The following is a 57,671-nucleotide window of genomic DNA, read 5'->3' on the forward strand; positions in this document are numbered from 1 at the left end:
AGCCCAGCCCTTCGGGCCCGGACTTCGCCGAAGTGATCTCCTCACCGCTGGGGCGCATCCTCATCGCGCCGATCCTCAGCCCTTACGGCCCGGCAGTCTCGGCGTGCGTGATGGATTCCCCCGGCGGTGCGCTGGACGGCTCCCACCTGCGGCCCTCGCGCGGCCGTCCCGACCCTGCAACGGTGACCTCCTGGATCATTGACACCCTGCGCGCCCACTTCCCCGAGGTCTACCCCCGCCTCAAAGCTGCCGAGCCGATCGACGCCCACGCGGCGCTGGTGACCACGGTGCGCCCGCACGTGCGCCACCCGGTGGCTTCCCTGGCCGGGGGCCATGTGCTCGGGCTGGCCGACACCGTCGTGCACACCGACCCCCTCGCGGGCCAGGGGTGGGCGGTCTCCAGCACCAGCGCCACCGCATACCTGGAGCGCATCCGCGACCGCGGCGACCAGGAGTTCACCCCGGAGTGGATGGAGGCCACCTTCGACGCCGCCTGGGAGGCGGGGGTGGGTGCGGCCCACCGGCTCAGCGCCGCCCTGCACTCCATGTGGGACGCGGATGCCCCCGCCCACATGGGCGAAGTCCTAGGATCCGCAGCCCAGCACCGGGCGGTGGCCGACCGGTTCGTTGGCGGACTGGCCGAACCGGGCGACTACGACGCCTGGCTCTACGACCCCGACGCGGCCCGCGCCTACCTCAGCCGCGCCGCCCCGCCCCCATCCTGACCCTGCGCCCCCGCTCCCTCTTCGCCGCTGCCCACGGCATCGTCTGGTCCTCATCCCCTCAGGAGGGTCCTGCCATGTCCGCTCATCCGCCCGCCTCACCCGAGCCCGCCCCCGGTTCCGCGACCGCTTCGGCTGCACCCGACCCGCGGGTGTGGAGCCGCCGCAACATGGCCCGCCTCTACGACCTCCTCGTCATCCACGGCACCTACCGGTGGCTGTGGGGCTGCCCCCAGCAGCGGGTTGCCGCCCTGTACGCCGCAGCGATCCAGGCCGGCGACCGCGTTCTGGAGGTCGGACCGGGCGCCGGCTACTTCCTCGACCGCATCGGCCGGGCCGACCTGGATGTGCATCTGCTCGACATCAACGACGGCCCCCTGCACACCACCGCCACGCGCCTGGCCCGCTACCGTCCCGCCACCCACCTCCACAACGCCGTCCAGCCCTTCCCTCTGGAGGAGAACAGCATCGATGTGGCGGTGCTGTCGATGGTGCTGCACTGCCTGCCCGGATCCTCCATCGCGGAGAAGACGCCGGTGCTCGACCACATCGCCACCGTCGTGCGCCCCGGCGGCGCCTTCATCGGCGCGACTGTCCTCAGCAGCGGTGTGGATACCAGCTCCGTAGGCAGGACCGGATCGCGTTACCTCAATGCGAAGGGCATCTTCCACAACAGCGGCGACTCCCTCACCGACCTGACCCGCGTGCTCCACGAGCGCTTCGCCGATGTGCGGCTGGGCGTGTGCGGGTCGGTGGCGCTGTGGCGGGTGAGCACCCGATGAGTCCGCATCCCGACACCCGCCACGAGCATCCCGCGGTCACGGGCATCGCCTGCCGCCTGCCCGGCGGCGTGACCAGTCCACGCGGGTTCTGGGAGTTGCTGGCAGCGGACCGTGACGCGGTCGCCCCGATCCCCGAGCACCGGTGGAAGCCCATGGTCGCGCTGCTGGCCGAGCAGGACCGGCCCGAGACGCCGTGGCATGGCGGGGTCCTGGACGACATCGACGCCTTCGACCGCGCCTTCTTCGGGATCGCTGCGGAGGAGGCGGCGGCGCTGGACCCGCAGCAGCGCCTTCTACTCGAAGTGGCGGTCGAGGCGCTGGCCGATGCGGGCTCTCCATTGTCGTCGGTGGCGGGCAGCCGCACCGGAGTGTATGTGGGCTGTGCCTCTATCGACCAGCAAAGTCTGGCCTTCGGAGCCGGGCAGCGGCCGGGGATGTTGGAGGCCGGCGGGGCGGGCGCGAGCATGCTGGCCGCCCGCGTCGCCCACCATCTCGATCTGCGGGGCCCGGCCCTGGCCATCGACACCGCCTGCTCCTCCAGCCTGGTCGCCCTCGACTACGCCCGCCGCGACCTGCAGGCCGGGGTGGTGGAGCGGGCGATCGTCGCCGGGACCAACCTCATCCGCAACCCCCGGGTCACCACCGCCTTCCAGCAGGGCGGGGTGCTCTCGCCCACGGGTCACTGCCGCCCCTTCGACGCCGAGGCCGACGGCTACGTCCGCGCCGAGGCCATCGCCGCGATCGTGCTCACCCCAGCCCGGATGCTGCGCCCGGGGATCGACCGGGTCTATGCGCGCCTGGCAGGTTCCCACGTCAACACCGACGGAAAGTCCCCGGGCGGGGTGTTCGCGCCCAGCCACCTCGCCCAAACCGCGCTGCTGCGCGACGCCTACACCGGCGCGGGCATCTCCATGGACGAGGTGGGCTATGTGGAGGCCCACGGCACCGGCACCAAGGCCGGCGACCGCGTGGAGGCCCACGCCTTGGCTTCGGCCTTTGCGCGCGAGGAGAACGCGCCGCTGCCGGTCGGCTCGGTGAAGTCCCAACTCGGCCACACCGAGGGCGCGGCCGGGCTGGTCGGGCTGATCAAAGCCGCCCTGGTGGCCTACCACCGGCGCATCCCACCCACTCTGCACCACACCCGGCTGCGCCCGGCGCTGGCCGAGTCGGCGATCCGGGTACCCACCGCGCCCGAGGCGCTGGACGGCGACGTGGTGGGGGTATCCAGTTTCGGGTTCGGCGGCGTCAACGCCCACGCCATACTCATGCCGGATTCCGTCGCGCCACCGACCACCGAGGAGGAGACCGGTACCGCCGCCGCGGATCGGGGGCCGGTGGTGGTACCGGTCTCGGGCCACACCCCGGCGCTCATGGCCGCCGCCGCTCGCCGCCTCGCCGACACGCTCGGCGACCAGGCGGACCTGGCCGCAGTGGCAGCGCTGGCCGCCGTGGGGCGCGACCACCACCCCCACCGCGCCGCCGTCATCGCCTCCGACACCGGCCGGGCCCGCCGGGCGCTGCGGGCGCTGGCCCAGCACCGCCCCGATCCGGCCCTGATCGGACCGCACCACGCCGACGACCCGCCCCGGCAGGTGGTGTGGGTGCTGCCCGGCCAAGCCGCCCCGGAGGAAGCTCCCGGCGCCGAACTGGCCGCAGCGCTTCCCGGTTTCGCCGAGGCGGCGGCGCAGGTGCAGCAGGCCATGGCCGCCCACCCCGCCCACCAGCCGTGGCAGCCCGGGCAGACACCCGGCGGCCTGGCGCAGATCCAGCAGGCCACGGTCACGCTGCAGATCGCCCTCGGCCGCGCCCTGTGCGGCCTCGGGCTGGAGCCCGATGTGATCGTGGGCCACTCGCTGGGTGAGGTCGCCGCCGCCCACCTCGCCGACGCCTTTTCCCTGAACGACGCGGCGTGGTTGGCGTGTGCGCGCAGCGCCGTCCTTCAGCGCGTCGCCGGGCAAGGCCACCTGCTGGCCGCCGCCCTCGACGCCGACAAGGCCCGCACCCTGCTGCGCGGGGCGGGGCGGGTGTGGGTGGCCGCCGACAACGGCCCCGGCCACACCCTGCTCACCGGGGCGAGCGCCGACCTGGAGAGCTTCCAGAGCGTGCTGGAGGAAGCCGGCATCTGGACCCGCCAGGTGCCCGGCTCCCCGCCCGCCCACAGCCCTCTGCTCGACGCGCACCTGGACGGCCTCGCCGCCGACCTGGCCCGCCTCACGCCCCGCGAGGCGGGGGTGGCGATGGTCTCCACCGCCACCGGAATACCGGTCACCGGAGCCGATCTCGACGCCGCTTACTGGGTCCACCAGGTGCGCCACCCGGTGGACCTGCCCACCGCCCTGCACACCGCCCTGGGTGAAGGCGCGGAACCCGCGCTGGTCGTGGAGGTCGGCACCCGCCCGGTGCTCGCTGGCGCGCTGGAGGCCGTCACCGCCGCCCACCCTGCCCCCGTATCCGTGGCCGCGCCCGGCGAGCGCCACATGGGCGGCGAGCACGCCCGCCTGCTCGCCCTGCTGGGCGCCGCCTACACCCGCGGGCACCCACCCGCCTGGCCGGTGGGCCGATGCCGCCCGGCCGAACTGCCGCCCCTGCTCTGGGACCACACACCGTCTCCGCCCGACCGGGTTCCCGATCTGGCGGAGAGCCTGGCCCACGCCGCACCCGAATGGCGCCTGGACCTGCTCGCCGCCGCGATCCAGGACGCCCTGAGCGACCTGGGCGACCTGTCGTCGCAGACGGGAGGGGACGAGGCGCGCACCGACGTGGCACTGCTGGGCATCAACTCACGCGACTTGGCCGTGGCCGCCCTGCGCCTGCGCCGCATGCACCCGGCCCTGGAAGGCGTCGACCTGCTGGGACTGCTCCTGCGCCGACCCAGCGCAGACCAGATTGCCGGGGCGCTGCTGCCGCTGATCGAACCCGCCTCCGCACCACCACCTGCCTGACCCACCGCCCGACACCGGGGGCTCTGCCCCACTCTTCGCCCCCGGATAGCCCCCGCTGCCGGTGCCCTGAGACGAGTGGCCACGGCCACCGCCGACCCGTTTGTCCGCCATCCGCTGCAACACCAGGAAGAACCGTGACCACCGACCCGCCACCCGGATTCACCACCCACCAGGCCACCCCCGCCCGCATCTACGACGCGCTGTTGGGCGGAAAGGACAACTACGCCGCCGACCGCGAGGCCGCCGACCGCATCAAACAGAAGGAACCCAACGCCGAACTGATCGTCCACAACAACCGCGCGTTCCTGCGTCGGGTAGTCACCTACCTCGTCGCCGAGGCCGGTATCCGCCAGATCATCGACCTGGGTTCAGGGTTGCCTACCCAGGACAACGTCCATCACATCGCCCAGCAGATCGCCCCCGAGACCCGGGTGGTCTACGTCGACAACGACCCCATCGTGCTCGCCCACGACCGCGCCCGCCTGGCCGACAACCCCAACACCACCGTGGTCACCGCCGACCTGCGCGAGAGCGCTGCGGTCCTGGGCGCGACCGAAACCCGCCAGCTCATCGACTTCAGCCAGCCCTGGGCGCTGTTGAGCATCGCCGTCTTCCACTTCATCCCCGACGACCCCGGCAGCATCATCGACGCCTACCGCGCCCACATGCCCCCCGGCTCACACCTGGCGTTGAGCCACCTCTCCCAGGACGCCACCACCCCCGAGACCGCCGCGGAGATCACCCGCATCTACCAGGACGCCACCGCACCCATGGTCCTGCGCACCCGCGAGCAGATCCACGGCATCTTCGCCGGCATGGAACTGGTGGAACCGGGACTGCCGCTGATCATGCAGTGGCGCCCACCCGTCGAGCCGCGATTCCCAGAGCAGGTGTGGCTGTTCGGCGGTGTCGGCCGCATCCCCCAACCTCCCGCCACCACGACCGCGTGATCGGACCCCCACCCCGCGCCCGCGACCCACCACACCCCCGACCCGCGCCGCAACGGGCGCCGCCCCTGCACCAAAGGGGCACCCGATCCTTCTGAGCCCTCCCCGAAGGTGCTCCCACCCCCAACCTCTGCCGCGCGCACCGGCGCGCAGCCCCGACACGGAAATACCAGACATGACCACCCCCTCCACGACAACCACCCCCGAACCCGGCCCGGCAGTACCCTCGCCCGCCCGCGGGTGGCGGCGCCTGCTACCCGATGCCACCCCCGACCACCTGCGGCCCGACCCGCGGCCCATGTCCACCTGGCTCGCCTACACCGCCCTCGTCCTCGCCTACGCCGCGACGTTCGGCTACTCGCTGACCGGCATCGTCATGGCCTACCTCTCCGGCGGGGCAGCGCCGGTCACCCACCCGCCCACGGCCGACACCTTCTGGTCGGCGGCGCTGCCCGGTTGGATCCAGCACGCCGTCCTGCTCGTCGTGATGGCCGTGGTCGTGGGGCTGGTGGCCTGGCGCCGCCGCGTCACCCCCCGCCGACTATTCGCCCCCGCACCGCTGGCGGCCCTCGACCGGGAGCAGAAGAAGCGCTCGCGCCGCCAAGCCGGATCGGTGTTCGCGTGTGCCCTGGCCGGGATGACCACGTGGATGGTGGCCTCCTCCGTCATCGGCCAACTCGTCCCCACCGGGCTGGCCGGCGGATTCGCCATCTCCGACCGCAGCGACGCGCTGTGGATGGTGGCACTGCTCGGACCGACCCAGTTCACCACAGCTCTGATCGAGGAACCGGTCGTGGTGGCGGTACTGGTGGTGCTGCTGGCCGCGGCCAGGCGCCCGGCCGCCGAGGTCTACACCATCGGCGCCCTGCTCAAGATCGCCTATCACGCTTACTACGGGCCCGTCGTGCTGCTGATGATCCCCGAGGCGCTGCTGGTGCTGTGGCTGTATCGGCGCACCGGGCGCCTGTGGCCTGTGATCGCGGCTCACGCGACCTACAACGGCGCCTACTCGGTCCTGGTAATCGCCTGGCCCTCCGTCGCCACCTTCATGGGCTAAAACCCCGCATCCCCCCGGGGGCGCCGGAGATGACCTCTGGCGCCCCGTTCTCCGACTCCACGGAAGCGCCCCATGACCCGCCCACACACCCCGCGGCGACGCCGCGCCGGAGTCCTCCGCCGCCTGCAGCGCGATGCAGAAGCGATCGCCGCCGCCTACGCCGACGGCGCCTCCATCCGCGACCCGGCCGCCGAGCACGCCTGCTCCTACACCACTATGCACACCCTGCTCACTGGAGCCGGAGTCCAGTTGCGCGCCCCCGGCTGCGGCCCCAGCCGCTCCAGCTCAGGCACCCGTCAACCGTCCTGATGTCGCATCCGTTCGAGCCGTACGGGCCACACTCATTCCCTGACCTCCGACCGCATCTAGGGGCCATGAGCAGCGACAACAACGCCGCCGACGTCGTCGGCACCGTGGTTCAGGCGGGCGCCGTCCACGGCGGCATTCACCTGCACCCCGCCACGACACCCGGGCTCGTGCCGCACCAACTCCCCGCACCGCGCTGTTTCGTCAACCGCAGCCGCGACCTCGATACGCTGGAGGCGGCCTGGCGCGGGCGCGGACCGAGCACCGCGCACTGGGTTGCCATCGACGGGCCCAGCGGCATCGGCAAGACCGCGCTGGCCACCACCTGGCTCAGCGCCCACCGCGACCGGTGGCCCGACGGGCTCCTGTATGCCGACCTCGCCCGCACCGACACCGACACCGCACTGGGCGGGTGGCTGCATGCCCTCGGCGTCCCCCCGGCCGGACTGCCCCACCACCCCGACCACCGCACCGCCCTCTGGCGGTCGCTCTCCGCGCAGCGACGCCTGGCCGTGCTCATCGACACCTCCACCCCCGTCCAGGCGCGGCGCCTGCTGCCCGCCGGAGCGGGGTGTCTCGGCATCGCCACCAGCCAGTACTCACTGGTCGACCTGGTCGCCGACGGTGCCACCCGGCTGCCCCTGGGCACGCTCGCCGACCACGAGTTGAACCGCCTCCTCGACGTGCTGCTCGGTGCCGACCACCCCGCACCGGCGCCGCTGCGTCGGGCGGCGGCCGGCGCCTGTGGCGGCGTGCCGCTGGCCGCCTGCCTGGCCGCCGCGCACCTCGCCCGCCATCCCAGCACCACCCCCGACCAGCTCACCCGCTCGCTCACCCGGGAGACCCCCGTGGCCGACCGCCTCACCGACCTCGACGCCCGCCTACCCGCCGACCAGGCCCGTGCCGCACGGCTGCTGGCCCTGCACCCCGGCCCCCGCATCAGCCCGACTGCCGCCCGCGCCCTGCTCGGCGAGACCCACACCCACCTCCTGCACGGCCTCGTTGAAGCTGACCTGCTCCACGACCACGGCCACGACCACTACGTCTTCCACGACGCCATACGCAGCTGGCTGCACACGCGCGCCATCGCAGACCTCTCTGAACAGGAGCGCTCCGCGGCCCGAATCCGGCTACTGGAGGCTTACCGCGACACCACCACCGCAGCCGACCTCGTGCTCAACCCTTGGCGCTGGCGCGTTGCGATCGACGTGGTCGAAGGCGTCAACGCCCGCCAAGAAGCGAATACGCCGTGGTTCGACGATGCAGCCGCGGCTCTGATCTGGCTCGATCAGGAGTTCACGGCGATCCGGGCGCTGGTGGCCCTGGCCCATGAGACCGGCGCGCACCGCCTCTGCTGGCAACTCGTCGAGAGCCTGAAGTTCTACTTCACCGCGAGAAGGCCGTATACCGCATGGGAGGAGATCGCCGATACCGCCCTGGACTCCGCGCAGACGGCGGGTGATACGGCGGGCGAGGCTTATATGCGCCTGCTGCTGGGCGGGTTGGAGAACAACCGCCACGACTTCCTGGCTGCGAGGTCCCATTTCAGGGCGGCGATGCCGCTATGGGAGCACCTCGACCATGTCGCCGGCATCGCCTCCACGCTGGAGGGCCTCGGCGTCACCTTCCTCGCCCAGGAAGACGACCTGGCCGCGGCAGTGGAGATCCTGCAGCAGTCCCTGATCCACCACCAGGCCATCGGCCGACCCCGCGGCATCGCCCTGCAACAACGCCACCTCGCCGAAGCCTTCCTCAAGACCCGGCGGCTCCCCGAGGCCCGTGCGCTGCTGGAGGAAACGATCCCGGTCTTCACCGAGGCCGGCGACGTGTACCAGACCGGGCGGTCCCAGCGGCACCTGGCCCGGGTCCACCTCGCCGCAAGAGACCCCGACCGCGCCGAGGCCGCCGCCCGCCAGGCGCTGGCCGCTGCCCAGAGCGCGGATGTGGGCTACGAGGTGGCCGGCATCCACGTGCTGCTCGCCGACATCGCCCGCCACCGCGGCCACCCCGGAACCGAGCACGACCACCTCGCCATCGCTCTACCCCTCTTCGAGCGCATCGGCGCCCCCGAGACCGCAGACATCCGCCGTCGCCTGGACGACCTCGCCGACGACTGACTCGACGCACCGACTGTCCACCCCTGTCTCGTCGAGGCATCCGAACCGGCGCAACAGCTTTCCCAGGAGTACGTCCATGACGACCCCCGTCGGCACCGCCGTAGCACTCAGCACTTTCGTGAGCGCGCTCAACGAGGGCGACGCCGCCACCGCGCTGCATGGACGCCTCGAAGTCGCCGCCCATCGGCTCATCCCCACGTCCGTGGGGCTCGGGCGGGCACGTCGGGCACAAAGCCGCAGAGCAACGGCTCATCCCCACGTCCGTGGGGCTCGGCCAACGCGTCCACGTCACCCACCAGGCGCCTCCGGCTCATCCCCACGTCCGTGGGGCTCGGCAATCGATGCCCATAGCATCCGCAGCGGCGGCCGGCTCATCTCCACGTCCGTGGGGCTCGGGCTTGCTTCTCGGCTTTGCTCTGCTCATCGAGCGGCTCATCCCCACGTCCGTGGGGCTCGGGTCGGCGGCCGGGGTCAGGTCGTTGTTCTCGTCGGCTCATCCCCACGTCCGTGGGGCTCGGTCCGACGCATACGGCTCCCGCGTCTCCACGTACGGCTCATCCCCACGTCCGTGGGGCTCGGGCGCCGACGAGCTGCTGCGCGAGCGGCAACGCCGGCTCATCCCCACGTCCGTGGGGCTCGGGGCAACTCCGGCCGCGTGCTGGAGCACAACGACGGCTCATCCCCACGTCCGTGGGGCTCGGTCGCTGAGCTTGTCGGACAGCTTGTTCAGCGGCGGCTCATCCCCACGTCCGTGGGGCTCGGATCAGCGCGGCGGCCGTCTCGGAGCGGACCCGCGGCTCATCCCCACGTCCGTGGGGCTCGGGCGCGCGCGGACCTCGGCCGCGCGCGCACGGCCGGCTCATCCCCACGTCCGTGGGGCTCGGCCGCCCCGAAAAAACATTCCATTTCATTCCATCGGCTCATCCCCACGTCCGTGGGGCTCGGGCGTCGCTGTTGGTGGTGATGGTCTCCGCGATCGGCTCATCCCCACGTCCGTGGGGCTCGGGGGCCGAGCACGTCGACCAGGTCCTCGATCGCCGGCTCATCCCCACGTCCGTGGGGCTCGGGCGGGGGGCGGCGGCGCGGAGGCGGGCGCGATCGGCTCATCCCCACGTCCGTGGGGCTCGGTCGACGTCGCTCCGCTCGACACCCAGGCGTTCCGGCTCATCCCCACGTCCGTGGGGCTCGGGGCTACATGGCGCTCCTGCGGAACCTGAAGAACGGCTCATCCCCACGTCCGTGGGGCTCGGCGCTTGAAGATCGAGGCCTGGTTGGCCTTGAGCGGCTCATCCCCACGTCCGTGGGGCTCGGTTCATCAGGAACCAGGTGCCGCAGCGATCGTTCGGCTCATCCCCACGTCCGTGGGGCTCGGCCCGCAGGGGCGTCCTGCGGGGCCTGTCCTGTCGGCTCATCCCCACGTCCGTGGGGCTCGGTGGATCGTGTACTTGAACCCCTCCGTCCGCGTCGGCTCATCCCCACGTCCGTGGGGCTCGGCGGCCGTGCGGGTCGCGGTCGACCGGCCGGAGCGGCTCATCCCCACGTCCGTGGGGCTCGGGGTCGCCTCAGGGCGGATGAGTACGCGACGTTCGGCTCATCCCCACGTCCGTGGGGCTCGGGGCAGTCCTGCACATCACCGAAGCCGGCTGGACGGCTCATCCCCACGTCCGTGGGGCTCGGTCCTGCGCATGCCAAACGGTGTACGCGAAGTCCGGCTCATCCCCACGTCCGTGGGGCTCGGGCTCATGGACTCGGCCTCAGCGCGGGCGTGGCCGGCTCATCCCCACGTCCGTGGGGCTCGGACTTGCCGACCTGCCGAAACGTGCGCTGTTACCGTTTCGGTATCAAAATCTGCCCATCACCGCAGACGAATGTAACCGAGTAACCACTTTTCGTATCCACGATGACCTCACCACCCCCCAGGTACAGGCACAGCCGCATCCAGGCCTGCATCCGGATGTTCATCGGGATTCATCTGAATGAGCTGGAGCCCTTCGTAGTCGATGACCTCCCTGCGCTGAGGTCCTACGGTCCGCACGACAAAGCGCTGCTCGTTGTCCGTGGGATGTATGCATACGGCCGACCCCTCCCCCAGGGAAGCACCGACCACCTCCCACAGCTCTTCGCGCACCCGGGCGGAAAGCGTGCCCACGTAGAGACCCGCTTTGGGTTCGAGCATCCAGCGGGTAAGTGCGCCGCGGACGTGTTCGGGAACGGCTGCGGTCGCAATGACGACCATGTTCGCCACCCGGCCCCCTTTCAGATCACCTCGTCGCCATAGTTGATTCCACCGGGCACGCTGCCGCGCTGGGGATCCCAGAGCTCGACCAGGCGCACCGGCTCCTCGTCTTCCTCGTCCTCGCGGTCGGGTCTTTCCGGATCGAGGAGCCACTGCAGGTCGCGGACGATCCGCGGCAGCCGACGGTAGAGCCGGAAGTCCTCGCGCAGCTTGCGGCGGGCCTCGGCTTCCGGGTTGGACGAACGCGCCAGGGAGAACGCCAGGGGGACCGTGACCTCGGCCTTGTAAAGGTCAGCCATGTCATAAACCAGTGACTGCTGCTTGCCTGCGTGCACGAAACCCAGCGCCGGTGAGCACCCCAAGTGGCTGATCACGGCGTGAGCGATGCCGTAGAACGCCGCGCTCGCCGCAGACAGGGCCAGGTTCACCGGATCCTGCCCATCCCAGTCGGCGGGGTCGTAGCTGCGTTTGAACGCCTTCAGACCGTGGCGCTGGGCAAGGGCCCGATACAGCGCCTTCATGCGCTGGCCCTCGATCCCGCGCATGCGTTCCAACGGTGTGCCGGGAACGATGTCTTCCTGGAATCGCAATTCGTACATGCGCCGTGCGACGTCGAGACGCGCTGCGGGGTCGGCCCAGGCGCGCACCTGCCGCTCCAGCCATTCGGTCGTACGGTCGGTGGGTTGGAGCGCGCCGTAGCAGCGGACTCCACCAGAGCCTGTGGCGATCACCGTGGTTCCGTGCCGCATCAATGTCGACAGGGCCCGCTGGGTGATGGAAGTTCCCGGCCCCAGCAGCACGCACGCCAGCGCCGCCGTGGGCAGATAGGTGCGTTGCACGTTGCCGTCCTCCGGCTCGACCACCGCACAGACCCCGGTATCGGTCTGTTCGACGCGGGCGATGTCGATGTAGAGAAAAGCCAACCCGTCGGAGACTCGGGGAAGCATCGCAAGTGTCGGCGAGGCGAGCTTGCGCCGCGCCGCGCCGACGGAACCGCCGCTCACGTGTCACTGCCCAACAGGGCCAAGCTGAGCAGGCCGCACCCGTGGGATTTGCCGCGGCCGATCCCGCACCGTACGGCCTCACGCGCCGCGGCGGGATCCGTCACCACCGCCGCTCCTTGGAACAGTACGGCGGCGTGGCGGATCCGCCGTCCGCGAGACCGATCGAAGGCGTCGTGGCGGTCGTGGGCGACCAGGGAGCGTGGCTCGATCCCGTGGTCCCGCGCGCGGCTATGCCACCATGCCTCAGCCTCGGCCCCGCGCAGTGGGGTGGTGACCTCTTTGGTGCCGTTCTTCGCGGAGCGTCCGATGCGCCTGGTCGGGCTGGCCACAATCCGGTACCGCACGGCCTGACCGGTGGTCAGCGCCTCCAGTAGAGGACTGAGTTCGCGGTGCTCGATTTGCCCGTAGTCGTAGGGCATTCGGGACTCGTCGAGCTTGCGGGCGCTCTGTACCAGGACGGCGGTTCCCGACCTGGATTCGTCCACGCGAAACAGCAGCCCTGCCGCCTGGCGCGGGCTGTCTCCGAGGTCCTCGCGGGGCAGCAAGCCCATCAGGCGCCGGTGCAGGGCGCCGGCGGAGGCGAGATCCGCACGGGCCTGGGCGGATCGGGGGTTGGGGGTGATCCTGCTCAGCCAGAGTTCCATGTCCCCTCCGCGGCGTATCGGTAGAGCGCGTGCAGGTACTCGTTGTGGTCCCGCCATCGAGACAGCGTGGTCGGCAGTTCCTCGGGCATCACGGTGACGGCCCGGGCGGCATAGGAGCGGCGCTGGGCGTCGAAAGTGCGCGGGATGTCGTTGACCACGTGTCGGGCGCGGCGTGTGTCGAAGGCCGCGGCCGGTCCCGGTTCGCCTTCGTGGACGAAGTCCACCGTGATGCTGTCGGGTGGGTCGGAGCGCAGCCACTCGGGAACAGGGAGGGGGACCCGGGCGCGCAGTTCGGCGACGGGGTCGGCGACCGATGCCCGCAGGAGCAGGGGCGGGTCGGGAACGTGGCTTCGGCGGCCAAGGTAGGGCTGCCAACAGGGGCGCCGCAGGGCGGCGGTGATGTCGGCCGCCAGGTCGGCGGGGGCCTCTACGGCTACGGTGAATACCGCGCCAGCGAGGTAGCTGCGTTCAGTCACGATGGTGGCGACCTCGACGCCTTTGCGTTTGCCTTCGGCGGTGGGCACCGTCCGGTGGGCCGGAACGCGGCCGCCGACCGTGTGGTAGTCCACCATGTGGGTGCCGCGGCGGTCGATGCGCACCGTGAGGCGCAGGGGGGCATAACGCGAGAGATCCGCCCCGCGTACCAAGCCTTGCGCGGCGGCGAACATGCCGATCAGCCCGGAGCGGCTGGGAAATGCCAGCGTGTCGCGCACCCCGTAGGCGCTGTGCTCGCCCCAGCTTTGCAGTGGCCCGGCCAGACGCAGGAGGAAGCCGCTCAACGTTCGGCTCCGAATGCCGCATCGATCGCTTCGGCGCGCAGTGCAGGGTAGGACGGCCGGCGCTGACCCAGGCCGGGCAGTTTGTCGTCTGCTGCCTCCAGTCCGGCGTGGGCGCTGTAGTGCAGGTCCTCCTCGCCCCATAGCGTGTGCAGGTTCTGGGCATAGGACGACAGCGCGGATTGGGCCGCCGCGGAGTAGCCGTGGGTACTGGTGATGGGCTTTTCGAAGGCTGGGGCGAAGGAGATGGGCCGATCGGTGCGCACTGCGACATAGACCAGCTCGGGGATCGTCATCGCGGCGGTCGCGGTCTGCTTTCCACCCGGGACGGTTGCCAGGAACGCCGCGAGGAATTCCGCGACCAGTTCGCGCGCCGCAGTGGTGTCTCCGTCCAGGTTCGTCAGGAGCGCGGAGAGGTTGACGTTGGCGTAGCGGTAGAAGGTGCCGGCGCTGAACTGGCCGACGTTCATGTGACCGCTGCCACGGTCCTCGGCCGGGCCGCGGATGTCGTCGACGGCGGTGAAGAAGTCGGTCTCCACGTCGGTGCCGTGCACGGTGAAGGCGTGGGCGAACTGCACCGCCCCGTCGACGTCCGCGCCGGGCAGCTCGGCGAGCATGCGCCCGAACAGGTTGATGGTCGCGTTGCGCGACCGCAGGATCGCGGCCACCCGCTCGGAAGGCAGCACCGGCTTCGGGGTTTTCTTGCCAGCGACCGCACGCAGCTCGTTCTCGTAGCCGGCGGCGAGGTCGGCCAATTCATCCAGGCCGGCGGCGGGCAGGTACAGCAGCACCGAGGTGCTGGGCGCCTGACCCTCCTTGTCCTGCTCCAGTTTGATGCCCTTGCCGGCCGCGGCCACGACCTGGCGGCCGGCCAGCTCGGCAAGGTCGGCGTCCCAACCGCGGGCTGTCAGCCTTTCGGCGACGGCGGCGATGATGCGGCGGGTGCGCACCGCCGGGTCACCCAGGCGCGTCTCGACCTGGTGGCGCACCGCACGCTTCCAGCTCTGGCTGGAGACGCGGGTGCGTTCGCGGCCGCCGTACTCCACGACCTTGGGCAGGCCGAGATCGTCGCGGTTGACGTTGGAGTAGGGCAGGGTCTGCAAGGCGTGGATGTCGAGATAGGCCGGTGTACTCATGCTGGCTCGCTTCCGGAATCGTGGGGGTCGGCGGATGCGCCGTGGTTCGTGCGTTGGCGCTGGATCTGGTCGCGGGTGCGGTGGTAGTGCTGCACCCACTGTTTGGCGACCTGGTCGCGCTCGGTGTCCCAGCGGGCCAGGTCGCGCAGCAGGTAGCCCCAGTCGATGGGGACGAGGTCGACCCTCAGGTGGGCGATGAGTTTGGGCAGTTCCCGGTGCAGACGGTCGGTGCGGTAGCGGGCGAGCAGGTGAAGCCGATCGCGGACCATGTCGCCCTTGAGGTGGCCGTTCTCGACCGCCCAGGCCAGGCTCTGGCCGAGGGTGCGGCGGGTCTCTTTGCCCGCTTCGTCTGGTACGCCCGCGCTCTTGCGGTCAGCTGGCGCGTTCTGTGCCGCAGCCGGGGTGGCGCCGTCCTCGACGTGCTCGTCGAACGGATCGTCTTCCACAGAGGCACCGGCCTCCTGGTCGCGGGCGCCGCGGGGTTGGGCCGCCACGAGCGCGGCCACCGTGTAGAAGGCGCGCTCCTCTGCGGGTGAGGAGTCGTCGGGGAGGTAGCGGGTCACGACCGCGTGGGCGTGGAAGTTGGCGATGTCTTCCGGGGGGCGACCCAGGCCGCGCCGCAGCATCGCGCGGGTGCCCGGTTCCCGCTGGTTGACCACACGCAGATGCGCGACCATCCGGTCGGCTGCCGCAACGAGTTGGTGACGGTTCACTGTGGCTCCTCGGGAGGCGGGGTGGGCGTCACCCACCCGGAGTAGAGGCCGCGGCGCACCTTCTCCAGCGCTTCGGCCGCCCGTGGGCGGCGCGCATAGGCATCGGTGACGTGGTCGAAGGCCTCCACCGCGGTGTGGATGAACGTGTTGCCGGGACCGGTGTGGGTCTCATCGAAGGCGATGCTCCAGAACTGCTGTTCGGCCCGCTGCCAATACCGGGTGAGGCCGCGTCGCAGCCACGGACCCTCGCCTTCGGCGACCCCGACGGCGGCCTGCCACGCTTTGAGCAGCACGATCCGCAGCGCCCGCCCGGAGCGTTCGGCGGCGTCGCGGGCTGCGGTGACGCGCAGCGTGCTTTCCGGTGCGGCGCCGACGTCCTCATCGGTCAGCCACTGCAGAACCGGCGGGGTTGTGGCGGCGAACCACTGCTTGTCGCGGGTCTGGCCGTCCTGGTCGAAGCCGAACGCCCGCAGCGACAAGCGGGCACGCACCTCGGGCGGCAGCCCGGCACTGGGCCCGCACCAGTCCAGGATCTCCGGACGCCGGGTGGCCCCGTGGGCGCTGGACTTGAGCAGCAACGCGTCAATATCCCGCCAGACGGCGCGCGCGGAGTCGGCATGGCGGGCGTAGATCGTCCCGGCCCTGCTGGTGTCGTAGATGAGGTAGGGGTCGCGCACATCCGGTGCCGCCCGGCGCCAGGCCCAGGTGATACAGGCGTCGGTGACCTCGCCGCCGTCGGTGCCGGGCTGCAGCAGCACCGCGTGCCGGTACCGGCAGACCAGTCGGCCCGCCAGCCCGTCGCCGCGGGGTGCAAGCCCCAGCGGATCGGGGAGTTCGGGTGTCTCCCACGGCGCCGGGGGGTTGTCGGCGTCGTCACCCGGATAGGGGATGTTCAGCACCAGGGAATGAAACAGGTCGGGCCCAGCGGGGTGGAAGGACACCACCCGCCGCAGCGGCCCGGCGGTGACGTTGGCTTCATTCGTCTCGCCGACCACGCGGCTGGCGCACCGGCCCGCAGCGCCGTAGTACAGCCACGCCAGCAGTGACCAGGCGGCCTCCGCACTGGTGACGGGGGCGGGGTCGGCGTCGATGTGGTGCCCTAGCCAGACCGCGTTGTTGCCGGCCGGTCGCCCCCACACCAGTTTGTTCACCCCCGCGCTCTTCGGGCACTGCTCGCCCAGGCGCGGGTCCTGCATCCAAGGACGGTCCGGATCGAAGAGGTCGAAGCCTCCGGCATGGGTGGTGAAGTAGGCGTCGAGGTTCGCCTCGATCAGGTGGCCGCGGTCGAGCACTTCGGCGCGCCGGTCCAGCCACTCGTCCAAGTCCTCGGCGACGTCGAGCCCGGTCGTTCGGGCGGTGAGCATCGCCAGCACCCGCCATAGCCCGGACGTGGCCGGCGGCAGCGGCACTTCCACGTCGGCCAGTTCGTGGGCATGGGTCAGCACATCGTGCAGGCCCAGCTGCTTCACCTCGGCTCCCGCCCCGAGTGGGCGCGCGTAGAGCCAGGGTTGGGTGGTCAGGTCGTATGTCGGTGGGGGCATGAAACCTCGCTGGCGGCGTCGACGGCAATCACATATAGGCTGGTCAGAACCAGAGCCCCACCTCGGTGTGGGGATGAGTCGAACGGCAGTGAGAACTCCGCCGTGACGACTGGTTGGGCCCCACGGATGTGGGGAGCCTCGTGCTGTGCGGGACTGATGCCCCGCACAGCACGGGTCTGCACGGTCGGCTACAGCAGGACGCGTAGCGCGGCAATGAGCGTGAGGCAGGCCAGGAATCCATTGATCCAGGCCCGCGGGATGTGGACGCCCTCCTCGTCGATGCGCATCACTGGAATCCCCGTCTCCTTAGGTAGATGGAGCAATAGAGTCGCACACTGCCCCATCGATCGCAAAGAACGGGAGTGTTAGAAGAACGGAAGTTGAAACTGTACCGTCAACCGTCCTCCACCAGCCCCAGCCGCCGGTCCAGGTGCAGGCGCCGACCGCCCAGGAGCGGCCCGTGCACGGTGCCGTCGGCGCTGATCCGGTGTACGAGCAGGCGTATGTCGCGCAGGTGCAGGTTGGTCAGCCACGTGTGCGGGGGTGCGGTCTGATCGTCGTGGCCTTCCAGCCAGCGGCCGGGGACCGGCACGCTGCGGGAGAGGACGGCGCGCACCTGGTCGGTGCTGAACCTTCCGTTGGCCAGCTCGCCGGCCGCTGGGAGTTCCTCGCTCGCGGCCAGGTCCAACCACAAGTCGCTCTCGGGGCCGGAATAGCAGCAGAGAACGCGTGTGGTATCGGCACCGAAGCGCGTGGCCACCTGCGCTTCGTCGATGTCGTGGTCGGTCAGGCGGTACAGATCGCGTGTCACGCTGCCCGGGGGCGGGACGGCGGCGTTGTCGCCGAGTTGCCGGTGGGCCAGGTCCGTGGCCTGGCGGTCCAGGTCCTGGTCGGGGCGTTCGGGGTTGAGGTCGCCTTCATCGATCATGCCGTCGACCAGTGTCTGCACGTCCTCGGGGATGCGCACTGGGCGGCCGCTCCGCCGCCGCAGCAGGTTGTGCGTTCGCAGCAGTAGCGACGGGTGGTGGATGAAGCGCCATGCCCGGGGCAGGGCGTCCTCGGCATCGGGGCGGTGGGGGGCGAGTACCACCAGGCGCGGCCCGCTGGCCCAGGCCGGCCGGGTGAGGATGTTGCGGTGCTCGTGGCGCCAGCACCGCCCCGCACGCTGCAGCAGCAGGTGGATGGGGGCCAGGTCGCTGACCAGCAGGTCCACGTCGATGTCGATGCTCTGTTCGATGATGGCGGTGGCCACCAGGATCGCCGCGCGGGGGCGCGTGCCCTCTTGGGCGCCGTCCGCGCCGAGTCGGTGCACGATCTCATCGGTGATGCGCTCCCGCTGCCGCGCGGGGAACCGGGCGTGCAGCAGGTGCATCTCGGGCGGCTCGGCGCCGATCGTGCGCGCGCGCTCAGCCGACCACTGCGCGAGCCGACGGAAGGTGTGCTGGGCCTCGGCGACGGTGGTGCGGATGACGGCTGCGCATCCGCCCTGCTCCACGAGAGCGGCCAACTCCTCCTGCACGGCCTGGTCGAGAGGCGTGGCGTCGCCCCCGGTCAGGGCCACCTCGCGGGTATGGACCGTCAGCGGCTTGCGCCGCGTGGTCGCCAGCGGTTCGGGGTTGAGCGTCACCGGGTAGGGCTCCTGCGCCTCGGCGTAGGCCCAGCCGGGATACTGCACCGTCGGGATGGGCTCGCCACTGCGCCGCCGGCCGGCGCCCTTGAGGTAGGCCTCGATGAGGGTCCGCGCCGTGCGGTGGTGCAGGGTGGCCGACAGCAGGATCACCGGCACCTGGAGTCGTCCGAGCCAGTTCAGCAGCCGGGTGACCAGCGCAAGCATGTAGGCGTCGGCGGCGTGCACCTCGTCGATGACCACGGTCTTTCCCGCCAGGCCGAGCATCCGCACCACGTTGTGCCGACTGCGCAGCGCCGCCATCAGCGCCTGGTCGACGGTGCCGACGGCATAGTCGGCGAACAGTCCGCGCTTGCGGCCCAGCAGCCATTCGCCGGCCTCCACCAGGCGCCGGAACTCCGCGGATTCGGGGGCAGCGGAGGAGATGTCAGCGGCGGCGGGCGTGGAGTCCTGCTGTGGCAGGTAGTCGGGGTTCAGCCACGCCATGCTGTGCAGCAGTGTCATGGAGGAAGGAGACTGGCTCCGGCGCTCCAGATAGGCGTTGACCCGGGTGTACATCTGGTCGGCGGTGGCCATGGTCGGCAACGCGACGTACAGACCTGGGCGCCCGGCGGCCTTGCCCATCACCTCGGCCGCATACAGGGCGGCCTCGGTCTTGCCCTCGCCCATGGGGGCGGCGACCAGCAGCAGTCCTGGGCCGCGGCACACGGCGGGCAGGTGCTCGGCCAGGGACCGTTGGAGCCCGTTTGGCGTGTCGATGCGGGGGAAGGCGGCCGCGAAGGTGCCCGTGCGCGGGGCGGGGCGGCCGAGTCCCGCTTCGGCCAGCAGGGCGGGAACCTGCTGACGCGCGCGCTCCAGATGGCGCGACAGGTCTCGGTGGGTGGCCGGCAGGCCGCCAGCGAGTTGGCGCCCGACGAAGGAGAGTTGGCTGACCAGCCAGTCCGCCTGGATGATCAGGGCGCACACGAGCGCGGCCGCAGGGCCGTCGATCCGGGCGGGGGCGGCGGGGCGGCCCAGCACTGCGGAGACCGCAGCCAGGTGCAGGCGGCGCTGGGTCTCCCATGCGTCGTCCGGATAGCCCAGAGCGCGCAGCGGAGTGGCGGAGGCGGTCGAGGCGTGCTGGTGGAAGCGGCCGTGATGGCCCCCGAGGAGCTGGGCTGCCATCAGCGCGGGAGGCCGCGGCCCTTCGCCGGGGTACCCGTGTTCCGGTAGCACGTACTGCAGCCACTCCGCCACCACATGGTCGTGGCCCTTGCGGTGCTCGGTCGCCGGATAGCTGTGGAGCGGCGCGGTGCCGTCCTGCGCCTGAAACGTATAGGTGATCTTGCCGATGTCGTGCAGCGCCGCCCAGTAGGTGATCAGTTCGCCCGCGTGATCGACGCTGGTGCCCATTCCAGCGGCGATCGCCTCTTGCACCCCACATGCCACATGGTCGCGCCACAGAACCTCGGCAGCCGCGGAAGCATCCAGGAGATGGCAAACCAGCGGATAGCGGACGTCCGGCGGCAAACCCTCCGACTTGCCCCACAAACAGAAATCGAGGGTCGCGGGCAATTCACCAACGGCATCAAAGCAAGCATTGTCGCGCACCGCGGACTCCCGGGAGGAGGGGGATGTGGTTCCTGAAACCAGAACCATAGACGCCTACAGGGACAGAATTCCGGTAATCGGTGAACTTCCCCATGCCGCCAACGGCGGGTGTTCAGACACACACAGATCCTTATGGACGCTTACCGGTACACCACCCTGTCCAAGAGGCGTAGTCCCCACTCCTGCGGGGCTCAGGGCGCGGTGGGCATCCCATCACCGCCTTCTTTCGGTCCATCCCCACGTCCGCGGGGCTCGGGGCCTCGACCGCGCGCACGCGGCGCCCGAGGTCGGTCCATCCCCACGTCCGCGGGGCTCGGGGGGTAGCGGTCGGCGACCCAGAGTCCTTCGGCGGTCCATCCCCACGTCCGCGGGGCTCGGTCGAACGTCAGGGTGTCGAGGATCGTCGATTCCGGTCCATCCCCACGTCCGCGGGGCTCGGGGTGCCCTCGTACAGGGCGTACTGAATGAGCCCGGTCCATCCCCACGTCCGCGGGGCTCGGGGTGCCCTCGTACAGGGCGTACTGAATGAGCCCGGTCCATCCCCACGTCCGCGGGGCTCGGGGGAGCACCCCAAGCGAAAGTGCTGCCGCTGCTTGCCACACGAGCCGAAGGTTGCGCATTCCGGATTCTCCCGTGCCGGGCCGACTACACCCACCCCGGCGCCCAGCAGGGCTCCGACGACCCCGAGGGGCGCGAACTGCGCATCCCCAACCGGCCCTGGACCGACGGCTACGTCGACCGGCTGGGGCTGTCGGCCATGGCGATCGTCAGGACGATCATGGCGGCAGCGCGGACGCTTCTGTGGCTGATCCGCGGGGCACGCTGTCGGTGAGGCTGTGCGCACACGTGCGCCCTGACGGAGGGAGGGCTCCGGTGGAGTGGGGATCGTTCCTGGCCGGGGCAGGAACCGCGCTCGCCGCGGTGGTCGCAGCGCTCGCCTTCGCCAACCAGGTCCTGGGGTACCGGCTGGAGCGACGCCGCGAGGACCGCGAGGTCAAGGACCGTGCCCAGGAGGAGGCGGATCGCCGGCAAGCCGAGGACGAGCTCCAGCGGCGCCAGCTCGCGCAGGCGAGCCTGGTGCGTGCGAGGGCCTCCTTCAACGGCGGTTCGATAGACATCCGGTTCGTCAACGACGGCGAACGCCCCGTGCAGCATCTGGAGCTGACAGATCTGCGCAGGCAGGGAGGCGAGTCCAGCGAGACCTGGACACCCAACCCGAACACCACTCCGGTGACCCGCCCCCGGGCCGACGTTCTCAGCCCGCACGGCGAAGGTCACCGGTTCTTCGCCTGGCTCCGCGATGCCGAGCGCAACCACATCACCGGATGGGTGACCTCGCTCGCCGCCCTCGGGTTCCGCTTCATGGACGCCGACGGCCAGTGGTGGTACCGCGACGGAGACGGCACGCCCCAGCGAATCGACCCGCCGAACACCGAATGATCTGCAGTGATACGCGTGCTATCTGTAGCACGCGTATCACTGAATCTGCCCTGGTCGGAAGTCAGAACGGGGGCTCGTCGCTGAACCCCCCGCCTCTGGATGGGGGAGGCGGGGGGTAGTCCTCCATCGGCTCGTGGGCGAAGTCGCCACCGCCGCGCGCATCGCGCCAGTAACGCTGGAATACGGACCTGGCGGGTTCGGGCTCCCCCTCAGGGCCGTAGCGGTGATCTGATTCCACGGTGACCAGACGATCGGGGTCGACTCCGGCCATCTGCGATAGGGCGACGAAGACAGCCTCGGCGTTCTCCCCCACCTGCGGCACGGTCTTGCCGCGCAGCATCCGGCGGACCGCCTCCTTGCTGGCGTTGCCACCGAGATCCGACTCCTGGACGTGCTTGCTGACCTTCTCCGCCGCCGGCATACCCGCTTCTCCCCACAGCCGGTACAGGGCCTCGGCGAACCTGCGGCGCGGTCCCGGCGGCAGCTCCTCCTGTGACCGTATGCCGCTCACCCGTGACAGGCACGGGGCTGAGGAACAACGGAACGAAACCCCGGAAACTGACTACTCCTCCGGACACATCTCCAATGTCGAATCCTGGCCTTGCGTACCGGTACGCCGGTGCTTCGCGTGAAGGCGTGGTGGTTCCGCGAGCGCGACGTGCTCCAGGTGCGACCGCCCCAGACCGGCGCTGCGTCGGTCTCGGTCGCCTCGAAGGGGAGGACTTCATGATCGGCATGCGGGCGGCATTGACCCTGCTCGGTAGTGCGGGGATCGGGGCTCTGGCCGCGGCGCTGACGCTGGCCGACGGTGGCTCTTGGCCGGCGGCGCTTCTAATGGGGGGAGCCGCGGCGACCGGCGCCTGCGGGCTTCTGGCCTGGCTGATCCGCTCCGCGAACGGATGCGGGGAAGCGGCGAGGGAGTGCCGGTGCACGCGCGTACCGGTACATCGGCACCACGTCCGGGGCCGGACGCACCATTGGTGGTCGGCCCGCGGCTGTAAAGAACGCGGAGACGACGTGGAGCGCGGCCGACACCGGCGCTAGCGGGAGCATACGGGTGCGACGCTGCGATTAAGCGGTTCCCAGCAGCGCCGCCAGCCACGTAACGGCCGCCCGCTCGCCGCACCCGTGTGGTTCGTCGTCGAAGGGGACGAGGTCGTCTTCACACCGGCAAGGGCAAGGCGATCGCACGCGACCCCCGCGTGGATGTAGACGGGTACCGGTACGCCGGTACCCGTCTACATTGCCATGAGCGCTCGATGAGTGGGAGCGACAGAAGACGGCCTGGCGCCGGCGGCCCGCGGGCCGGTTCGGATCATCGTGCGTTTCCTGCGCTCGGCGCCGGCTGACGGCGATCACTGGGCGGTGGTGATGATCAGTTCCTGCAACTGGGGGCACTCGACCGCGTGCCACTCCCGGACGAAGACCTCGTCCTCGTCGCGGATCACCTCCGCGTGCCAGGGCAGGCAGTCGTGGCAGGGCCAGATCGCATACGAATCGCCGTGGTCATCCTCGGCCGCGAGGTCCACCGACCCGACTGGGGCGCTATAGGTGGTGTTGGGACGTCGGTCTTCGCGTGGGGCCATCGCATCAGTATGCGGCGCGGTGGTGGCCAAGGGCGGAGCTCCGCGGGCTGAAGCAAGCCGATATACGCGCGTACCGGCACACCGGCGTCACCGACGAGGCCGCGCAGCACTCCGCGCGCTCGGGCACAGGCATCGCCTTCCAGGACCAGCAGTGATACGCCTCGCCCGGGTGCGACGCCCTACCGGGCCGCGGGGGCGTGGGTGCGCCAGGCGTCGACGGCCGCGTCCGCGTCGTCGTGGGCGCCGCCGCTCCATCCGCAGATGCAGTGCGGCTCGTGGGTGTCGGGGTCCAGATGCAGGAAGTGTCCGCTGGTCTCGCCGCGGCGGTGGACCCGGTGGGTCTGGCTGTAGTGCTTGGCCACGGTCTTGACCTCATCCATCGCCTGGACGCCCCGCGTGAGGACGTCGAGCAGCTCCTGGTGGCCTTCGGCGCGCAGTTGGTCCTCGGTCAGCTCCATGGCCACGCGGAACTGGGTGGAGGCGTTGATCATGCGCGCCACGGGGGTGCTGGTGTGCCAGAACTGGCCGTGGATTCCGCCGTGGTCGGCATCTTCGACCAGGCGGCCCTCGGCAACCAACTCCTGCATCCGGGCATAGATCCACTCCCGCTGGGCCAGCCCGCCTCGGTCGGTGCCGATGTGGCGGTGCTCGGGGCCGAACAGGTCGTCGCTCATCTCCTGCCAGATCTCGCCGGGGCGGATGATCAGCTCGCCGCCGGCGCGTTCGCGCGCCACGATCGCACGCAGCCGGTTGGCGTCGCGCTCGGTGTCGACGGGGAACCGCTCGGCGGGGTCGGCGCCGTCCAGGCGCAGCAGGTACTCGGTGATACGGCGAAGGACGCTCATCGTCACCTTCCGGGGGTCGAAGGGGGCCGGTGCATCCATGCCCGCCCGCCACCCGGCGCCAACCCCCGGCGCCGCGCGGGTTACGTGTCCTGCTGGGGCAGGTGCCGGTACACCGGTGTGTCGGTGTACGGCCGTACCGGTACGCCGGTACAAGGTCGTTCAAGGTTGATGCCACCGAGGATGGCTGGCGAGGCCCGATTTACCCCGGCACACTCGGAGGCGCCTCTGACCTGCAGCAGGACCTTCATCTGAATACTCGATCCGGGCCCGGGTGTAGGATCGCGCCGTGAATCCCAACCAGGCAGGGACGGTCGGACCCCCGGGGGCGACCGCCCCAGGCTAGCATCGTCAGCCCGGTTCGCCCTGGATGGGAGAGCTGCCATGGACAAGGCCGATGATGGGAACAGCCCGCGCCGCCGTTGGCGGGGTTGGGCGGTGAAGATCGGCGTCAGCGTGGTTCTCACCCTGCTGGCGTTCATCCGGTTCCTGCTCTCGCTGTTCGAGCAGCAGTAGAAAGGCCCTGACCAGCGGATCGCAACCGCTGAGCAGGGCCCCTCGCAGATCGGGAGCCCGCGCTGTGCTCAAGTTCGGCGCGGGCTTCCTCATGCCGCCGCACAGCTCCGTGAATCTTTTACGGGCGGAGCCGCGTGTGTGTCTCACGGCGTGCTCATGAGACGAAGCGTACTAGATAACTTCCAGGAATCCTGAGTAGAGGATTCCTGACTAGGGACTTCCAGACCCTTGGCTCTGTGAGTACTTACGGAGCCAAGACGGGAAACGACGGTGGCGAGTTCGCCGCCGTCGAGCCGGCTGCGTGGGGTGATCGTGGACATGGAGATACTGGTCATCCCTCGCCCGCCTGCAGCCACCTCCCGGCGATCCGGCCGGCGGCGGCCGGTACAGGCTACCGCTTTCACGTGTACCGGTACGCGCGCAAACCGGCACACCGGATCATTGAGGCCACTTCGGGGGCAGCGTCGTCCCGACCGCACGCAGCTCCTCCAGCCGGCGCTCGATGTCCTCCCGCGGCGTGGTCGTGTCGGCCGCCACCATCCAGTGCCCGCAGCTGGTCGATGTCGGTGTCGGGCAGGATGCCGTCGAGCTGCTCGCGGCTGATGACGGAGGACATCGACAGGGTGCCGAGGTCGCGACCACGGGCGTTCAGGGAGGCGTGCATCCATCGCCAGGCCACCCGTCCGGCCGCACGCGGGCGCACGTGCAGCTCCGGCACCGCCTGGCCGGCCTCGGGCGGCAGCAGCCGAGAGACCCACGCCGCCGCTTTGCGCACCCACCAATCCCGGTGGTCGTAGGGCGGCCGATCCAGTGGCCACATCGCTCCTCCCGAGTCCCCAGTACCGGCCTACCGGTGTACCGGTACGCCAGCACACCGGTAGGCCGGTGCCCCGGTGGCTCAGCGCCGCCGGCCGCGTGCGGTACCGCCCGAAGGGCTCGGCCCCTGGGCCGCGATGCGCTCGGCGATCTGCTCAGGGCTCATCTGCGGTCCATCCCCACGTCCGCGGGGCTCGGGTACTCGCGGCCCGGGGTGACCCACAACTCGCCGGTCCATCCCCACGTCCGCGGGGCTCGTGAGGGCCCTGTGGCCATCCTCTGGCAGAACACCGGTCCATCCCCACGTCCGCGGGGTTCGGATCGTGCGCCGCGGCCGAAGCACCGCCGTGAGCGGTCCATCCCCACGTCCGCGGGGCTCGGGTAGTAGTCGACGAGCAGGAGCTTGCGATGTGCGGTCCATCCCCACGTCCGCGGGGCTCGGTCGTCGGTGATCTGCACCGCCGAGTAGGGGTGCGGTCCATCCCCACGTCCGCGGGGCTCGGGCCGTCGCCGCCGCGCTCGTCACCGTCGTCGTGGGTCCATCCCCACGTCCGCGGGGCTCGGAGCGGCCCCTGCGTGTTGGCGCACGCGGGGGCCGGTCCATCCCCACGTCCGCGGGGCTCGGGAGACGTTGACCAGGATGCCGCCTGATGATGCCGGTCCATCCCCACGTCCGCGGGGCTCGGGCCGTGCTGGTCGAATGGCGGACGGTCCATCCCCACGTCCGCGGGGCTCGGCTGATCCAGGGCTACACCGAGACCATCAGCGTCGGTCCATCCCCACGTCCGCGGGGCTCGGGACAATGTGGACTTTTGGCTAAATGCCGATGTCGGTCCATCCCCACGTCCGCGGGGCTCGGGAATGCGGTCCGGTTGCGGTATCTGGGGTCGACGGTCCATCCCCACGTCCGCGGGGCTCGGGGTCTCGGCAAAGGGGTGTGGTCATGCGGCCCCGGTCCATCCCCACGTCCGCGGGGCTCGGCGGGGCCCAGAATCAGAACGGAAGGTCCTGACCGGTCCATCCCCACGTCCGCGGGGCTCGGTCCACGGTGGTGGCGCACCGGTCCATCAGCGGCGGTCCATCCCCACGTCCGCGGGGCTCGGCGGTCCTCGCGGTAGAGCAGGCGCGCCCGCAGCGGTCCATCCCCACGTCCGCGGGGCTCGGCTCCGTAACACATGGGATGTTTCCGCGCGGAACGGTCCATCCCCACGTCCGCGGGGCTCGGGACGGGCTGCACGCTGCCGAGGTCGCCGCTGCCGGTCCATCCCCACGTCCGCGGGGCTCGGTGACCAGTTACTGGGACCGCTACGCCGGCCAGCGGTCCATCCCCACGTCCGCGGGGCTCGGATCCGCGGGCGGTGGCCGCGCCGCTCCATGGTCGGTCCATCCCCACGTCCGCGGGGCTCGGACGATGCTGGACGCGTTCGTTGACGAGCGGTTCGGTCCATCCCCACGTCCGCGGGGCTCGGGAAACCCCTGGATCTTCTCCGTGCCCAACCGGAGGTCCATCCCCACGTCCGCGGGGCTCGGGCCGCCGCGACGAGCGGGTCGTCGTCGGTGAACGGTCCATCCCCACGTCCGCGGGGCTCGGCCGGACCCCCACTCGAAAACCGACGCCAACTCCGGTCCATCCCCACGTCCGCGGGGCTCGGCAGCAGTGAAGCATCAAGCCGACCCCACTGGCCGGTCCATCCCCACGTCCGCGGGGCTCGGCCGTTTCGCGGGCGGCCACGAGCGTGGACCCGCGGTCCATCCCCACGTCCGCGGGGCTCGGCCGAGCACCCTGGAGGCGTACTCCAGCGCGCCCGGTCCATCCCCACGTCCGCGGGGCTCGGGCGGCGCTCAGGCGCGCCACCGTGTCCTCGCGCGGTCCATCCCCACGTCCGCGGGGCTCGGTCCGGCCAAGTCCTGCAGGGATCCATCCCCAACGGTCCATCCCCACGTCCGCGGGGCTCGGGGCAGTTCGGGCCACGGGTGGTCGGCGAGGTACGGTCCATCCCCACGTCCGCGGGGCTCGGCTGGTCATGATGGCGCGGCTGTCGACCACCGACGGTCCATCCCCACGTCCGCGGGGCTCGGGCGGCCTGCTGGCGGGCGGCCGCGACGCGCTTCGGTCCATCCCCACGTCCGCGGGGCTCGGGTGGGACGCCGACGAACAGGCAGCGCTCGACGCGGTCCATCCCCACGTCCGCGGGGCTCGGGAGATCACCAGAGTCAGCGCGCCACCCTTGATCGGTCCATCCCCACGTCCGCGGGGCTCGGAGTGGGTTCCCGATCGCGGTCCGCGAGTTGAACGGTCCATCCCCACGTCCGCGGGGCTCGGGTGCTCTTACCGATGACCGTGTACACACGGGCCGGTCCATCCCCACGTCCGCGGGGCTCGGCGCTCGGCCGCCGCGATGATCTGGTCGGCGGCCGGTCCATCCCCACGTCCGCGGGGCTCGGGCCTACGTCCGGTGCCGGTGCGGCACCTGGTACGGTCCATCCCCACGTCCGCGGGGCTCGGCCCGACAGCCAGCGCGCTGTCAAGGTCGACATCGGTCCATCCCCACGTCCGCGGGGCTCGGCCGCGCCGGATCCGCCGGCGGACGGAGCCGTCCGGTCCATCCCCACGTCCGCGGGGCTCGGCCCGACAGCCAGCGCGCTGTCAAGGTCGACATCGGTCCATCCCCACGTCCGCGGGGCTCGGTCCCGGGTAGTCGGTCAGTTCCTCGAACGCGTCGGTCCATCCCCACGTCCGCGGGGCTCGGGGCCAGCCCGACTTTCCGAACTTGTCGCTGAGCGGTCCATCCCCACGTCCGCGGGGCTCGGGAGGTGTCGGGGTCGGGTTCGTCGGCCAGCGCCGGTCCATCCCCACGTCCGCGGGGCTCGGTTTTTTTAGGAGGGCCCGGTTGCAGCCGGGCCCGGTCCATCCCCACGTCCGCGGGGCTCGGAAGACCGCCCACTGGGTGAACTTGCGGAACCGCGGTCCATCCCCACGTCCGCGGGGCTCGGGGTGCACAGGCACGCTGTCACGTGGGACGGGCAGGTCCATCCCCACGTCCGCGGGGCTCGGCAGGCCTGAGCCGTCCGGCGGCCAACCTTCTTCGGTCCATCCCCACGTCCGCGGGGCTCGGGGCGACTTCGCGGGTGACGTAGGCGGGGGCCACGGTCCATCCCCACGTCCGCGGGGCTCGGAACCACACCCCTCAGGCGGCGCCTGGGGGGTTTCGGTCCATCCCCACGTCCGCGGGGCTCGGCGTGATGACTCCGGAGTACTGCAGAGAAAACCCGGTCCATCCCCACGTCCGCGGGGCTCGGGCCCAGCACGGTCGAGCGCGCCTTGCCTTCGGCGGTCCATCCCCACGTCCGCGGGGCTCGGGCGAGCGCCCGCACGATCACCGGATCGGGGCGCGGTCCATCCCCACGTCCGCGGGGCTCGGACGCTCGCCCAGTGCGACAGGGCGGCGCGCAGCGGTCCATCCCCACGTCCGCGGGGCTCGGCCAGCCCCGCCCCTCGCGCGCCGGGGGCGGGGCGGTCCATCCCCACGTCCGCGGGGCTCGGGAGGAGCCCGATCCGGAGGCCATCCACGGCTACGGTCCATCCCCACGTCCGCGGGGCTCGGGTCCACATCGACGTCCTCAGCGCCGACCTGAGCGGTCCATCCCCACGTCCGCGGGGCTCGGACGGAACGCAATCGCGGTGTACGACGTGCAAGCGGTCCATCCCCACGTCCGCGGGGCTCGGCGTGTGGTCCTCGACTTCGAGACGCGTAATGTCGGTCCATCCCCACGTCCGCGGGGCTCGGTGCCCTTTCGCGTCGATCACGACCGCCGCCGGCGGTCCATCCCCACGTCCGCGGGGCTCGGCAAAGGCACCGAGACAGGAGCCGCCGTTTTGCCGGTCCATCCCCACGTCCGCGGGGCTCGGACTTAACGACCTGCAGAAACGTGCACCGTTACCAATTCTCCACCGAAAATGACCGACTGAGCGGGACTCGCGTATTCACCCAACAACTTTCGGTCACGAGCGGGTCCACGATTTATTATCACACCGCTGCCCTATCGAAGCGGCCTTGCCGCCCCCACTGCTTGATCAGTCGTCCCCAGCGGTCCTTATGGGCGAAACGGACCGCAATGTCGCGACCGGTGGGGAGGGAGCCGTCCTCGCGACGGTTCTCCAGCGCCCAGCGCCAGGCCTCGATCTGGACACGCGGTACTGCAGCCGACGGATTCACGGTCTCCGCGGCGATGGTCGCCCCGTGCTCGGCTGTCGCCTCGACCACGTGCAGCCGGGGGCGGGCGTCCCCGGTCGCCCCGCGCATATCCACCGCTTCGGACGGAGCGGACGCCTCCGGATCGGCTTGCTCGGCCTCGGCAGTGCGTACCGCTTGCTCATCGCTGGTGTTCGCCGTGCGTACGCCGCGGGCGTCGATGCGGAACTCGCGCGTGAGCAACTCGTAGGCACCCATCAGGGCGAAGCTCGGCCAGGCGTGGATCACCCGCGACCACAGCGTCGGGTCGGCGACCGCGATGTTGGCCGCAAGGGACGCCACGCTCCCCAGGATCAGCAGCGTCCACGGCAGCAGGCCGCCGCGCCGGCCGTGCCTTGCATCGGCCAGCAGCGCCATCGACGACGCGACGATCATCCCATCGACGGAGAGCGGAAACAGGGCCGCGCGCCAGGCGGGCTCGCCGTGGCGTTGGGCCAGCTCGTACATATGGCTGTAGCTCACCACCGCGGCGATGCCAGCCAAAAGGAACACGGCGGCGATGGTTGTCCAGCGGGACCAGCGGGAAGAATCCATCGCAGGTCACCGCCCGTCCAGCTCGAAGGACGTGGACAGGGCGAAGGCATGTGCCAGAGGTTGGTCTCCCCCTCGGACACAAACACCTATACGCCCATCGAACCCCCATCGTTCTCGTCCGAACGTGTCAGCGCCACCGGGCCGACCACCTGCTCGGCAGAGGAAGCCTTTCGGCGATCGTGGCCGCTTCGCCTTCTGCCGACGAACCGAATCAACGAAGGCGCTGGTGTCGTTGCTGACCCTCAGCACATAGAGTTCGTAAGTCGCCGAGCCGACAGCGGAACCCAGGATGAAGCGCGCCTCCCACTCTCCCGTGCCGTTTTCGGGGGACTCTACGGCACGCATGTAGTAGGGCCTTTCCGCGGTGCCGCGGGTTGCGATCCACAATTCCGCCACGCTGGCCGTGCTCTCGCCCGTGACCGTCACACAGCGGTGAACGGCGACCCTCGGGGCATGAACCGACAAGCCCGGATGCAGATCACCGGTGACATCGCGCCAGGTGATGTCGAGGAACGTCTGAGCGACCGTCAGCACTGCCGATCCTCCGCCGACGGCGACCTCCAACAGGGTGCGGTTCCGCCTCCACCGACCCGGCTGGGCACTCCGGTCTCCTGGACGACGACTGATCACGCATTCGCGATCCTTGGTCCTATTCTACCTCTTCGAAAGGTTCGTATGAAAGCGAAGCACACAGGAGGAATTTTCGGACTCAGTGACCTCTGACGCATTGGGGTTTTCGGCCATTCGTTATGCGTGATCCTTGAAGGGCGAAGCCGACCGTCATCCTCTGCTGTCGTAGGGGGTCGTTAGAGTCCTGCATGTAACCCCCAGGCCGTATCAACGGTGACGGCGAAGCCGCGGCAGGAGTGTCATGAGCAGCAACGAGGACCCTGGGTATGACGCCGGAGAAGTGTTGGGACCGCACCATCCTCTGGTGTCGGGGGCGGTGCCGCTGCCTCCGCCGCTGACCACGACCGCGCCGCTGCTCCTCAACACCCACGATTTGTCGTGGGAGGCGGTCGAGCATCTGGTCGCGGCGCTGGCTCTGCAGGTGGACCGAGCTCGCGAAGCGCGACTGTACGGGCGGCGCGGCCAGGCTCAGCAGGGAATCGACGTGGTCGCGTTCTTCGACTCCCACCGTCCGACGGTGTACCAAGCCAAGAACTACGCAATTTTCACCCCCGGCGATCTGCGCGCGGCGGTCTCCGCTTTCACCGACGGACTTCGCCCCTTCCACGCCGAGCGGCTCGTCGTGGTCACCACGGCGAGCGTCGCCGACACCCGTATTGATCAGGAGCTGGCGGCACTGCGCGAACGACACGCCGACCTCGGGATCGACCTATGGGGGCAAAAACAGCTTTCCGACACCCTTTACGACAACCCGGAGGTGGTGCGGCGGTTTTTCGGCGAGGCGACCATGCAGGTGTTCTGCCGCCCGCTGACCCCACAGGATCTTCCCGGCGTCGGCGCCGCCAGCCCTCAAGAGGTCGAGGACTACCTGCGGGAGGCGGCCGCCTCCCTGGCCGCCGGCCTGGATGACCAGGTGCCGTTGAAGGTTGCGGCCGACGAGGGCACCGAGTCCTTTCCTTCCACTGATCTGGCGTCCTGGTTGGGTCAACGCGGCCACGCTCAGCTGGTGGGCCCCTCGGGGGCTGGAAAGAGCCACGCCCTGACCCACACCGCGATCCAGCTGGCCGCTTCCGAGCGGTTTCCCGTCCTCGCACGCGCCGGCGTCTATCAGGGGCGGCTGGAGCCGTGGTTGGACGAGGCGGTCGCGCCTCACAGTCCGCACACGGCAGCCGTATTGGTCGATGCGGCTCGGCGGCACGGGTACCCGGTGTTCGTGCTGGTCGATGCGACCAACGAGTGCCCCGAACCGCTGCGTACGAGGCTGGCCGAGCAGTTGGGCGCCTGGTCTCGGCGCACCGGCGCCACCGTGGTCTTCTGCGGACAGCAGGTCTTGGAGGTACCCACGGCGTTGTCGGGCGCGCGGCTGAGTCTTCGCGCCCCCGACTCCGATCAGCGGGCGGCCGTTCTGCGTTGCCATGGCGCCGAGGACATCGAGGAGCGCTGTGAGGCCTTCACCACCCCGCTGGAGCTGGCACTGGCCGCGCGCCTGGCGCATCAGTTGCCGCCGCGGGCAGGGCGCGCCGACCTGCTGGACGCCTTCGTCCGGGATCGGCTGCGCAGCTGCACCTCGCCTGCGGTGATCCGCTACGTCCTGCAGCAGTGGGCGCTGCTGATGGACCAACGGCTGGTGGCCTGGCTGCCGATCGCCGAGGCGGAACGCGTCGCCGCACACGAACTGTCACAGCATGAGATCCCCGTGCGCGTCGTGGATGAGATCCTCTCCTTGCCGCTGGTGGAGGTGCGCAAGCATCGGGTCGGCTTCTGCCACGAGCTGTTCGGGCGGCTGCTGGCGGCCGAAGGACTGTTGCGGCGCCACACCGACCCGGCGGAGTTGGCCGGTGCGCTGTCCCGCCCTCAGCACCGCGACCTCGGCGAGCTTGCGGTTCCGCTGGAGGGGGACCCGCAGCGCGTACATGCCCAGCTGGCCGCGTTGTGCGACGGCGGACTGCTCACCGCGGCGCTGCGGGGACGCCTGGGGCCTGTGGCCGACGAGGTCGTCTATGCCGAGGCACAGCGCCTGCTCGACGAAGCCGTCGAGGCCATGTCCACCGCCCGCATCGTGTTCCCCTCCGACTTCGCCGACACCTTTCGGTATGAGGTGGAGACAGCACATGGCCCCTGGAGCGGCTACGAGATCGCCTTGTTCGGGGCCGTGGGCGCGACCGCGCGCGACGGACGGTTCCTCGACAGGCTGCTCGAACTGCTGCTCCGGACCGACGCGGCGTGTCGACGCACCGCCGCAGGAGCCGACGCCGACCATCAGCAGGTGTCGCCGTCGATGATCGGCGCGGTCCTTGACGGTCCGATCTACGCCGACTCGAATCGGGTGCCGGCCGATCACATTCTTGAAAGCGTGCGGTTCCATCTTCCGCTGTCCCGGTACGCGGCGAGCTTCCACGGTCCGGTCCAGGTGCGTGCTCTGGCCTCGGCGCTGGAAGCGATTCGACACGAGGACATCGGGCCGCTGATGTTGCTGTGCAGGCTGGTGGCCTACACCGAGGATGTTGAAGCCGCCCGCCTGGTGCCCGACCTGTTGGCCAAGGCGTGGGCCTCCGGCGCCTACCACCTGCGTCTGCAAGGGCTGGAAACGGCCATGAGCGTCCGCAGTCTCGCCGACGCCGCCACCATCGCTCGGATCGTCGAACATCTGGACTCGATGACTCCCGACAACATCTGGCTATCGACCCAGCTCGTCGACGTTTTGAACGTCTACGATCTGATCGAATCCCCCTACGCGCCCGAGGACGTCGCCTCCCAGATCGCCGAGGTGCTGGCCAACCCGGACCATCCGAGCGCCCAGAGCCGCGCCGACACGATCCTCAGCAACCAGTTCGAAAACGTCATCGGCGAACCCTACGGGCAGACCCTCGCGGCACTGGACGCCACCCAACACACCGCATTGCGCATCATCGCCACCTCTAGTGGGGACGCGCACCTCTTCACCAGTCTCTACCTCCGCGAACTGCTGCGCGGCGGTGATCCCGCCGCGATGGTCTCCTACCGGCACTGGGCCCGCCACCTCGACGTTGCCAACCCCTTCCGGCAAGAAGCCGTCTCCTGCCACCTCCTCGGCATCCAAGGGTGCGCCGCACACACCGAGACACCGCCCGTGCTTCTCGCCGAGCACCACGGGAACGACGCCGATGCCTGGCGCTGCTACGGCCGGATCCTCTTCTGGCTGCAGCGCCCCGGCCTTTCGCCGGAACAACAGGAGGAATATTGCCGGCCCCTCTGGCGGCTTCTGACCACCGACCTACGTGACGCCGCCGTCGACCCCCTTCGTCAGATGCACTCCTCCGCTCTCTCCAGCCGCGATCTCACCGACACCGCCCTCGGGCGTCTCATGGACACCTTCCCCGGCGAGATTCGCACGGTTTTGCACCATGGGCTCGCCGCTCCCGAGAGGATGACCTCCTTGTTCCCGCACCCGTCGGGTCCCGGCAGCGACGATGTCGTCATCTGGCTCACCGGCGAGGTCGGCGACGCCTCCTCCCTGCCCTACCTCGCGCCCTATGTCGACCATCCGGTGTCCGGTGTCTCCGCCGTCGACTCCTGGCGCGACATCAAAGGCCGAATCGACGGGTGAGACCGAGCCGACCTTCGGTGTTCCCGAACCGTGGGGACTACTCGACGCCGGTCCTTCGAAAGGCCAGTTCCCTCGGCTCCTTCAGCAGTTCCATCCGCTTCCAGTGACGCCATCGGCCGGCCAGGTATTCTTTTCGCTCGTCGGTCATCATGACCGACCTCCGCAGCGCCTCCGACGGATCCCCCAATATGAGAGCGTTTTGGCCGGAATAGACCGTGGTGCCGTAGCGAGGGGAGAACGCGAACGGGCGGGGACCGTCTGCGGTCATGGTGACGGTCACGGAACAGGCGTGGTCGTAGCGGGGTCGCAGAGCGTCGAAGCTCATGAACGACTCGTCCCCGCGGCGTTGACCGTCGCGCTTATGTCGGAGCGTGCCGGCGTCATGGTGTCCCCCACCGCGCCGGAACTCCGCCTCCCGCCCGTAGACCAGGACGAACTGCGGTTCCAGCGGACGATCGTCGTAGCGGTCCGTGAAAAGGAACCGGTCTCGAAACGATGCCTTGTTTCCCTCCCGGGCGAACCAGGAGCGCCAATCGTTCAATTGGTCGTGTGCGTCGCGGAAGTGGGCCGTGGGCCGGCGGTTGGCCTGGAACCATCGTTTGGACGGTTTCTCGATCTCAACGAGGATCGGGGTGATCAGCGCGGACGACCGCGTGATCCACATGAAGTCCGGTTCGAACTCCGGCCCGCTGCCCCTCAGGCGTGGACGACGAAAGACGGCTGAGAGTTCGGAGCCGTGGTGTCCTCCGGGTCCGATGTCTCCGCTCCCGCCGGGGATCATCGCCGGGTGCAGCTCCAGGAACCTTTGAACCTGGTCCTCTTCGGGCTCACGGCTGAGAAGGTCGTACCACTCGGACAAGACCGAGTCGCTATAGGTGGTCCATCCCATGCGTCGTGGCCGCTCAGGGGTGGTATCGGGCTGCCACCGATCCTTCGTCTCATTCGCTTTTTCTTTCGTGCTCGGTTCCATCAAGCGACACTTTCTTTCTGACCGAGAGACTCGGTTTCTGATCAGTGCTGCTGAACTGTGGCCCGACTCGAGCAGACGAGTCGCTTCGTCGTCCATGCCGTGACGCGGAGCCCGAGGCCGTCTCCGGGCCTCACGACGGCCGTCCGCCCCCGGAGGGTCCCGGTCACGATTCCCATTCCCAGCCCGCTTCTCGGCACGCTGGTGCTGGGGGACCGTTGCCCGCCCGCCTGGTCGGAGTCGTTGCGCGGTTGTGACCGTCGCGGGCCCCGCACACCGAGGGCGATCGATCCTCCGTTCGGCTTCGGGAGGGAGGGTGGGTGGCCCGTCGTCCCCCCGGGCCTTCCCACAGGAGGATGAGCCCTCCTCGGCGCGCCACGGCGTCTTCATGGGGGCTCGGGCCCCGGGTTCGCCTTCAGACGCTCGGCCACGGCCTGGATGTCCTTCTCCGCTGCCAGGTGGACGACGCCGTAGCGGTCGGCGGGCGCCAAGTTGATCGTCTCGAAGGCGAACGAGGGCGCGGCGCCGTGGAGGATGCGTTCGGGCGGCTCCTTGCGTCCCCGGCCTGCGTTGCGGAACCGGTCGTTGCCCACGTAGATGCTCAGCACGGTGTGGCCCCACCAGGCGTCCACCCGGAACAGCGCGTCGGCCAAGGGGTGGAAGCGGACGTCGATCCCGTGGATGCGCAGCAGGGTGATCAGATGTATCTCACGCACGGAGGAGTAGTAGGCGTTGCCGACGCGCCAACGCATGGCGTCGTGGGCGACGGCGCTCGTGGTGCCGTGGGAGTCCTGCACCTCGGCGATCTTCGCTTGGGCCGGCAGCCACAGCGCCCGACGGGCCACCGGATCGTTCTCGCAGAAGCGGCGGAACTCCTGCCAGGTCGGCAGGTGCCCCAGCGTCTCCAGGGCGTGGTGGAAGACGTGGGTGAAGGCGAAGTCGGGCTCCCAGTCGACGATGTCGGCCACGCTCTCGGCTTGGGCGCGTTTGACGCGGCCCAGGGCGTGCTCGTCCTCACCGGAGGGGCAACGGACCCGCTCCAGGTCGTCGCGGGTCAGCGTGTAGAGGACCCGGGTGGTGTGGGCAAGGACGTGGGGCACCACGTCGGCGCGGCGGTGTCCGGTGCTCCAGGTGTCGTACTTGTGTTTGGCGTTGGCGGTGACGTTGAAAAGATCGCGGACCTCCTCGGAGGTCGTGACGGGCCGGCCCACGCGGTTCTCCCCACTGCTCGCGGCGATGGCGCCGATTCTGCGCAGATACTAGGAAAAGCCTCTGACACCGCGGCGGCACACGAAAGGGGAAATCCGGCTCTACGGTCTCGCCGTGCGTGCACGGACCAGGTCGGCGACGCGCTGGGCGGCGGCGTGGGGATCCTCACGCTCCCAGACGCGGATCGCCGCCCACCCGGCCTGCTCCAGCAGGCGGTCGGTTTCGGCGTCGCGCTCGCGGGTGCGGCGCACCTTGGCCGCCCGGAATCCGGTGTTGGTGGCGGCGACGGTGTGGTGGCGGGGACAGCCGTGCCAGAAGCAACCGTCCAGGAACACCGCCACTTTCGCGCGGGTGAAGACCAGGTCGGCGGTGCGGCGCACGCCGGGCAACGGGCGGATCGAGACCCGGTAGCGCAGGCCCAGGGCGTGCGTTGCGCGGCGCAACGCGAGTTCGGGCTTGGTGTCGCGCCCCTTGTTCGAACGCATGCTGGGCCGCACGGCCGGGCTGGAGGCCCACGATGCGGCAGGACGGTTCATGCCCGCCAATCTGAGGGCGCCGCGGGTGTGAGAGGTGGGGCACCGGCGGCGTGACGAGGCTTGTCTTGTCGGTGGGGCCTCGTACGATCGTTGCGTGACGACTACGTTGATCGACCTGTTCGCCGGCTGCGGCGGGATGACGGCCGGTTTCACCGAGGAGGGGTTCGTCCCCGTCTTGGCGGCCGAGCACAATCTCCACGCGGCCGCGACCTACGCCGCCAACTTCGGGGAGGACCACGTCTTCAACGCCTCCACCGAGGGCGGCTTCTCCGGCGACATCGAGGCCCTGCCCGACGAGGCGATCCCCGAGGCCGACGTGGTCATCGGCGGCCCACCGTGCCAGGGGTTCTCCAACCTGGGCAGCCGCGACGTGGACGACCCCCGCAACAAGCTGTGGAAGCAGTACATCCGGGTGGTCCAGCACGCGCGACCGAAGGTCTTCGTCATCGAGAACGTCGACCGGTTCATGCGCAGCAGCGAGTTCGCGCTGTTGCTGTCGGAGGCCGACGGCGGGCTGCTGCGCGACTACACCCTCTCCTACGGGGTCCTCAACGCCGCCGACTACGGGGTGGCCCAACGCCGGCTGCGCACGATCGTGATCGGATCCCGGGTCGGTCGGATCCCGCTGCCCGAGCCCACCCACTCCCGCCAGCCTCAGCTGGACGAGACGGTGATGCCCTGGCGCACGGTGCGTGAGCGTATCGCCGAGCTGCCGGAGGTGCCGGCCACCACCACGCTGCCCGGCTCCACCACCACCCGTCTCAACGCGACGCTGCCCGGGGAGTTCAAGTGGCTCGACCTGCACATCGGCCGCAACCCCACCGAGTTGTCGCTGCGCCGCTACGACCTCATCCCCCCGGGCGGGGGCCGGTTCGATCTGCCCGTGGACCTGCTGCCCGACTGCTGGCGCAACAAGACCAGCGGCACCACCGACGTGATGGGCCGGATGCGCTGGGATGCGCCCTCCCTGACCATCCGCACGGAGTTCTTCAAGCCCGAGAAGGGCCAGTACCTGCACCCGCAGTGGGAGCCCGGATCCCACGCGCGGCGGGTCAACCGTCCCATCACCCACTTGGAGGCCGCCCTGCTCCAGGACTTCAGCCCGCGCTTCGTCTGGTGCGGCACCAAGATCGAGATCGCCCGCCAGATCGGCAACGCCGTCCCGGTCGGACTGGCGCAGGCCATCGCGCGGCACCTGCGCGCCCACCTCGTCTGAGGAGTATCACCAACGGGTCAGGGTGTCGGCCAGGTTCGCATAGCTCAGCAGGCGGCGCTGCTCCACGCACTCCTGCCAGGCCTCCTGCTGCTGCGGGGTCGCGTGGTGCTCGACCGAGTGTTGCAGCGCGTCGAAGGCGATGTGATAGACCGCGTCGACCTCGCCGGTGCCCCGGGCGATGGACACGAGCCGACTGGGCAGGGGCTCGGCCGTGACGGCGATGAGGTGGGGTTGACGTCCGCGCCGGTGGCGGATCATCTGATTGCACTCGTGGCGGATGTTCTGCACGCGGTCAGAACGGATCGTCCACTTGCAGGAGACGGCCGCGTGCAGGAACGGGTCGGCCCCCAGCACGTCGAAATCGACCAGGCCCACGGTGACGTCGGGTTTGATCAGGTAGTCCTGGCCGATGGTGATCCGCAGCTCCGCGTTGGTCCGCACCAGCTCGTCCACCCGCTGCAGGTGCGCGTACTGGGCGAAGTGCGAGATGACCTTGCCGCGATCGACCTCCCAGTGCCGGTGCGGCGCCGATTCGGCGAGGGCCGAACGGATGTCGTCGCGCACCAGACGCTCCAGCTCGGGGCCGGGCTCACGCGCGATCGCCTCCTGCGGTTCCAACTCCAGGGCCTCCAGCATGCCCGCGGCGATGCGCACGGAGGCGTCGCTGTCGGAGTCGGCGCAGTTGGGGACGGGGCGGCTGCGCCCTCGCGGATTTCTCCAGCCGAGCAGGCGCCGGGCAAACGGTGCGGTCACCGGGGAACCGTAGTGGATCGACGACAGCCCGACAAACGACCGCTTCTTCCTCCACACCGAAACCCGACATCCATCTCCGGTCAATGTAACGAGGTGCCACCGGGGAATTACAACGAGCCCTTTTCATCGCGCTGCGCGTAGCTGAAGGACCAGCACCGCTCGGGCGATCTCGGTAGCGCGGTGCGGGCATCGTGGGATGACGACAAGGGCTCAGCTCGCGGTCCGTTCGATCGCACGATTATGAGGTGGGATGACGTCCAGGATCGATGGATCGCCGTCGCGCGGACTGCGGGGAGGTGACTCCCGCCTGACCGTGGAAATGCGGCTGGAGGCAGAGCGTGACGGGGGCCCAAGGAATCCGTCATCTCGTCCGTTTCCGGGACGTTGAGTTGATTTCTTCCTGGGCGCCCAGGTCACAGCCCCGTACCGACCCCGCAAAACCGCCCCTAACACAACGAAGTCCCTGGTAAGTGAGGTAACGACCAAGAAAACCGTCACCAGGGACTCCGATGCTATTCTACCGCGCCAGGTCGGAGCCGTGGATTACCATTGACAACTCCGAGGCCATCCCCGCCGTCTTTTCTGAGAGCGCCCCGGCAGGGCCCCTGGGCCGCCCGTCCCGTCGTCACGGCCCGTCTGGGCCAAGCCGTCCGCGTCGTCGCCGGCGCGGGCATAGAAGGGCGAGGAGAATGAAGCGCATGGTGCAAGCGTGGGATGCCGTCCCTCGCGGCGAACGGGTGGAGCTGCCGCCCGATCCACGGGCGCTGCAAGGGCTGGGACGCAACCATCTGCTGCACACCGCGCTGGCCGATCTCGTCGACAACGCGATCGACGCCGGCGCGACCGACGTGCTCATCCGCTTCGTGCGTCAGGGTGGCTTACTGCGAGGGCTCTACGTCGTCGACAACGGCTGCGGGATGTCACCGGCGACCATCGACACGGCGATGACGGTCGGCGGCCGCCGCGAATACGGTGCCACGGATCTCGGACACTTCGGCCTGGGACTGCAATCGGCGTCGTTCAGCCAGGCGCGAGTGCTCACCGTGATGTCGCGAGCGGACGGCGAGGCGGCCGTCGGACGTCGCCTGCGCCTCGACGGCGGCTTCCACGCCGACGTCGTTCCCTCGCTCTTCGTCGATAAGGAGCTGCGACGCGCCTGGAACCTCCCCACATCGGGCGCCCGCACGGTCGTCCGCTGGGACGAGGTGACGCGGTTTCCCGCCACCGACGATCCCGAGCGGGTCGAGGAGTTCATCACCGACACCCAGCAGAAGATCCGCAACCACCTGGGCCTCGTCTTCCACCGCCTGTTGACGGCCCACCGGATCTCGATCGCATTGGACGTCGAGGACGTCGGGATCGGGGTCGCCCCGCCCATGGACGTCCACCCGGTGAACCCCTTCGGCTACCGCAGCACCGGAGCATCCGGTTACCCCGTGGGTCTCGAGGCCGTTCACGGTTCGACACCCGTCAGGTTCCACTGCCACATCTGGCCCGGGCGGTCCACATCGGAGTCCTTTCGCCTGACCCACGGGGGCGAGCGGCAGCAGGGCCTGTACTTCTATCGCCATGATCGCCTCCTGCAGGCGGGCGGGGACTGGGCTGGCGTCGCGACCGTGAGTCGGCGGCTGCAGCTCGCCCGCGTCGTGGTCGACATCGACGACGCGATGGCACCGATGTTCCTCATGAACCCGGAGAAGTCGATGGTGACGGTGAGCCCCGAGTTCACCGCCCTGGCCGAGGCTGCGGTCGCCGGCGACGGCACGACGTTCGAGGACTACCTGAAAGCCGCTGAAGACGCTTTCCACAGGTCGAACAAGCGTGAACGCAAGCGCCGCAAGATGGTCCCGCCCGGGCGGGGATTCTCACCGGAACTCCGCTCGGCCATCGCCTCCGAGGTCCCCTTCACCCACCCGAACGACCAGAAGATCGAGGTGAGGTGGGCTCGCTTTGAATCGGACGCCTTCTTCGAGGTCGATCGCGACCGGCGCGTCCTCTGGCTGAACAAGTCCTACCGCAAGGCCCTGCTCGGAGGTCGACGCGGGTCGGTCAACGACACCCCGGTGCTCAAGACCCTGCTCTACCTGTTGACCGAAGAGGTGTTCCAGGGCGAGCGGCTCGGCCCTAAGGACAAGGACAACCTCGAACTCTGGCAGGAGATCCTCACCGCCGCCGCACGAAGCGAACGGTGAAGCGGGCTGGAGGACCCGCACCTGCCTCGACGCCGGTCCGCGGGACCGCGTACGAGCGACTGCCGCAGAGGCTCCGAGCTCCGAGGCGGCGACGAACCACCGGATTGAGAGAGGCGACATGACGGACCACGTCACCCAAGCGTATTTGGGCGCGTTGAAATCGATGGACGTAACCGGTCCCGGGCCGATCCACGACCTCGCCGCCCCAATCGCTCCGGAAGCCAACGACGACACTCTGCACGAGCGACTGACCTCCAGCGACGACGCCCTTCGCCGGAACCTGCAGCACGCGTTGACGAGGTGGGACACGGCCGCACCCGGCCCACCCTGGACAGCAGAGACCCCGTCCTGCACCCGGGAACGTCGCCGGCACGTCTACGAACAGTTGAGGATCGCGGCAGGAGTGGCGGGGCTTCTCGACGAGTACTTCCCCCTCACACATGAAAGCGGCGACGTCCTGATCGCCGACACCTGGGAACGGTGGTACAGCGACGAGCTCCGGGACGCGCGCGGCTACTACTGGCACCACTACCGCGATCTCCTATTGGAGAAGTGGGAGGGCGATGCGGTCGCCCGGCTCGACGGGGCCACGACCGAAATCGTCCAACGGCTCTCCGACCCGACTCGAGAGTCTGCCTATCAGGCCAAAGGATTGGTGGTGGGCCATGTGCAAAGCGGGAAGACCGCCAACATCGCCGGCGTCACCGCGAAGGCCGTCGACGCCGGTTACCGGCTCGTCATCGTCCTGACCGGCGCCACCGACCTGTTGCGTTCCCAGACCCAACGCCGCCTCGACAAGGAGCTGATCGGGGTCGAGAACATCCTGCGCGCGCTCCCCCGACACGACGACGCGTTGCTGAGTCACGCCGAATACGGCGAGGATCCCGACTGGTTGGGTCAGCGCTTCCTGCGGCTCGGCGAGCTCCCCGACGACCACGGACGTCCGGGGATCGAACGACTCACCACCTACGGCTTCGACTACAAGAGCCTCAAACAGGGCATCTCCGCGCTCGACTTCCACCGGCGCGAAAGGCACCTCCCCTACTTCGCTCCCGAGAACCTGTTCGCGGGGGACGTGCGGATCGCCGTCGTCAAGAAGAACGGCACGATCCTCAAGAAACTGGCGGCCGACCTGGGGCTGGTGAAGGCACGTCTGGGTGACGTCCCCGCCCTGATCATCGACGACGAATCCGACCAGGCCTCCCCGAACACCAGCAACCCCGCGAGGTGGGAGGCCGACCGGAAAAGGCGCTCCGCCATCAACGCCCGCATCTCCGAACTGCTGGGGATGCTGCCGCGTGCGCAGTATGTGGGCTACACCGCGACACCGTTCGCCAACGTCTTCATCGACCCCCACGACGCCGCCGACCTGTTTCCTAAAGACTTCATCCTCGCGCTTGAGCGACCTCCCGGATACATGGGCGCCGCGGACTTCCACGACCTCGACGACAGCCGTCCGGACGCACCGGGAGGTCTCTCGGCGCAGGACGCCCACGTGCGACTCGTCGAAGACGACGACCAACGCGACGACGTCAGACTGCAGGAGGCCATGGACGCCTTCGTCCTCTCCGGAGCGCTGAAGCTCTACCGAGAGGCCCGAGGAACCGTCACGTTCCGGCATCACACGATGCTGATCCACGAAACGATGACCAAGGCCGACCACTGGGAGAGCGCGAAGCGGATCCACGGGATGTGGCGCCGGGCCGGGTACTACACGCAGACCTCCCACCCCCGTCTACGCCGGCTTTTCGACACCGATTTCGCCCGCGTGAGCAACGAGCTCGCCGACGACCACCCCGTGCCCGGCTCCTTCGACGACCTGCTTCCCTACATCTCCCGAGCGGTCGGGCTCATCGGCAACACCCAGACCCCGGTGTTGGTCGTCAACAGCGACAAGATCGAAGACGACGGTCGCGAACAGTTGGACTTCGACACCAGCGAACACGTATGGCGCATCCTGGTCGGCGGCAACAAGCTCGCCCGCGGCTTCACCGTGGAAGGGCTCACCGTCTCTTATTTCCTGCGCAAGTCCAAACAAGGCGACACACTCATGCAGATGGGGCGATGGTTCGGATTCCGCCGGGGCTACCGTGACCTCGTGCGGCTCTACACGACGCCCGACCTGTATGAGGCGTTCGAAGCGGTCGTCCGCGACGAGGAGTTCTTCCGCGATGAGCTGCGCCAATACGTCGCTCCCCTCGACGACGGAGTTCCCCAGGTTACTCCGCAAGACGTTCCCCCGCTCGTCGGCTCCCACCTGCCGCGAATCAAGCCGACCGCGCCGAACAAGAGCTACAACCGCGTAATCGCGAAGCGCGGAACACTCAACAAGGAACCCAAGAGCGGTTATCCCTTCCTGAAGAACAGCAGAGACCTCCGGCATAATGTCGCGACCTTCGAACCGCTGATCCAACTCGTGACGGAACGGGAACAACGCGAGTTCACCAAGGGCGACGGGACGGCCTCGCTTACGGCTTGGTCAGGCGAAACGAGCCACAGCGAGATCGTCGAGGTGCTCGCCGATCTCCGATGGTCCAACGACAGTGCTTTCCAAGCCGACCTTGCCTGGCTGCGGGATCTCGGCCCCAAGGAGGTCGCCGGCTGGCACGTGATCGCACCCCAACTGACGGCTATCAGCCCCCAAGCTCTGATCCGCAGCCGCGGACCGTTCAGCCTGCACACGCGGGGCGTCGCCGACGGTCTGCTCCTGGCCAGGACACCGCCGCGCGACCGGACGGCCGTCGAACCGCTGCTGCGGCCCGCGGATTCGTCCTCCCCCGGACATGCGGTCATGATGCTCTATCCCATGGTCGCAAAGGATGCTCCCCCCAAGACGAGTGGTCGTGACGTCGATCCCGGGACCGTGGTCATGGCCTTCCGGCTCATGCTCCCTCCGACGGCGGCGCCCGCCGACGGTCCGCTCATCACATTCACCAACAAGAACGCGCCCAAGAACGACGCGCGTTGACCTGCCCGCACCGACTGCTCATGTCCCTAAGCGCAGCGGCGCGCGACCCAGGCCGACGGTCGGAGGTGGGCAGTCGCAGTGTGGTCAGAACTCCGTCGGGCGGGAGGCGTCGTCGCGGCTGCGGCGGCGCCTCCCGCCCGACGGCCGTTCAGCCCCCGTCGGTCGCAACGTGGCAGGGGAAGAGTCCCCGACCTCGGGGTGCGGCATCCAGTCCGAGTGAAACCCGCAGAGGCCATCCCGATACCCCGAGGCGCCGCGTCACGACCGGCGCCGGGTGGCCGCTCGCGCCAACGCGCCCCGCCCTGGCCGCGCTCCGCGGTGAACCGACCGTCACACAGGTGCAGGTCAGCGCTGGCCACCGCACCGACAAACGGCGTCCTCCGTGCGCCGATGACCTGTGTGCCCCGAGGGCAACACGGCCGCCTCCGCCGGTCAGGTAAATGCGCTCGCGCGGGTTCAGGGGCCGGCGCTGCACTGCCGGGGCGCGACAGGCGCGTGGCGCCCGGTCATGGGGCATCGTGAACTTTCTCCGCCATGAACGGACCGTCGCGCCTTAGACGGTCTCGCGCCGTCTCGGTGTCCTTGGTGAAGAGGACGACGGCGAGTGAGCGCGTGGCTCGTGAACACGAGACATAGAACAACCGGAGGGTCCGTTCCAATGTATTGTCTTTTCCTAGCTCTTTGTTCTGGATGTCAGTTTCAGTGAGGTCTTTGAGCCCGAAAAGCTTCTCATAGGAGAAGTTGGTGCCTTTGCTGCGGTCGTCTTCCAGAAGCACCAGCACTCTCGGGAATTCGGCTCCCTTGACACCCTGCTGTGTCTGGTAGGAGGTCCGTCCTTCGATGTAGTCCCGGTAGGAAACCACCTGACGGGCTGGACAACCGAGGTAGGCGGTTATCACTGCTTCGAGCTTTTCGGAGTCCCTCTCGCCGGTTTGCCCGTTCTCCTCTCCACCGTCCTCAGGAAAGTGATCGGCGATGGCGAGCGTGTCGTCATCGCGCCTGAGGTGGGGCAGAAGCCGCCGATCGAGACGAATCAATCCCGTCTTCGCCAGGTGCTCCAGCACCTCCCGTACGGTCGCCTGACTTCCCTCGCTCAGGAGGTCCGCCAGTGTTGCGGCGTCTCGTTTGAGCTGGGGCAGAACCTCGACCGAACTTGTGCCCTCGACGAAGGCATCCAGCGACCGGGAGTAGCGGCGCAGCAGAGCCATCGCGGCCACCCCCTCCTGATCGCGCACAGCCTCGGCCAACGGGATGATGCGCTCCAGAAACGGCTTGAGAGCCCAATGGGTTCCTTCGGCGAACCGTTCACGCTCCCGTTGCGCCGTGGCGAAAGAGTCGTACAGTTGCTCGAAACCGAGTCGGCGGGCAGCGAGCCGATGTTCCAGCACGAGGACCTTGACCGCCTCGTCATGGTTCTCCGTCCAGGCGGGGTCCTGTTGCTCACGGGCCAGATAGCTGCGGACCTGCGCCAGTTGGGTCTCGTCGTCTCCCTCTTGATCGAGAACGAAGAGATCGGCGTGCCCGGGCATGGTGGGCCCTCCCGGTCCCGGTATCTGCTGCAGACCGTCGTCTGTGGCCGACTGGCTTCGAATCGTGTTGATGACCTCGAGAATCAACCGAGGACAACGCCAATTCTCCGGCTTACGGATCACCGTCCAGTCGGACGCCGGCTCCACGGTGCCCGCACCGATGCCATAGACCTGCTGCATGGGGTCGCCGAAGAAGCCCAGACAGAACCGGCCCTGTTCGCTTCGCTCGATTGCCGTGAACGCGGAGACCGCGGCAGCGGTGGTGTCCTGGCTTTCGTCCACCAGCAGATAGGGAAACGCCTGGGCGGTGATGGCGGCCAGGTTCGGGTGGCGCTCGATGAGTTCGGGGACCATACGCAGGATGTCGCTGTGCCCGAGGATTCCACGGCCGTAGTCCTGAGCTGCCCCGTAGGTCAAGCGCAAGTCCGGATCCTGGAGCTTCTCCAGGTCTTCCCGTAGCCGCCTTATGGCCCGATCATTGGCCACGCGCGTGGCCGCGCGCGTCCGCGGCCTGGCGTTGCGCTCCTGCTTGTCCCGTATCAGCTCCCCGACACGATGCCGCATCCACTGCCGCATGGCGCCCTGGAACGGCCGCGCCACCTCCCACAGGAAGCTGTGGATGGTCGAGACGTGGAAGCAGCCGTCCGTACCGATGTCCTCTCGGATCTCCTCCACGGCGTTGTTGGTGTAGGTGATGCAGGCGATTCGGCGTCCGCCGCGTCGCAACCGGGGCCCCTGAGTACGGCCGAGGTGATCGAGGGCTTTGACGAGAGAGGTGGTCTTGCCCGAGCCGGCGCCGGCCATGACGATGAAGGCGGATTTGCGGTCGTCATCGAGCAGGGCGCGGATCGCCTTGTCGGCCTCGGTGTCGTCCTTGCCGAGCCGGTTACTCACTGGGCGGCCTCCGTACTCAACCGGCCGTCGAGCCACTCCAGTCCTCGCTTGATATAGCCGGGAGTCCGCCAGTCGTCCAAATCCACGAGAGTCAAAGCGAAGTTGGTCTTGCCTCCCCGTGGTCGGCGAGCGAACTCGTGCACCGCGTCGAGAACCTCGGCAAGCGTCAGGTCGGCACTCAGACCCAGCGGTAACTCATCCGCCCGCTCCAGGGCCCATTGGAGGTTCTCCAGGAGGAAGGCCTCCTCGAAGGTGCGGCCCGCCACGCTCTGCGTCGACTCCTGCCACATGCACGGTTCTCTCGTCTGGTAGGTCACCCGCACGCTGGCCTGAGGATCTTCAACCTGGACTTTGTCCTCCTCGGGGATGTCCAGTAGTTTCTCGATGTCGACCTTTCGCGGCAGCCAACGCTTGAGGGTCGGATTGCAGGTCCGGGCACCGGGTTCATCCGTCCGGCACACCGCCCCCTTTGGGCCGTTCACGCTGTCCAGATCGGTGATGATCAAGGTGGGGAGCCCGAGGAACTCCACCAAGGAGCGAAATCGGAACGCGTGGGACCCGCTGACCTCCAGAATCGACACGTGAGCACGCTCCAGTGCGGTCAGGCGGGGCGTGTGACTGTCGATCATCCGGGGCAGCAGCAGCCGCTCGGCGTCGCCTTCGGCGAGCACGACGGCGTCGGCGAAGAACAGATGACAGTTGGTCAGTTTCAGGAAGCGTCGGAGGAAGTCGGCGTTTTCGCCCATGTCGACCCGGGACAGGTCCCTAACCTCCACCGCGGGAGCGCCGTCATGCCATCCGAGCCGTCGGAAGTACCGAATGGGTTTGAATCCGGTGTTGTGAATGATGTGCGGAGAATGGGTCGTTACGACGAGCTGAGTGTGGAACCCTAGCTCCGCCTTCTTATCCGCATGGTCACGCACGGTTTCGAGGAACCCTTGCTGCAACTGGGGATGCATGTGGGCCTCGGGCTCCTCGATCATGACCATGTGCAGCGCGGGCTGTTTGACGTCAGCCTTCGACCACTGAGCGTACATGTCGATGATCTCGATGAGCATGTAGAAGAGGTTTTTGTACCCCAGCCCGTTGTAGCGCTCCGGTAGTTCTCGGGGAGTGCCGTCGCTGTTGGGGGCGAATTCGTAGTGCACGGAGGCGCTGTCGGTGAGAATACTGTCGTTGTCGAGACGGCTGCGCACGACCAGTCTCGGTGCCTCTCGCAATCCTGGATAGGACATTTGATGCAAGGCGCTGAAAGTCTCGCTCAGCGTCTGTTCGAGATACTGCTCGTAGCTCATCTCCGAGGCGCGCAATGCCTGGAGGGCGTCGTGGTCGACCTCGCCGGTGTTGATGTTGCGCTTGTAGAAGCGCCGCAGGTGGCGGGACAGGTCGCGACCGTTGGAGGTCGAGTCGTCGGACAGAAAACGCTGAGCGTCGACCATGTCCACGCGGATCAGTTCGTCAAGGTAACGCTGGGCCGAAGCCGTCGAATCCGCCAGCGGCCCCGCCACGCGAGTGCTTTGACGATGATGGAACGACGCCGGGTCCAACACGTGGTAGCTCAGCGTGTAGGACTCCTTGAGCGTGCGGTCGAGATATTGCCACATACTCGCCGGCCACGGCTTGTAGCCGCCGTCCGCTCCCTGCTGTCCGCTCCATCTCGACTCATCGGCCTTCTGCCGGGCTTCCCGGTAGTTGGCCAGCAACGCGTCGTGTCCGTCTTTGGGGCCGAACTCCACTCGCAGGGCGACCTCGGTGATCTCTTCGTCCAGATCCTGGAGGGTCATCAACTCGACGACCCGGTGCCAGTCTTCGCGCTCCACTTCCAGCAAGAGGTCCAGCATGATGACGGGGAACGCCGCCCCGTTGTCGGCCTGCTCGAAGTCCGCCCAGCACCCGGAGTGAAAGTCGTAAAGCGTCAGGTCGCGCCCCTTGTTCAGGAAGAAGGAACGGAAGATGTGCGTGACGGAGGTCTTTCCACTGTTGTTCGCTCCGACGCAAACCGTGGCCTTGTCATCGAGATCGATCGTGACCGAGCGAAGCCTGCGAAAGTTCTCGACGCGGACGGCCTTTATACGCATACATACCTCTGGGAACATGAGTCACACACCGAGCACGGCCGGATACAGAGCGGTCGGTCGGCACCGCGCATCGCTGGCCGACACTCGCTCAGGGCGGAATCTTATCTCAGTTCACAGAAGCACACTGGTTTTTCGAAACGGTCAGAACCGACATGGCAACCGTCTTCGAGTGATCGTCCACGGCATTTCGCTACGGCCGAACGCTCAGCCCGCCTGGTGAGTGTTCGAACCGGCCCGCCTCGCCCACTGAGGTGATCCCAGCGAATTCGGTTCCAGGAACCGACGAAGCACGCAGAAGCGACAGACGGGTAGGAGTGTCCGTTCCCCAGACATAAACGTGGTCGGGTAGCCGGGAGGAACCTCCCCTCCCGGCCCCACGGGCAGCGCAAAGTCGGGTGAGGGCGGGGACGCACCTGGTCACGGACCTGTGACGATCACGGAAAGCCCTGAGGACAGCAGAAGAGCCCTTGTACAAGGACGGACAGACCTGACAAGTCACCGCCCCGCACAGGAGCTCTCGTGCCCCAGTCTTGCATGCCCGCACCCGCCTTCGCCTCCCCGATCGCGCCCTCGGCCGACCCCCGCGCCGCCCGCGGGATCAGGCACCCGCTGAGCTGCATCGTCACCATCGGGCTGTGCGCGGTTGTGGCCGGAGCCCGCTCCTTCGCCGCCATCGGCCAATGGGCCGCCCACGCGCCCCAGCACACCCTGGCCCGCCTAGGCGCCCGCACCGTCTGCCCCGCCCTGGGCCTGCGCCGGGCACCCTCCACCGACACCATCCGCCGCGTGCTCACCCGCCTGGACCCCGCCCGGCTCACCGCGCCCGCCGACGCCGGGAGAGCGCCGTTTCTGGCGCTGGACGGCAAGACGCTGCGCGGCTCCGCCCTGGACGAGGCGGGCCCGGCCCACCTGCTGGCCGCGATGACCGCCGAGGGCCACGTCGCCGCCCAAGTGCGCGTAGACGCCAAGGACAGCGAGATCGCCCACGTCGCCGAACTGCTCACCGACCTGGACACCCGCGGGGTGATCGTCTCCGGCGACGCCCTGCACACCCAGCGGCCCACCGCCCGCTACCTCGTCGAGCAGGCCGGCGCCCACTACGTGCTCCAGATCAAAGGCAACCAGCCGCGGCTGCACGCCCAGGCCAAAGGGCTTCCCTGGGCCCAGGCCCCCGTCCTGGTGCGCACCCGCCAGTTGGGCCACGGCCGCCGCGAGACCCGCACCGCCAAGGTCCTGGCCACCGGCGGGCTCCAGTTCCCCCACGCCCGCCAGGTGATCCGCATCATCCGCACGAGCACCGAGATCACGACCGGCAAGACCCGGCGCAGGACGGCCTATGCCGTCACCGGCCTCGACACCGCCCGCGCCGGCCCCGAGCTGCTGGAGCGCCTGATCCGGCGCCATTGGCGGATCGAGGCGCTGCACTATCTGCGCGATACCGCCTTCGGCGAGGACGCCTCGCGGGTGCGGTGCGGCCATGCGCCGCAGAACATGGCGATGCTGCGCAACCTCGCGATCCCGGTCCTGGCCGCGCTGGGCAACTGCCGGTGGATCAGCGAGGCCATCCGCTGGGTGTCCTACGACGCGTTCAATCGGCCACTCGACCTCATCGGACTTCCCTGACCAGCACGAACCTGACGACACCCCGACTTTGCGTTGCCCGTGTCCCGGCCCCCATAGATCCCGGCGTGACGGTCTCCCGTCACCGGGCTCCTCTCGATCTCACCATCAGAACTCGGGAACCCACTGCCAGTGCGCGAAGAACCGCGGATGCCGACGAACCGTTCGCCTCCACGCCGTGTGCGCCTTCTGGAAGATCCTCAACCGCCGATACTTCTTCCGCATCCACCACACCAGGTAGACATTGATGCGTCTGAAGGGCGGATATAACTCCGACCGGTAGAACCGCCCGTAGTAGTTCATCCACCCCGACACGATCGGATTGATCGCCCGCGCCAGGTCCTGCTCGGTGAGCGTGGTACGCCGGTGCAGCCGCCAGGACCACACCTGTTCACCCATCCTCTTGATGGCGGCCCTGCTGACGCCGGCCGGAACCCTGTGAACACGCGCCCGCGCTTGCTGCGCACACCCCGTGCCCGGAACGTGAAGCCCAGAAAGTCGAATGCGGTGTGCTCATGCGAGCCGCTTCGCCGTCCGTCCTTGCAGTACACGATCCGTGTCTTGTGCGGATGCAACTCCAGCCCGACCTGTTCCATGCGCTGAGCGGTCGCCGCTGCCACCATGCGGGCCTGGCGCTCACTCCGGCAATGCACCACCGCGCCATCGACATAGCGCTCGAACGGCACAGCAGGGAAACTGCGCGCCATCCACACGTCGAAGGCATAGTACAGGAACAGGTTGGCCAGAACGGTGGAGACCGCCGAGCCCTGCGGAGTTCCGCGGTGGCGATGATCCGCAGAGCCGTCGGGCCTCTGCACGGGTGCCGCCAGCCACCGCTTCACATAAAGCACGATCGACGGCTGGTCGGTGTTGACCTCCACCGCCGCGACGATGAGATCCCAGGGGCTGTCGAAGAACTTGGCGATATCCCAGTCGATCACCCAGTCGAACGACCAGCAGCGCTCCCGGCACCTGCCCACCGCATCCAGGTCCGATCGGCCCGGCCGGAACCCGTAGGAGTCGGGGTGGAACCCCGGCTGCGCGGCACTCTCCAGGCGGGCGGCCACCACTGTCTACGCGATTCGGTCCGCGACGGTGGGCATTCCCAGCGTCCGGGTTCCACCGCCGTGCCGCTTCGGTATCTCCACCGCACGCACCGGAGGAGGGAAGTAGCTGCCCGAGGACATCCGGTTCCAGATCTTATAGAGGTTGTTCCTCAGATCCTTGTCGAAGTCCTCGATCGAGCAGCCGTCGACTCCCAGCGCGCCCTTGTTGGCCCGCACCTTCAGATAGGCATTCCACACCCCGCGACGCCACCAGCCCCGCCGACCTCGCCACTCCCTTACCACGGACCAAAAATCCTCACCAGCGATTGAACAAAAAACCGCGTCCGGATCCGGACAGTCCCATGGGTGCCGTCAATACACGTTCTCTGGTCATCATCAAGGACGCAAGGATAGTGTTGAACAGGACGGATCGTGCTCGTGGATGAACTCCTCCTTCCCCCTCAACCATCCGTTTCTCCACTACAGGCCGAACCACCTGAGGATTCCGGGGCGCGCACCTACGCCAAGTACAGCTGGCAGGCTTGTATGGCAGTGCGCGACCTGCTGGGCCTCGTCGGCGCCGACATCGAAGACGGAGTTGGTACCGAAGATCCCTCCGCTCCGGTGCGCGCGATCATGTGCGAGTGGTGGGAGGACTGGATCGTGGTGAATTCGGATTGCCACGAGCTCGTGTCGGCGAAGCACCGGGACCTGGACCAGGGTGGCTGGAAACTGGCCACGCTGACCGACAAAGGCGGCCTGGCTCATCTTTACAGGAACTATCGAAGTCTTGGCGGGAACATCCCCAGCCGCATCGTCAGCAACCAGGCCCTCCTAGCGGGCCAGCACGGGTTGGGGGACCTATGCCAAAGATCGGACGACGCGAACGGATCGCCTTCTATCCGTCCGGGAGCGGACCAGGCGCGTAAGACCGCTTTCGCCGTCGCGAGGTATCTCCTCCACCACAGCGAGGCCGCAGGAATCGATGGCGACGACACCACAGGAAAGTCGAGCAACGCGCAATCGTGTCGGCCGGGTGAGAGCTTGCACAGCAAGGTCGAGGTGTTTCTGGCCGGACTGACGCTCGACCTTCCGCTGCCTTCTCGCTCGGAGATCGACGAAGTCGCCCCCCAGCGTTACGTGCGCAAGGTACTCGAGTCGCTGGGCCACTCTCCAGACGCAGACATCGAAGTGTGGCGGCACCTAGTCGAACTCATGGCGCAGTGCATGCGCGGCAAGGGCGACTCGGCTTGGGGTGGCCTGACCGAGAGCGTGCAGCAGCTGCGAAAGACCTCCGACACTGGCGAACTTCCGGCGCCGCTCCAGCGTCGCAGGTTCACCTCCGCACAGGCCCGCACCGCGATCGACCGCATAGCAGGCCGTACACGTCGCCGTCGGCCTCTGCCTCCTGCCCCTCCACGGACCATCGTCGGCCTGAAAATGAAAGCAGGCGGCTGCCGACCGACCGCGATAGCAACGGCCGAGCGCCACATGAGCCGCTGGGAACGCGCACGCACCGAGGAGGTCGACGACTCCCCCGGCCAGCACGCTCAGGTCGAGGCTTTCGAGGATGAACTCAACTTGAATCTCCACGACCTGGAGCACGAAGTCACCGCTGACACCTCTACGAATACTCCCTATGGGGCCGACTTATGGCAGAAGGCGACGCTTATCCCTGTGGACCAACTACCTGAGCTTCCCTTCACGATGGACCGAAAGCTCATAGTCGGTGCTCTGGCCACGGAGATCAACGCCTGCCGGTTCTGGTTGAGCGAGGAGTTCGACGCCCACGGGGAGCTTAACGCGGCAAACGAGGAGTACCTTGCCGCCCAAGACGGTGGCGCCACCCAAGAGGGGGGAACCTCGTGAGCCACACAGCCGTCACCGTGAGCCATGCTGACCTCTTCCAGCGCGACCGTACCTACCACGAACTCCGCATACTGTTGCTGGTCGACGCGGTCGCCCATGCCCACCCGGAGCCAGGCGCCATCGACGGGTTGACCAAACTGGCCAAACTCGACTTCCTCGTTCGCTATCCGATGCTCGCGAGCCGCGTCATCGACGGCCTCTCCGCCGGCGATGTGCTACTACACGCGGACAGCCCCGATGCGCGTGGAGCCGAATCACCGATGATCCGTTATCGCTATGGCCCTTGGGACGATCGGTACTACCCGGTGATCGGGGCCCTTCTAAGTCGCGGGCTGATCATCCGCGGAGGGCGCACTCGAGGCCGGATCGCACTACGCCCGACAGAACGCGGTCGGGCGATCGCCACCGCGTCCGCATCCTCAGCCCAGTGGAACGACGTCGCCGACCGCTGTGCCCTCATCGCCAGGCACGTCGGGAAATTGACCGGCACCCGGCTCGCCGGAATGATCCAGGAGAAGCTCCCGGAGATCGGCCGCAGTGCCTTCCGGGAGGCGATCCAGTGAGCACCACCTTCCTCATCGAGGCGCTAGAGGTCATCCCGTACTCCGGCCATGCGGACCGGCGCGAGTTCGGCCCTGGGCTCAACGTCATCGTGGGCGATTCCGGAGCCGGCAAAAGCACGCTGTTCGAGTTGGCCAGGTTCGCACTCGGCGGCGACGCCCAGAAAACACCGGTCTTCGAGGAGGACGTACGCGAGGTAGTCGTATCGATCGTTGCCGGGGACCGCCAACTCGCGCTCTCCCGAGCCACGCACGCCAAGCCCGATGTCGTCCGGGTATTCGACCGCGTCACCCAGGAAGTCGAAGGTAGCTACCGTGTGACACGGCACGGTAAGGACACCGAGGTGATCGGTAAGAAAATGCTGGAGTGGTTGGGGATGCCCACCGATGTCCCCATCCCCGGCAGCGACCCACCGAGCGTGCTGACGTTCTCCGACGTATGGGCGTTCATACATGTGACCCAACCCGAGATCGACCGCAGCATCGCCCGCCACGACGCCAACGCGCGCACCAACCGGCGACTACGCGCCTTCGAGATGCTGTTCGGACTGGTCAGCCCCGAACTGCTCGCCCTCAATGGGCTAATCTCCGAGGCCAAAGCACAGCTTCGTGAAGCGAAGGCGCGCCACACCACAATCACCTCGTTCCTGGAAAACGGTTCTGTCCCTCCCAGGTCCGACCTTCGGCAACACGCCAGTGCGGCACTCCAGCGACGCGAGCACTACACAGCAGAACTCGAGCACCTTCACTCGGAAAGCGGCGTGCGCAACGACCGGGTGACGCTGTTGCGCGGCCTGCTTACCATCGCCCAGGGCGACGCGGCCGACGTCGAGGAGGAGATCGACCAGTTAACGCGCGTCCAGCAGGACAGGACTTCTCGCATCGACCGGCTCCACAGGGAGATCACGCGGCTGGAACGTTTCCAGCATGCGAACGGTGCCCTCGCCGACGTGGAGTTCGCGGTCTGCCCACGATGCATGCAATCCATCGCGGAGCGCCACGTAGAAGAAGGCGCGTGCCGCCTGTGCCTGCAGCCCGAACCCGAGCCAGAGGCTCCCAGGCGCCGATCAGGTAGATCCCGTCAGCCGAGCGCGCCCGACGACGCCCTTCCGCTCGTTGTTCCCGACCGCTCCAGCGCACAGGCGGAGCAGCTCGCTACGCAGCGCGAAGAGACCAACCGGTTGCTGATGCTCGGAGAGCGCGAACTCCATGCGCTCCGAGATCGCCAAGAGAGCATCATCGCTGACATTGAGAACCTCCGCGCCGAGATCGAGCGGCTGTCCGAGGATGCGGTCACACCACGCATCGACGAGCTGACCACAGTCACCCGCCTCCTGGCCGAAGCGGAGAGCGCCGAACGTCAGGCCGAGGAATCGCTGCGGCTGTGGGACGGCCTTGATGACGTCTCGGCGGAGGTGAAATCGGCTGAGGAGACCAAAAACCAGCGGGAGCAGGAAAAGAAGGACCTCGAAGATTCCCTCCAACAGTCGCGCGATACATTGTTCGCCGATCTGTCCCAGATGTTCACTCACTACCTCAGGAGGTTCCGGGCTCCGAACGCTCGGGAGGGGCATATCGACTCCCAGAATTACCTGCCCTATATTGACGGCAAGAGGTTCGACCGAATCAGTGTCGGGGGCGGCAACCGGACCGTCTTCATCGTCGCCTACTGGCTCACTCTCCTGAGAGCATCCCTACAGGAAGAGACCCGGTTGTTTCCCGCCTTCCTGGTACTCGACTCACCCCAGAAGTCGCTGTCTTCCGACGGGGAGAGCAGTAAAAGCATCTACGATGCACTCCAGACGCTCGCCGACTCCTCCACCCCGCCTGGCAAGCCGGGTCGGCGGGTCCAGCTCTTTGTGGTCGACAACCAGTCACCCCGCGGATTTCGGACTGATGGTGAGCTGATACACGTCACCTACGAGGAGCCGGCGATCCGCACGATCCCCCATCCCGGGCCGCAGGATGTCCGTACCTTGGAAGGCGCTGACCCGCTGAACGAGAATTGATCGAATCCTATGACACCGCGCTCGCCGCGGCGAACTGGGTCGAAATGCAGGCGCGCCCCCGAGGGGAGGACAAAAGGTATCAAACCGCGACCTATCAAAGCATGACCGAGGCTTCAATATGGTGAACAGAAAATCTATCGGAGCAGGGGCCTCGCTCCAAAAACAAAGAGGTGAGGCGAGCATGCGTCTGTCCAGAGTGAAGATCACTAACCACAGCCGCTACATGAAGGCACGGGGATCTCGGCACGGGACCTGTTTCTGGGTGAGCCGTTATAATGGCAGGTTGCGGCATTTCGCGTCATTCAACGAAACGGACTGAGCGCGCCTTTAATCTGCGAGAGTGAAAACACCAGGTAGTGAGCGCCCCCGGGCTCAGCAGGTGCGCCATATCGCGGCACCGAAACGGAGCTATGGTCACGCTGCCGTCCTTGCGAGGACTCCTTGCTGGCCTCGCTGCTTGACCAGCCTGCCCCAGCGCTGCTTCCGGCCGAAGGCCGCGGCGATCTCTTCACCAGTGGGCAACGAACCGTCGTCACGCCGGTGCTCTAGTGCCCAGACCCAGGCCTCGACTTGAATAGCCGGCACGGCCGCTCCCCCAGGCTCGACAGGCCCGAATGTCAGGGCCGTACCGTTCTCATCTCCGACAGCATGGAGCCCTCCACGGGTGCGATCTTGCGCGCCTGCGGTGCTGGTGTCCCTAGTCGGCTTCAGAGCGTCAGTCTCACTCTTTCCGATCGCCTCATCGTCTGCGTACGCCGTGCGCTCGCCACGGGCGGCTACGCGGAGGTGGCGCATGAGCAGTTCGTACGCGCCCATCAGGGCGAAACTCGGCCACGCGTGGATCACCCGCGACCACACCGTCGGGTCGGCCACCGCGACGTTGGCCGCCAGGGACGCGGCACTGCCCACGATCAGCAGCATCCACGGCAGCACTCCCCCGCGCCGCCCCTGGCGGGCGTCGCTGAGCAGGGACATGGAGGCGGCGACGATCATGCCGTCGACCGACAGCGGGAACAGGCCGGCGCGCCAGGCGGGCTCGCCGTGGCGCAACGCCAGCTCGAACATGTGCGCGTAGGACACGACCGCGGCGATGGCGGCCAGCAGGCAGACGGTCGCGACGGTGGTCCAGCGCGAGAGGGGCGAGGTGTGCATGGCGGGTCACTCACTCTTTTCCCTGGTGGAAGGAACGGTGAGGGAGCCGCCCGCAGCCGCGCTACAGCGCGTGATGAGGGCTCGAACGCCGCGATCCGCGTGGGAGACGGCGCTCCCGGCCCGGCGCACTGGGAGACGAATGGGAGACAAGAATCGCGCCCACCCGCCCTCAACGGCCACGAACGGCTCCCAAGAGACCCACCTGACCTGCCCGGACACCGGAACGGGCCGGTCACGGAAACGGCCCGACTACCTTGACACGGTAGAGGTCACAGGTTCGAATCCTGTATCGCCCACCAGTATCAGTGCAGGTCAGAGGCCGCTTCGGCGGCCTCTTTCCGTTTCCGCCCCTTCCGTGGAGACGAGTGGGAGACGATCTCTCTCCCACTCCCCCACCGAACCCCCTTCTTCACCGGGGGTGCACGGTAGTACTCACCGAGCCGCGGAACCGTCTCCACGACCCACTCACGCTCGGTTTCTTTCAGGCTGTGCATGCTTCGACGCCAGCTTTGATGGAGCACAGTGCGCACCCCCTCTTCCATCGCCGGAGTCACGCATTCGTACACATCGCCCATCCCCCCGCATCCGGTGCCCCAGCCGGGCGGCCGTGATCGACCTCTGGCTGCGCGACCTCGCCACCTTCTTGAACAAGGCCTAACCTGGCAAGCGGGAGCGGAGATCGGCCCGTCGGCCGCCGGATTGCGCACCGGCCGGCGGCCTGCGGCGCTCA

General features: G+C 68.6%; 42 protein-coding genes, 1 tRNA gene and 3 CRISPR repeat arrays (1 of these 46 cut by a window edge). Of the genes, 19 read left to right on the forward strand and 24 right to left on the reverse strand.

Translation table 11 applies throughout. The annotated features are described in order from the left end of the window. The 7 genes from ABD284_RS01030 to ABD284_RS01060 form a co-directional block, all read left to right on the forward strand. Positions 1-725, forward strand: partial view of a styrene monooxygenase/indole monooxygenase family protein gene (locus ABD284_RS01030; RefSeq protein ID WP_344139876.1) — the 3' portion only. The gene continues 538 nt to the left of window position 1, outside the view; the window shows 725 of its 1,263 coding nt (coding positions 539-1,263); its start codon lies beyond the left edge, outside the window; it ends in the stop codon at positions 723-725. A 74-nt stretch (positions 726-799) separates the two neighbouring features. Beyond that, positions 800-1,504 (forward strand): class I SAM-dependent methyltransferase, encoded by a 705-nt coding sequence (locus tag ABD284_RS01035; RefSeq protein ID WP_344139879.1) that lies wholly within the window; start codon positions 800-802, stop codon positions 1,502-1,504. Continuing rightward, a complete protein-coding gene (locus ABD284_RS01040; RefSeq protein WP_344139882.1) occupies positions 1,501-4,446 on the forward strand; it encodes a type I polyketide synthase in 2,946 nt (981 codons plus the stop codon). The genes ABD284_RS01035 and ABD284_RS01040 overlap by 4 nt, the downstream gene beginning before the upstream one ends. 134 nt (positions 4,447-4,580) lie before the next feature. Further along, positions 4,581-5,396, forward strand: a complete 816-nt coding sequence (locus ABD284_RS01045; RefSeq protein WP_344139885.1) for an SAM-dependent methyltransferase — start codon at positions 4,581-4,583, stop codon at positions 5,394-5,396. Between the two features lie 172 nt (positions 5,397-5,568). Next, complete coding sequence (locus ABD284_RS01050) at positions 5,569-6,450, forward strand: CPBP family intramembrane glutamic endopeptidase (RefSeq protein WP_344139888.1); 882 nt, start codon at positions 5,569-5,571, stop codon at positions 6,448-6,450. Between the two features lie 72 nt (positions 6,451-6,522). After that, complete coding sequence (locus tag ABD284_RS01055) at positions 6,523-6,759, forward strand: helix-turn-helix domain-containing protein (RefSeq protein ID WP_344139891.1); 237 nt, start codon at positions 6,523-6,525, stop codon at positions 6,757-6,759. A 65-nt stretch (positions 6,760-6,824) separates the two neighbouring features. Beyond that, entirely contained in the window at positions 6,825-8,873 is a 2,049-nt protein-coding gene (locus ABD284_RS01060) for a tetratricopeptide repeat protein (protein ID WP_344139894.1), read from the forward strand. Between the two features lie 184 nt (positions 8,874-9,057). Further along, positions 9,058-10,672: direct repeats of the CRISPR family, unit length 29 nt; unit sequence CGGCTCATCCCCACGTCCGTGGGGCTCGG. Between the two features lie 107 nt (positions 10,673-10,779). Here ABD284_RS01060 and cas2e read toward each other — a convergent pair. The 8 genes from cas2e to cas3 all read right to left on the reverse strand — a co-directional run bounded on the left by cas2e (position 10,780) and on the right by cas3 (position 20,188). Further along, on the reverse strand, positions 10,780-11,109 hold the full coding sequence (gene cas2e, locus ABD284_RS01065; protein WP_344140754.1) for a type I-E CRISPR-associated endoribonuclease Cas2e: 330 nt from the start codon (positions 11,107-11,109) through the stop codon (positions 10,780-10,782). A gap of 20 nt (positions 11,110-11,129) precedes the next feature. Then, positions 11,130-12,113, reverse strand: coding sequence for a type I-E CRISPR-associated endonuclease Cas1e (cas1e, locus tag ABD284_RS01070; RefSeq protein ID WP_344139897.1), 984 nt, complete (start codon positions 12,111-12,113; stop codon positions 11,130-11,132). Then, complete coding sequence (gene cas6e / locus ABD284_RS01075; protein WP_344139900.1) at positions 12,110-12,757, reverse strand: type I-E CRISPR-associated protein Cas6/Cse3/CasE; 648 nt, start codon at positions 12,755-12,757, stop codon at positions 12,110-12,112. Before cas6e ends, cas1e begins: the two co-directional genes overlap by 4 nt. Then, complete coding sequence (cas5e, locus tag ABD284_RS01080; RefSeq protein WP_344139904.1) at positions 12,742-13,536, reverse strand: type I-E CRISPR-associated protein Cas5/CasD; 795 nt, start codon at positions 13,534-13,536, stop codon at positions 12,742-12,744. The genes cas6e and cas5e overlap by 16 nt, the downstream gene beginning before the upstream one ends. Continuing rightward, positions 13,533-14,669: a type I-E CRISPR-associated protein Cas7/Cse4/CasC gene (cas7e, locus tag ABD284_RS01085; RefSeq protein ID WP_344139907.1), complete on the reverse strand. Its 1,137-nt coding sequence runs from the start codon at positions 14,667-14,669 to the stop codon at positions 13,533-13,535. Before cas7e ends, cas5e begins: the two co-directional genes overlap by 4 nt. Further along, the gene (gene casB / locus ABD284_RS01090; protein WP_344139910.1) at positions 14,666-15,382 is read right to left on the reverse strand and encodes a type I-E CRISPR-associated protein Cse2/CasB; all 717 of its coding nucleotides are present in this window, start codon (positions 15,380-15,382) and stop codon (positions 14,666-14,668) included. Before casB ends, cas7e begins: the two co-directional genes overlap by 4 nt. Beyond that, the gene (gene casA, locus ABD284_RS01095) at positions 15,379-16,923 is read right to left on the reverse strand and encodes a type I-E CRISPR-associated protein Cse1/CasA (protein ID WP_344139913.1); all 1,545 of its coding nucleotides are present in this window, start codon (positions 16,921-16,923) and stop codon (positions 15,379-15,381) included. The genes casB and casA overlap by 4 nt, the downstream gene beginning before the upstream one ends. A 394-nt stretch (positions 16,924-17,317) precedes the next feature. After that, a complete protein-coding gene (gene cas3, locus ABD284_RS01100; RefSeq protein ID WP_344139916.1) occupies positions 17,318-20,188 on the reverse strand; it encodes a CRISPR-associated helicase Cas3' in 2,871 nt (956 codons plus the stop codon). A 179-nt stretch (positions 20,189-20,367) separates the two neighbouring features. Beyond that, positions 20,368-20,701: a CRISPR direct-repeat array (repeat unit 29 nt; unit sequence CGGTCCATCCCCACGTCCGCGGGGCTCGG). A gap of 19 nt (positions 20,702-20,720) precedes the next feature. Between cas3 and ABD284_RS01105 the strand changes: the two genes are divergently transcribed. Then, positions 20,721-20,972 carry a hypothetical protein gene (locus ABD284_RS01105; RefSeq protein ID WP_344139919.1) on the forward strand — a complete coding sequence of 84 codons (252 nt, stop codon included), beginning with the start codon at positions 20,721-20,723 and terminating at the stop codon, positions 20,970-20,972. 41 nt (positions 20,973-21,013) lie between these two features. Then, on the forward strand, positions 21,014-21,580 hold the full coding sequence (locus ABD284_RS01110) for a hypothetical protein (protein ID WP_344139922.1): 567 nt from the start codon (positions 21,014-21,016) through the stop codon (positions 21,578-21,580). A 61-nt stretch (positions 21,581-21,641) separates the two neighbouring features. On the opposite strand, the gene ABD284_RS01115 is transcribed toward ABD284_RS01110, so the two are convergent. The 3 genes from ABD284_RS01115 to ABD284_RS01125 form a co-directional block, all read right to left on the reverse strand. Then, positions 21,642-22,091 carry a hypothetical protein gene (locus tag ABD284_RS01115; protein WP_344139925.1) on the reverse strand — a complete coding sequence of 150 codons (450 nt, stop codon included), beginning with the start codon at positions 22,089-22,091 and terminating at the stop codon, positions 21,642-21,644. A gap of 844 nt (positions 22,092-22,935) precedes the next feature. Continuing rightward, positions 22,936-23,166 carry a hypothetical protein gene (locus ABD284_RS01120; RefSeq protein ID WP_344139929.1) on the reverse strand — a complete coding sequence of 77 codons (231 nt, stop codon included), beginning with the start codon at positions 23,164-23,166 and terminating at the stop codon, positions 22,936-22,938. A gap of 179 nt (positions 23,167-23,345) precedes the next feature. Then, positions 23,346-24,011 carry a hypothetical protein gene (locus ABD284_RS01125; protein WP_344139932.1) on the reverse strand — a complete coding sequence of 222 codons (666 nt, stop codon included), beginning with the start codon at positions 24,009-24,011 and terminating at the stop codon, positions 23,346-23,348. 381 nt (positions 24,012-24,392) lie between these two features. Between ABD284_RS01125 and ABD284_RS01130 the strand changes: the two genes are divergently transcribed. Then, positions 24,393-24,524, forward strand: a complete 132-nt coding sequence (locus ABD284_RS01130; RefSeq protein WP_344139934.1) for a hypothetical protein — start codon at positions 24,393-24,395, stop codon at positions 24,522-24,524. 400 nt (positions 24,525-24,924) lie between these two features. Here ABD284_RS01130 and ABD284_RS01135 read toward each other — a convergent pair whose 3' ends face one another. The 3 genes from ABD284_RS01135 to ABD284_RS01145 form a co-directional block, all read right to left on the reverse strand. Beyond that, positions 24,925-25,344 carry a hypothetical protein gene (locus tag ABD284_RS01135; protein WP_344139938.1) on the reverse strand — a complete coding sequence of 140 codons (420 nt, stop codon included), beginning with the start codon at positions 25,342-25,344 and terminating at the stop codon, positions 24,925-24,927. 165 nt (positions 25,345-25,509) lie between these two features. Continuing rightward, positions 25,510-29,250: a CRISPR direct-repeat array (repeat unit 29 nt; unit sequence CGGTCCATCCCCACGTCCGCGGGGCTCGG). A 118-nt stretch (positions 29,251-29,368) separates the two neighbouring features. Beyond that, positions 29,369-30,127, reverse strand: coding sequence for a DUF2637 domain-containing protein (locus tag ABD284_RS01140; protein WP_344139941.1), 759 nt, complete (start codon positions 30,125-30,127; stop codon positions 29,369-29,371). Positions 30,128-30,133: 6 nt separating this feature from the next. Then, positions 30,134-30,661, reverse strand: coding sequence for a hypothetical protein (locus tag ABD284_RS01145; protein WP_344139944.1), 528 nt, complete (start codon positions 30,659-30,661; stop codon positions 30,134-30,136). Positions 30,662-30,998: 337 nt separating this feature from the next. Here ABD284_RS01145 and ABD284_RS01150 point away from each other — a divergent pair, with 337 nt between their 5' ends. After that, positions 30,999-34,343 carry a hypothetical protein gene (locus tag ABD284_RS01150; protein ID WP_344139947.1) on the forward strand — a complete coding sequence of 1,115 codons (3,345 nt, stop codon included), beginning with the start codon at positions 30,999-31,001 and terminating at the stop codon, positions 34,341-34,343. A gap of 37 nt (positions 34,344-34,380) precedes the next feature. Here ABD284_RS01150 and ABD284_RS01155 read toward each other — a convergent pair whose 3' ends face one another. The 3 genes from ABD284_RS01155 to ABD284_RS01165 form a co-directional block, all read right to left on the reverse strand. After that, entirely contained in the window at positions 34,381-35,313 is a 933-nt protein-coding gene (locus ABD284_RS01155; RefSeq protein WP_344139950.1) for a Shedu anti-phage system protein SduA domain-containing protein, read from the reverse strand. Between the two features lie 383 nt (positions 35,314-35,696). Further along, positions 35,697-36,521 carry a hypothetical protein gene (locus tag ABD284_RS01160; protein ID WP_344139953.1) on the reverse strand — a complete coding sequence of 275 codons (825 nt, stop codon included), beginning with the start codon at positions 36,519-36,521 and terminating at the stop codon, positions 35,697-35,699. A 99-nt stretch (positions 36,522-36,620) separates the two neighbouring features. Beyond that, a complete protein-coding gene (locus tag ABD284_RS01165; protein ID WP_344140756.1) occupies positions 36,621-37,004 on the reverse strand; it encodes a very short patch repair endonuclease in 384 nt (127 codons plus the stop codon). A 145-nt stretch (positions 37,005-37,149) separates the two neighbouring features. On the opposite strand from ABD284_RS01165, the gene ABD284_RS01170 reads away from it, so the two are divergent. Beyond that, positions 37,150-38,271 carry a DNA cytosine methyltransferase gene (locus ABD284_RS01170; RefSeq protein WP_344139956.1) on the forward strand — a complete coding sequence of 374 codons (1,122 nt, stop codon included), beginning with the start codon at positions 37,150-37,152 and terminating at the stop codon, positions 38,269-38,271. Between the two features lie 6 nt (positions 38,272-38,277). On the opposite strand, the gene ABD284_RS01175 is transcribed toward ABD284_RS01170, so the two are convergent. Continuing rightward, positions 38,278-39,024, reverse strand: coding sequence for an NgoMIV family type II restriction endonuclease (locus ABD284_RS01175; RefSeq protein WP_344139959.1), 747 nt, complete (start codon positions 39,022-39,024; stop codon positions 38,278-38,280). 689 nt (positions 39,025-39,713) lie between these two features. Here ABD284_RS01175 and ABD284_RS01180 point away from each other — a divergent pair. Both ABD284_RS01180 and ABD284_RS01185 read left to right on the forward strand, forming a co-directional pair. Next, positions 39,714-41,216: an ATP-binding protein gene (locus ABD284_RS01180; RefSeq protein WP_344139962.1), complete on the forward strand. Its 1,503-nt coding sequence runs from the start codon at positions 39,714-39,716 to the stop codon at positions 41,214-41,216. A 118-nt stretch (positions 41,217-41,334) separates the two neighbouring features. Continuing rightward, positions 41,335-44,184, forward strand: coding sequence for a Z1 domain-containing protein (locus ABD284_RS01185; RefSeq protein ID WP_344139966.1), 2,850 nt, complete (start codon positions 41,335-41,337; stop codon positions 44,182-44,184). 506 nt (positions 44,185-44,690) lie between these two features. On the opposite strand, the gene ABD284_RS01190 is transcribed toward ABD284_RS01185, so the two are convergent. Next, entirely contained in the window at positions 44,691-46,607 is a 1,917-nt protein-coding gene (locus ABD284_RS01190) for a UvrD-helicase domain-containing protein (RefSeq protein WP_344139969.1), read from the reverse strand. After that, positions 46,604-48,685 (reverse strand): ATP-dependent nuclease, encoded by a 2,082-nt coding sequence (locus tag ABD284_RS01195; protein ID WP_344139972.1) that lies wholly within the window; start codon positions 48,683-48,685, stop codon positions 46,604-46,606. Before ABD284_RS01195 ends, ABD284_RS01190 begins: the two co-directional genes overlap by 4 nt. 519 nt (positions 48,686-49,204) lie before the next feature. On the opposite strand from ABD284_RS01195, the gene ABD284_RS01200 reads away from it, so the two are divergent. Beyond that, complete coding sequence (locus ABD284_RS01200) at positions 49,205-50,308, forward strand: ISAs1 family transposase (protein ID WP_344139975.1); 1,104 nt, start codon at positions 49,205-49,207, stop codon at positions 50,306-50,308. A 105-nt stretch (positions 50,309-50,413) separates the two neighbouring features. Here ABD284_RS01200 and ABD284_RS01205 read toward each other — a convergent pair whose 3' ends face one another. Genes ABD284_RS01205 through ABD284_RS01215 form a run of 3 tightly spaced genes read right to left on the reverse strand, consistent with a single transcriptional unit; the run spans position 50,414 to position 51,609 of the window. Beyond that, positions 50,414-50,704: a group II intron maturase-specific domain-containing protein gene (locus tag ABD284_RS01205; RefSeq protein WP_344139978.1), complete on the reverse strand. Its 291-nt coding sequence runs from the start codon at positions 50,702-50,704 to the stop codon at positions 50,414-50,416. Continuing rightward, the gene (locus ABD284_RS01210; RefSeq protein WP_344139981.1) at positions 50,605-51,372 is read right to left on the reverse strand and encodes a reverse transcriptase domain-containing protein; all 768 of its coding nucleotides are present in this window, start codon (positions 51,370-51,372) and stop codon (positions 50,605-50,607) included. Before ABD284_RS01210 ends, ABD284_RS01205 begins: the two co-directional genes overlap by 100 nt. Before the next feature lie 6 nt (positions 51,373-51,378). Next, on the reverse strand, positions 51,379-51,609 hold the full coding sequence (locus ABD284_RS01215) for an RNA-dependent RNA polymerase family protein (protein ID WP_344139984.1): 231 nt from the start codon (positions 51,607-51,609) through the stop codon (positions 51,379-51,381). Between the two features lie 180 nt (positions 51,610-51,789). Between ABD284_RS01215 and ABD284_RS01220 the strand changes: the two genes are divergently transcribed. The 3 genes from ABD284_RS01220 to ABD284_RS01230 are packed head-to-tail and all read left to right on the forward strand — an operon-like array spanning position 51,790 to position 55,789. Further along, positions 51,790-53,220, forward strand: a complete 1,431-nt coding sequence (locus tag ABD284_RS01220) for a hypothetical protein (protein WP_344139987.1) — start codon at positions 51,790-51,792, stop codon at positions 53,218-53,220. Further along, a complete protein-coding gene (locus ABD284_RS01225; protein ID WP_344139990.1) occupies positions 53,217-53,783 on the forward strand; it encodes a hypothetical protein in 567 nt (188 codons plus the stop codon). The genes ABD284_RS01220 and ABD284_RS01225 overlap by 4 nt, the downstream gene beginning before the upstream one ends. Then, positions 53,780-55,789, forward strand: coding sequence for an AAA family ATPase (locus ABD284_RS01230; protein ID WP_344139993.1), 2,010 nt, complete (start codon positions 53,780-53,782; stop codon positions 55,787-55,789). Before ABD284_RS01225 ends, ABD284_RS01230 begins: the two co-directional genes overlap by 4 nt. A 414-nt stretch (positions 55,790-56,203) precedes the next feature. Here ABD284_RS01230 and ABD284_RS01235 read toward each other — a convergent pair whose 3' ends face one another. Then, on the reverse strand, positions 56,204-56,941 hold the full coding sequence (locus ABD284_RS01235) for a DUF2637 domain-containing protein (protein WP_344139996.1): 738 nt from the start codon (positions 56,939-56,941) through the stop codon (positions 56,204-56,206). A gap of 225 nt (positions 56,942-57,166) precedes the next feature. Here ABD284_RS01235 and ABD284_RS01240 point away from each other — a divergent pair. After that, positions 57,167-57,240: transfer RNA gene (locus ABD284_RS01240), tRNA-Val, on the forward strand. Positions 57,241-57,671 lie beyond the last annotated feature (431 nt).

Source organism: Streptomonospora arabica, from assembly GCF_039531585.1.
Taxonomy (GTDB): Bacteria; Actinomycetota; Actinomycetes; order Streptosporangiales; family Streptosporangiaceae; genus Streptomonospora; species Streptomonospora halophila.

Excerpts from the sequence above, each read along its gene's own strand:
- ABD284_RS01035 (WP_344139879.1), top strand. The coding sequence starts at position 800 with ATGTCCGCTCATCCGCCCGCCTCACCCGAGCCCGCCCCCGGTTCCGCG.
- ABD284_RS01040 (WP_344139882.1), top strand. The coding sequence starts at position 1,501 with ATGAGTCCGCATCCCGACACCCGCCACGAGCATCCCGCGGTCACGGGC.
- ABD284_RS01050 (WP_344139888.1), top strand. The coding sequence starts at position 5,569 with ATGACCACCCCCTCCACGACAACCACCCCCGAACCCGGCCCGGCAGTA.
- ABD284_RS01055 (WP_344139891.1), top strand. The coding sequence starts at position 6,523 with ATGACCCGCCCACACACCCCGCGGCGACGCCGCGCCGGAGTCCTCCGC.
- ABD284_RS01060 (WP_344139894.1), top strand. The coding sequence starts at position 6,825 with ATGAGCAGCGACAACAACGCCGCCGACGTCGTCGGCACCGTGGTTCAG.
- cas2e (WP_344140754.1), bottom strand. The coding sequence starts at position 11,109 with ATGGTCGTCATTGCGACCGCAGCCGTTCCCGAACACGTCCGCGGCGCA.
- cas6e (WP_344139900.1), bottom strand. The coding sequence starts at position 12,757 with ATGGAACTCTGGCTGAGCAGGATCACCCCCAACCCCCGATCCGCCCAG.
- cas7e (WP_344139907.1), bottom strand. The coding sequence starts at position 14,669 with ATGAGTACACCGGCCTATCTCGACATCCACGCCTTGCAGACCCTGCCC.
- casA (WP_344139913.1), bottom strand. The coding sequence starts at position 16,923 with ATGCCCCCACCGACATACGACCTGACCACCCAACCCTGGCTCTACGCG.
- cas3 (WP_344139916.1), bottom strand. The coding sequence starts at position 20,188 with ATGGTTCTGGTTTCAGGAACCACATCCCCCTCCTCCCGGGAGTCCGCG.
- ABD284_RS01120 (WP_344139929.1), bottom strand. The coding sequence starts at position 23,166 with ATGGCCCCACGCGAAGACCGACGTCCCAACACCACCTATAGCGCCCCA.
- ABD284_RS01125 (WP_344139932.1), bottom strand. The coding sequence starts at position 24,011 with ATGAGCGTCCTTCGCCGTATCACCGAGTACCTGCTGCGCCTGGACGGC.
- ABD284_RS01130 (WP_344139934.1), top strand. The coding sequence starts at position 24,393 with ATGGACAAGGCCGATGATGGGAACAGCCCGCGCCGCCGTTGGCGGGGT.
- ABD284_RS01135 (WP_344139938.1), bottom strand. The coding sequence starts at position 25,344 with ATGTGGCCACTGGATCGGCCGCCCTACGACCACCGGGATTGGTGGGTG.
- ABD284_RS01140 (WP_344139941.1), bottom strand. The coding sequence starts at position 30,127 with ATGGATTCTTCCCGCTGGTCCCGCTGGACAACCATCGCCGCCGTGTTC.
- ABD284_RS01150 (WP_344139947.1), top strand. The coding sequence starts at position 30,999 with ATGAGCAGCAACGAGGACCCTGGGTATGACGCCGGAGAAGTGTTGGGA.
- ABD284_RS01155 (WP_344139950.1), bottom strand. The coding sequence starts at position 35,313 with ATGGAACCGAGCACGAAAGAAAAAGCGAATGAGACGAAGGATCGGTGG.
- ABD284_RS01165 (WP_344140756.1), bottom strand. The coding sequence starts at position 37,004 with ATGCGTTCGAACAAGGGGCGCGACACCAAGCCCGAACTCGCGTTGCGC.
- ABD284_RS01180 (WP_344139962.1), top strand. The coding sequence starts at position 39,714 with ATGAAGCGCATGGTGCAAGCGTGGGATGCCGTCCCTCGCGGCGAACGG.
- ABD284_RS01185 (WP_344139966.1), top strand. The coding sequence starts at position 41,335 with ATGACGGACCACGTCACCCAAGCGTATTTGGGCGCGTTGAAATCGATG.
- ABD284_RS01195 (WP_344139972.1), bottom strand. The coding sequence starts at position 48,685 with ATGCGTATAAAGGCCGTCCGCGTCGAGAACTTTCGCAGGCTTCGCTCG.
- ABD284_RS01205 (WP_344139978.1), bottom strand. The coding sequence starts at position 50,704 with ATGGGTGAACAGGTGTGGTCCTGGCGGCTGCACCGGCGTACCACGCTC.
- ABD284_RS01235 (WP_344139996.1), bottom strand. The coding sequence starts at position 56,941 with ATGCACACCTCGCCCCTCTCGCGCTGGACCACCGTCGCGACCGTCTGC.